Source organism: Streptomyces sp. NPDC054872, assembly GCF_053610705.1.
Window position 1 is genome coordinate 1 of record NZ_JBSGYY010000055.1, and the last position, 56428, is coordinate 56428.

Sequence of the window (56428 nt, forward strand, 5' to 3'; positions counted from 1 at the left end):
GCCTCGACCAGGCGCCGGGGCCGAAGCACAGGGCGGCGGCGTCCAGCAGCGCGTAGGTCACGGCCGCCAGCCCTTGCTCGAGGGAGTAGGCCGATTGTCAGTGCCGTGCCGTAGCGTGATGGTGCGGAGCGTATGAGCAGTGGCACGAGGAAACCCCAGAGGCGGCCGCTCCTCCGCAGCGAACAGGTAAGACCTGCAGGTGAAGTGCGTCACACGAAGGCGCTGAACTGCCCTGTTGAGGGCCGGAAGTGACTATCCGGTAGGTGTTTGGCGCGGTCCCGGAATGACTGAGGGGCGGCGCCGTTGGCGCCGCCCCTCAGGTTGCGAGTCCTGTCATTCGTCGGACGTCCTCCCTGCTCAGAGAGTCGGGGGGCCCCAGGGGCACCACCCCCAAGGGGCCCCACACGACAGCTGCGCTAGGCCCACCAAGGCTCAACGTCAGCCCGATGACTGTAACGCCGCACCCGGCCTCAGCATTCCATGATTTCAGGGAATTCACTCACTTGCCTTGAGCGCAGGGAATTTCGTCGTCCGGTAAACCTCTGGGCGGTGGTAGAGGGAAAATGCCATCGGCATGCTCCCGAAGGGCGCGCGCACGGGCGCGTGCGCCCCTCCCGGACACGAAAGGAACGTCACCTCGATGTGGAATCCTTGGTCCGGAGCGACAGTTTCTGTAGGCCCACACTCGTGCTATATCCTGCTGCGATCGAGAAGGTCCTGTTTTTAACGGACCACCAATCCGTGGATCTTCTCGTTGATCTTCCGCTAGGCCCACCAACAGCTCGTCAATAAGAAACTCAACGTCAACCAAGGAGCACCCGTGAACGGGTTCCTCGTTGCTGTGGTCGCGATCGTTGCGATCGTGGCCGTTCTTGTCGCTTACGCGATCAAGAATCTCTCGTCCACCCCGATGCGGATCGTCGCGGTGATCACCGCCATCACGGCGCTGGTCGTGGCGCTGCCGCCGCTCTTCGACGCCCTGCGCCCCGCCGACCCGGCCGCCGAGCCCGGCGTGCAGGCGCCCACGACGCCCGTGGCCCCGCCGACGGGCACCGCCCCGCCGGCCCCGGCCCCGGCTCCCTCGTCCCCGGCGTCGCAGGTACCGGGCACCGCATCTGGCACCCCGCAGGCGGTGTCCGGTGCCTACTCGGGTGGTCACGGCCGCCCGGGAGGTGAGGCCCTGTGATGGCGGGCAACCGCCGACGGGGGGACCGTGACCGCGCCTTGGCCCAGAACCGGGCGCGCGACCGGGCCCGCCCCCTTCTGATCGGCAACTCGCTGTACCAGCTCGACGAGACGACCGGCCGCGTCCAGTTCGAGGCCACCCGCACCTTGGACGCGATGCTCGACTACAACGCGTTCTTCCAGCGCTTGCCGTACGCGCACCGGTACGACCTCGCCGCGACGTTCCAGCGCCGTATCTACCCCCGCAAAGATCCCCTGCGGGGCTCGGCCAGCGCGATGGTGCACGTCGTGCTCAGCGGCTGCGTGGTCGAGTCGGCCTCCTACGGGGAGACCTCGACGGTACGGATCCTGGGAGCCGGGTCCGTGCTGGGCGACCTGGAGGTCTTCGACGAGACACTGCCCACGCCCACCGCCCGCTGCCTGAACACCACGACGACGATGGCGCTGCCCATGGAACGGATGCGACTCCTGGCCGAGAACAACTCCGTCTTCAGCGCGGCGCTGGGCACCGCCGTCACCGACCGCCTGGTGACCTCCGAGCGTGTGTACAACCGCGTCGGACTGCGTCCCGAGGAGCGTCTGGCCGGGCTCTTCACGCATCTGCTCAGCATCTGCGCGGTGCCCTGCCCGGCCTTCGGCCGGATGCTGGAGGGGCCCTCTCAGACGGACCTGGCCGAGGCCCTCAACCTGAGCCGGGCCACCGTCGAATCCGCCCTGCGGCTGCTCCGCAGGGAAAACCTGGTGGTCACCGGCTACCGGACCTTCCAGTTCCCTTCGGAAGCTGCCCTCGCCGGATTCGGTAAGGTCCGCATTCCGGCTCAGCGGGTTACCGGGGAAGCCTCGCACCGATAGATATTTGCGCGACCCCGAGGCGCCGGTTGGGAGAGAAATCTCCTGACCGGCGCCTTTTCCTGTGTGGTCTAGACGTATTATTCTCTCGAAGACTTCAAAATTAGGCATTGATCCTTGATTTCGGAACGTTTTAGAGCGAAACCCGAATTCACTTTTCGGCAGTTTATGGTGCAGTTAGCCGCATGCGCCACGAGAAGTATGTAATGCCGCTTGTGAGTGCCAGATAAACAGACGAGGCAGTCGATGTTCCGGTGCTCGACCCCTTCGCCGCTCCTCGCAGCCCGCCGGGACTTGGCGCATGGTCGGTCGCAGGTTCGTTGCGCACGGCATGCCGCCGGTGCCGCCTTGATCAGCTCGTCGCAGTGCCAGCAGAACTGAGTGCACTGCCTAATCGGGTGCCCTGTTTGTGTGTGGTGGCGCGGGCTTGCCGCAGCGCCAGCCGCAGACGGGTCCCGGCCTGGCAAGACTGCTGCGCCTGGCACGCAGGGCAGGTGTCCAGGTGCGCGAGGTAGTCCCGGTACACGGCCTGTGTCGTCCTCGCGCTCACTTTCACCCCCCGGCAGTCAGACAGCGCTGACCCATGGCGATCAGGGCTGTCACGGATGTCAGAGCGCACAGATCGCCCGGCAGGTCTGGCAGCACCAGCCAGAAGGTTCCCGGCGGGTGGGTCAGGTGCGTCGCGGGCACGCCCAAATAGGTGCCGGCACCCAAAAGAGGCGCCACCTCTTCGTACTGCCACGCCAAGGGCGGGGTGGGATCCACCAGCGCGTAGTAGTGGGAGCCGAAGGCGTCACAGATCACCGGCCCCGCCAGCATTCCCGCAAGCGTCCCCCGCACCGCCTCCGTGAGGTCGGTGCCACACGCCGCATGCACGAGGCGGCCAGAAAGCCGCACCGCACAAAACCGCGTTCCACACGGAAGCAGCGCAACACCTCGATCCGTCCACTCACGCGAGGCCTGCGCTACGCCCTGTTGAGATCGCGCGAACCACTGCGAGATAGCTCTGTCTGACTGCTGCGTGTCCACCCTCTGCCCCTGCCGTCATCAGCGTCGATCAGGTCTGATGACGACCGTAGGGGCGAGTGTTGAGGACCGCCGACCGGATTGCGGTCGGTGCCTTCAGGCGGCCAGGAGCCCGATCTCTGTCGCGAGTTGGGAGGCCCGTCGTCGGCGGGGGGCCTGCGGAGATTCGACGGCCTCGATGATGATGCTGCGCGCGTAGCCGTTGTAGCGGATCGTCTCGGGCGCGGAGCGGTGCGCCTTTTCAAGGGTGGCCAGGGCGACATCGGGTTGGTTGTCGAGTGCGTAGCCCCTGGCCTCCTCGATGCGGTGGCGTGCGCGGCGGGGCCTGGAGCGGATGGCGTGCTCGTCGGCGCGGGCTGCTTGGCGGACGGACTCTGCACCCTGGTGGAGTTCCACGGCGACGGTGACGGCGTGGGCGCCCATGATGGCCTGCGAGAACGAGGTGACCGGGTGGTAATAGTCCACCTCGAGGCGAGAGGCCATGTTGTTGGCCGTGTCCCAGTGGGCCCATGCGGTGCCCGTTTCCCGGCGGCGGGCTGCGGTGTATCCCAGCTCGAAGCGCAGCGCGCCGGCGATCGCCAGGACGTCGTCGCCGGCGTCCGGCAGCAGCGGCTCGAGCAATTGCAGAGCCTGGAGATTGACCGCGTCGGCGGCGTCGAAGTGGCGGGGGCCGCTGTCGCGGTGCGCCTGGGCCATGAGCCAGGATGCGACGCCGACGGTGTGTGGGTCTTCGGACTCCTGCGCTGCGATCATGCCGCGTTCGGCGACCCGCCACAGCAGGCTCGAGTCGGGCTGGTAGGCGATGAAGAACTGCGCCAGCGAGTACGTCTGGGCGAGAAGCCCCTGTGCTGCGCGGCGGTCGCTGTTGGTGTCGGCATGCCGCACCAGCAACTGCGCGTCCCGGATCAGGTCAGGCAGCAGCCTGCCGATGACCTCGCGGTGATCCGGTGCACGGTGGCGTGCCTTCCATGCAGCGTGCAAGCGGGCCTCAACATGTGCCATGGGGGGCGGCTCGACTGCGGAGGACAGCGGGAAGCTGTCGATGGCGGCCTTGACCGCGGCCAGCCGCGGGTGGCCGGGGCCGATGAACAAATCGACGTGCATGTCCGGGTGGCCGGTCAGGTCACAGAGGTCACCTACCCGCAACGCCTCAGCGATGCGCATCACCATCTCCAGGCCGGGTGCCTTCTGTTGCCCGTTCTCGATCTTGCGGAGGGTGTGAGGCGACACGCCGACGAGGTCCGCGAGCTGGCCCTGCGTCATACCGCGCCGCTCGCGCAGAATCTGCACGCGTTGGCCAAAGCGCAGCGGGTCGCCGTACGGGTCCGGGCTGACATTCGAAGGCACGCTCTCACCCCAGTCTCTGAACAGGTCGCACCGTCAGGGTATGGGGCGCGACCACTTCTACGGCAGGACTCCGACCGGAAACACCCGAGGGCAAGACACAAAGCCCTTACCGCTCAAAGGCGATAGACCTCCAGCCACACCGGCGCCGGGGGCACGGCTTCCAGGGCCGGGACCGCCCACAGGGGCGCGGCGGCTCCGCCCAGCACCGGCCCCGCCACCAGCCGCGTCACTTCCACGGCCACGACGGTTGCCATCCCACAGACATGCGGCCCCACCAGCTGGCCCTCCAGCAGGGCCTGCAAACCGCCGCGGGCGGGTCGGCTGTCCAGTGCTGTCAAAGGCGCGTCGCACAGCGGTCGTCCGGGCCGTGGTCTGGCCGACCACAGGCCCGACCACGACGTTTGTGTCCCCATCGTGACCGTGGTCGGGGCTTTGTGGTCGGTGGTCTGGTCGGGGGCGGCGGTTTTCCTCAAGGGCAGCAACAACCCGTGCTGACCAAGGAGCTTGACCATGTCTGGCGCCCAGAAGGGATGTCCCGCCGCGTCGTACACGCCCCAGCCCGGCGAGCCGCTGCCCCACCAGCTGCTGGCCGCGCTCGCCCAGCACCGGATGGCCACCACCAGCCAACTCCGCGAACTCCTGCGACCGAACACCACCCGCCAGGCCGTGTCCGCCCCGCTGAACACGCTGCGGCACAAGGGCCTCGTCGACTACACGGTGCTGCCCCAGTCCAACCGCACCCGCGCCTGGTACCTCACCGGTGAGGGCGCCCGCTTGACCCGGGACTTCCCAGCGCTGCGGGGCCGGCCTCCCTATCCGATCACCTCCGCAACGGCCGCCTCGCTCAAGACACCGCACACGCTCACCGTCGTGCGAACCCACCTGGCCTTTGTGACAGACGCCCGCCGGCTGGGACACGAGCACGGACCGTGGGACTGGACCCCCGAGGCCACTCACCACCTCGGCGAGGGCGAGCGCCTCATCGCCGACGCCCTCATGCACTACACCCTCACCCGATCCGACGGCCAAAGCACCAAACTGCGGGCATTCATCGAAGTCGACCGCTCGACCATGAGCAGCGAACGCATGGCTTCAAAGCTCATCGCCTACGCGCGCCTGCGCCTCTACCAGCCCAGCGCCGTCAGGCGGCGCAAACCCGCGCCGGGGCTGGAGGGGCCGGTGTGGCAGCGCTGGTATCCCCTCTTCCCGCGTGTCCTGTTCATCCTCACCGGCGCCCACCGCCACACCCTGACCCACCGCACCGCTGACCTACGCTCCATGACCGAAGCCCACCCCGCCGTCACCGAACTCGCGCGCCACACCCCCCTCGGCGCCGCCGTCCTGGAAGACCTGGAGCAGCACGGCCCCACCGCCGCCATCTGGACACCCCTCACCGGCGACCCCCAACCACGCCCCTGGACCGATCTCTGAGCGAGACAGCCAGGACCACCAGAATCTGTCATGACAGCTTCAGACGCGGAGCCTGCAACACACCCAATACCGACCAGGACTCGCGCCAGCCTGTGACACCCCAGGCTGGCTGCTCTACCGGAAACCGTGCCGCGCAGGCCTCACACGCCTCACACCTGCACCACTGGTCTCAGGCTCGTTCTCGACCACGGCGCTGTGGAATGATCGGCAGATGTTGGGGGCCAGCAGTGAGGATGGGCAAGCGCTTCGGCGCGAAACCGAGCAAATCACCAACGAGGTCGCCCAAGAGCTGCGCACGCTGGACGAGGCAACATCCTGGTTTGCCGCCCTTTCCCCGGCAGGACAACAGGCTGTACTCCAGGAAGTCGCCGGCTACACGATGCAGGCCCACATCACGGCGGCAGACGGGCGTGAAGGAGTCACGCGATCCGGCGTGAAACCCACGGCCAACCCATCAGTGATGATCTGCATGAACCCCCCTCGCTACGGGTTTGCAGCCCTCCCCGCCGACGAACACCTCACAGCGTTCCGTGTCCTCGTCTCCGTGTTCTCCGTCGCCGACACCCGCCGCCGGCACACGTACTGCAAGGGCACCTGCGCACACCCCTGGCACCACATGCCTCCCCGGTGAAACGCCGTGGCACTCCGACCCGCATGAGGTTTCCCTGTGCCGCGCGGTCAGCCCATCGTTTTGGGGAGCACGTCGCACGCACCACCCTCAAGCACCGCCACCCCACGCCCACACCAGCGCGCCCGTGCGGAACGCGACCGGCGGGCAGCCCCGCCCTCACCGCCCTGAACGAACACGGCAACATCCACGAACACGCGCCATTCACGCCCGCCCACACGCAGACGGCCCCAACACCGCACACCACACCACCCACCCCACCAGCTGACCCCACACCGAGCCGCGAGATGCCGCCATACGGCCAAACCCCACCACTCCCCCACTCCCAACGGCCCGACACTTCCCAGGACAAGACACCACACCCCCTGCACATCCAAGACGTGGACCCGCTGACAAACCTTCAGATCTCAGGTCGTCACCGAAGAGTGAAGCTGAAGCTCACCTCGAGACACCAACCAACCGATCACTCGATGTGCGCCTCACCCAATACCCCCCAGAGCGAAAACCAAGAGCCAAACGGCCGCCAGACTCAGCACCAGGCGCCAGATGCCCCACACAAAACGACGAGCAAGCCAGTTCCTGTTCCAGCTCGGCGAACCGGTCATCGGTCAGCTTGGGCAGTTTGGGAGGTCCGGCGGAGGCCAGGGCAACCGTCCCGCCCCGGCCCGGCTGTTCACCGCGGGTGATCCCGGCATCGATGCGGCCCTCGGCGCCGCGGGGAGATCTCCACCGGCCCGGCCGCTGAGGGCGCGCGACCGGGCCAGGCACCCGCAAACGGCACGCGCCGTGTGATGAGCAAGCGCACCGGCCGCGGGAGTGTGACGAGCGGCCCGCCCTCATGAGCTCACACCGTCCGGGCGGGCCGCTCTCCCGTGCCGCGGGCTGTCCGACGTGCCACGGCACGGGGGGCTAGGGCTGCCAGCGGCGGACGACTCCGGCCCGCTTCGCGCACCTCTCATGCAGCCGGACCGTGATGCCGCCGGCCGAGATGGACACCCTCGCGAAGGCCTTGAAATTCTGGCCCTGGGTGATCGGCTGATCGCAGTGTCCGCAAAACCACGTGCCCTCACTCATCGGCGGAGCTCCTGGCTGCCGCGCGAGCGCACCGCAGCGCGTCGCTCTCCCTAAACCGTGTCGGCAGGAACACGGGCAAGCATGCTCAGGGGCTGCGACCATCTGTCCCGCCTCCCCGCCCAGGAGAGTCGAGCCGTGGCAGGGGTGAGGCTCCGTCACCTGCCGGGCCAAGAGGTGGGCCAGGCACGGGCTGCTGACGACTCAGGGCGCTGTGTAGGCTCCGGCGCCTCAGTCTGCGTCTGTGTCTCTGTGACCGTCTCTGCCGGACGCGGCAGCGGGATCGCCTTCTCACTGGGTGACGGCGTCGGGCTCGCCATCGGAGGCGGAAAGAAGGTCCACGCCCCAGGCCCGGCAAGAGCGTCGAGACCGTGCCCCTCAGCGACTGGACCCGCTACGGCTGGCCCGTCCGCCGGGTCTTGTGACCTGATGGGCCAAACTCGCGCGGCTCACGATCGTGAACCTCGATCTGAGGTCAGATGCCTACCCGCACGTCATCGCGGATAGCGCTGACTCGCCTGGCGAAGGCCTTGAGGTCGACCTTGCCTGCGGCCGATCCTCGGCCGATCGATTGGCTCACGGTCGCCACCGTCGAAGCATCGGCCCACATGCATTCTTTGCCCACCATGGTGAGGGGGTCACCGAGTGCGTCCACCGTCTTCTTGGCGACGCGGCACTCCAGCGGTTCGTCGGACCCTGGGACGTGGATGGTGCGCGGCCCCACCAGCACCTGCGGGTCGTTGTCCCGCCGGTCCAGGACCTGCTGGAGTTCATTGCGTGCCGTGACTGGGCTGAGGACCGTGCCATAGACCCCAGTCACGGTGAGAATGCCTCCGTACTCATCACCTTTGGGGTGATAGGCGCCAAAGACGGGCGTCGGGCCCTGTACCTGGCCCGCCATGGCTTCAGCCAACGTCTCGTCCGCGTCAGCAGCATCCTTGGAGCGCACATAGGAGCCGTGGGCCACGGCATCCTTCATCGCCAGTCGGTAGAGATCGGGGCGCTCGGCCGTGTCCCCCTTGGCTGGATTCGCTGGATGCTCGTCCGTCGCGCTGCATCCCACGAGCAGGACGGAGGCCGCCACGAGGGCGCCCCACCCCAGGCGTTTCATGCCAGTCCCCTTGTCGTTGGACGGCAAGGCCCCCGTGACCGTGCCGGCCTCCCAGCGTAGTAGGAGTTGATCTTTCAGGGGCGCTCCGCTCGAAGTCCGTGGCCCAGGCAGCAAGGAACTTGCTGCTCCTCACGCAAAGTCCGTTGGATCCGCTGCGACTGGACCATCCGCAGCGTCCTGTAGTTCGCTGCCCCCGGCATCCTGAGTGGTGCTCCCAACTCCACTACCGGTTGCCCCCTCGAAGTGGGACAGAGCAGGGGCGCTGGGTTGCCAGATTCCGTAGGCTCTCGACTGAACACACATGACGCCGAGGGAAGTTGGGAGCGCCACCTTGCAATCACAGGCTGGCACCGGCCCGATCATCGGGGGGCGCTACCAAATCGTCACACGATTGGGAAGCGGCGGGTTCGGGACCACCTGGAAGGCGCAGGATGTACTGCTGAACGTGGAGGTCGTGCTGAGGGAGGTTCCGCTCTCCGGCTCGGCCACAGCGGACAGCGGAGTTGTCGCCCAGGTCAAGCAAAACGCACGCCAGTTCGCACAGCTTCGTTACCGCCCCGACGTGGTCTCGGTGTTCGACGTGCTGGTCGACAGCGGCAGGCTCTGGATCGTGACGGAATGGGTGGAAGGCACGTATCTGGAGCAACTGCTCCAAGAGGGACCGGTGCCGAACCGGCAAGTGGAGCGGCTGGCCCGGGACTTGTTGGTCGCGTTGCAAGCCGCTCACGTGGCAGGCGTCGTGCACGGCGACATCAGACCGGCCAACATCCTGCAAACGGAATCCCGGAAGTTCGTGCTCTCCGGCTTCGTGGATGTTCCGCTCTCCCTGTCCCTGGGAGCACCGGTACCCCTAGGCGGCGGGCCAGAGTACGTGGCGCCGGAGCTGCTGGAGCGCGAGGAACCAGCCAGCGCGGCAGGCGATCTGTTCTCACTGGGCGCGACCCTCTACCAGGCGGTGGAGGGCTACTCTCCGTTCCGGCGCAGCTCGACGGTCGAGACTGCAGCGGCCGTGATGTTCGAAGAGCCTCGCCCGGTACAGCGCGCAGACCGGCCGTTGGCCCTGCTGATTCACGCCCTGCTGGCCAAAGACCCCCGCGAGCGACCGAGCATTGCCCAGGCCCTGCAGGCGCTGGACGGCATCTTCCCGCAGCCCACGCGGGCCGAGGCCGATCCCACTGCTACTCAGGGGGTGGCGCACCCACCGTCTGCGGCAGCCTCCTACAGCGTCCATCATCCTCTCGGGCTGTCCCTGGCCAAGGTCGCGGTGCTGGTGTCGGGAATTAGCCTGCTACTGGCAGCAGGGGTAGCGCTGGGGGAATCCGTCAGCGAAATACCTCACGAGTGGTTCGTGGTCGGCTTGTTGGTCGTGCTCTGGGCCGTATTGATCGCCCGTGGCGTCAGCGCCGCCCTGCACAGCCAGCCCTACGTCCGGCAACGGCAAGCGCCAGCAGTGGACGCAGCCACGTCTGTCAGGACTCGGCGCGCCAGATCCTTCTGGGAAGGCTTCACCGACGTGGGTTCCTTCAGCGACGTGCGCTCCCTGGTGCCCCCACACCCGACACGGCACGAACGCCTTCGCCTCGCCTACAACGAGTTGGGGCCCCCGCCCGGCCTGCCTCCTACAAGCCCTCTGCGAGAACCGGACCAGCCCCGTTCCCCAGCGCCGGATCACGACCCCGGGACGGGGGGACGATGAGCGACGCCACACCGCCACCCGAACGTCAGGCCCCGACAGGGCCATCGGGAACCTGGCAAGACCTCCCGCTGCAGGAACAGATCGAAGCATGGAACGCCGCCGTCCCCAACAGCGCCGAGCGAATGTTTCGGCAGGTCGAAGCCGACTACGAACACCGACGGCACATGGATCGGATCGACGTGCGCTTCCGCGTGTTCGGCGCCGTATTCGCCTCCACCCTTGCCGTCGCTATCGTCGGCACCGCCTACTACGTCATCGCTGAAGGCTCAGCCGCGGCCGGAGCCGGCCTGCTGGGAACAGGCGTCGCAGGCCTCGTGGGCATCGTGCTCCAGCGCAACCGCAACCAGCCGTAGCATCACTGGCCAGCTCACCGCGAGCCAACACCGCCTTGGGGAGACGGGGAGACGCTCCCTGCGTGAAACGCCTCCCCTGACGCAGAAGGCGATCCAGTCATCTTGCCCCCCGGCCAGCCGCCGGATAGGCCAATGCACCCATTGGCGCCCCCGTCGACGTGCACGCTGGCAGGCGACGCCACGGCCGCGTCAGGGGATGTAGGGGTCGCAGGCGATGCCGTCACCATCCCGGTCAAGCTCGGGGCGGTAGCCCGGCTCACCCTGGAGCAGCGGAGCCGCACCAGCCGCCCGTGCCTCATCACAGTTCTCGTAGTAGACGTTCTGAGCTGCTGACGACTCAGGGCGCTGTGTAGGCTCCGGCGCCTCAGTCTGCGTCTGCGTCTCTGTGACCGTCTCTGCTGGACGCGGCGGCGGGGTGGCCTTCTCGCTGGGCGACGGCGTCGGGCTCGACGTCGAAGGGCGAGGAGCCGGGGAAACACTGGTCGTAACCGGCGCCTGCGGCTCATCCACCCCGCGGCCGCAGGAGGACAGAATGCCCCCAGCGCCAGTAGCCCTCGACTCACCAGGGAACGAGCACGTCAGGCACTGCGCCGGTGTTGGCGCACGTTTCTACCCCAGTAGCAATGTACCTCAGCTGCTCGCGTCACCGTTTCCATCGTGCTCCTCAGGAATCGCTGGACGTGGCACTGCTGCCAGCTCAACTGGTCGGACGTTCGGGCTCCCCGGCCGCGTCGAGCTGAGGCAGGGCGAGGGCGGCTGCGCCCTTGGCGGAGGTGAGAGCGTCAGCGAGCGCCTTCGTGACGACGTCGGCCTCGCCGGTGAAGCCCTGAATCTCCTGCACGGCAAGGTCGTCGCGCGCGGTACTGGCAAGGAAGTCCAGGACCTGCTCGCTGTCGCCGGAGAGCTGCTCGATCTCCTGGAGTTCACGCCATCGCTCGTCGGCCTCACGGACCTGTGCTGCGAAGGTTTCAAGAGCCTTGACCCGGTCCGTGAGCTTGCCCAGACCAGCATCGAGTGTGCGCAGGCGGTCTGCCGCCAGCTCCGCGCTCTTCGCACCCGAGGGCTTCTTCGGCGCCTGCTGTAGGAGATTTCGGTACGCGCGCAGCCCCTGGGCCAGCTCCCATTCCTGCTCTGGGAGGGCAACGCTGTTGCGGTCGGCGTCGACCAGCCCGCGTGCATGGACCTGGGAGGCGAGGATCTCGGCTCTGGCCATCTGGGCTCGGGCCAGCAAGGCGTTGCCCTCGGGCGTCAGGTCTGCGGGGCTGATCCATACATCGCCATGCCTGGCCTGGAGCGCCTGGAGTTTCCGGCTTTGCCGTACCAAGGGCACCGTGCGCGCCCCGGCAACGAGGATCATGGCGAGGGCCAGGGCCCCGGCCAGCCAAGGGGCCCATCGACCGCCGTCGATCTTCTCGGTCACTTCCGCGGCCCAGATCACCAGGCCGCCCACGACGCCCGCAGGAATGCCGACCACCAGGCTTTGGATGGCGGGCAGCTCCACCTCGGGAGGCCCGTACAACGCAGCCTCGCGCGCAAAATGCTGAGAGCGCACATCGAGAGTCGGGTTGAACACCCGAGACGCCTGGAAGCGTGACCTCAACGTGCGCATTCCGTCGTGCCTGCCTGTGTCGCTCAGCTCTTCTTCCTCGGGCTCTGGCTGCTCAGCCACTACCAGCGTCTTTCGTCTCGATGACCGGGTTACGCGTAAGGGTTGAGTGGGCTCACGCCGGTGCCGGCGTACAGCCGAGGGGCGGTGCTGATCACGTGGAGCGTTTCGCCCTGTGACAGCGCCTGCCAGTGCAGGGCGGCCGGGTGTACTACCGACCAGGGCACCGTGGACGGCCAGGTCAACGAGTCCCGCAGATTCGCTGCCTCGAAGGGCGCGATCGTCATGAAGGGGCGGGAGGCCGCGTGTGTACCGGCCCCAGGCGTCTCACGCTCGGCGGTCAGGATCGACAGGGCCGGGGCGATGATCTGGCCGCGGCGGTGCGAAGCCTCCACGTACAGGCTGGTAAAGAACTCCTCCCCGCGGAAGAGTCCGCTCAGCGCGGTGTGGTCCAGCACGACGGTCAGGTTCACGCGGCGGTGGTCCCGGTGTTCTTCCGCTCCTGTTCGGCGTGCCGGGCGACGAGATCCCACGCCGCCTGTCCCCGGGCCTTGAGCTCGGGTGTGTAGTTAAGGCCGAGGTCAGCGGCGGCCTCGCGGGCCCGCTCCTCACGCTCGGCAGCCGTCAGGCGCGACAGCGCAAGTTCCTCCACCAGGTCGGCGATGGTCGTGCCGTCCTCCTCCGCGAGGACGCGCAGCCGGTTGCGGGCCTGCTCGGTCGTCTTGATGCTTGTCGTCGGTTTCCCCATAGCCTGCATTCTACCGCCGGTAGAACCAGCGTGAAGGCTCTTTGAGTCATGCCGCAAGACGGCAACCGTTTACCTGGCAACACTGCACGTGGCGGGCATCTTGATCTGTCTACACGGTTGTAGACAGACACTGGCTCACGTGAAGCCCGTCGGCCCCACCAGGCCAAACCGTTGCTCGGCGCCGAAATCCTCGAACCGCTCTACTCCCGTGAACCCAAGCTTGGCGGCGAGGCGCACAGAGCTCTTGTTAGCAGTCTGGGTACAGAGAACTACCGGCTCGCCGGGAAGGGCGTCAGCGAACCAGGCAAGTGCTGCACCGCACGCCCCGGCAGCGCAACCATGGCCCCACGCTGCTGGCAGAACAATGAAACCGAGCTCAGCTTCCCCAGCTTTCGCAGCGACAGGGCACCGCCCGGCAACTGGGCTGTCAGCCCTGGCACATCGGCCCTTGCCTACGGTGCGCCGCCCCCATCAACCGCTACGGGCCCCAGGGCCACCTCGCCTGCACCAACTGCCACACCGGACCAGCCCGCCTCTAAAGCGCCGCAACAGCAGGAGGCGCCCGGGGAGAAGCATGATCGAACCCACACCGCGACGGCGGCGCGGATTCATCGCGTAGGAGAGGCGGTCGGTGGCGCCGGACTGTTGGACCAGGCTGTCGAAGAGGTCGGCGAGCAGCCACACCACAAAGTGGTGTACCACTTCCTTCGGCGGGATCGCCCCGAACTGGTCGCACCAGGCCACTGCATCCATGCCTATGGCTGCGGTCACGAGGTCCCCGCGGACCATCGGTCCGGCGCGTGGTCGGCCGGTTCGAAGCCGGGGAGCTTGCGGATCACGGCCGGGATCAGATCACTCGGATCGCGGCGATCCTCCTCTTCGCCGTCCTGCTGGCCGATGATGTGCGCGCTGGGCACGCCCACCAGGAGGACAGGGGTGCGGCATCATTCTGCGATGGAGCCCGATCCCGCACCCTGGTACAGCGTCACCCTCAACGTCTGGCAACTCGCAGGAGTGCTGGTCGCTGTCTGGACCCTCGTCAAGGCGCTCACCGAAGGGTGGCGACGCACCCTGGGCCGCAGATTTCATCTCACGGTCCGCCTCCGCAAGATCGCCCCAGGGGTCCGGCACGACTACGTGGAGTCCTTGCTCGGTGAGGCGAAGTGGCAGTCGACGAAGAGGTGCATCCGCCTGACCGGAGCCGATGGCGTGGGCGACAGCGTCGAGGTCACCGAGCGGACCTGGCCCCTGTCCCGGCTGGGCTATCTGATCACCTGGTCCGAGGACGATGCCGTGGTGATGTACGGGATCACCACGACCAGTTGGTGGTTTCGGCCCGCGGTCCTGATCGGCCAGACGCGCATCCGCCTGGGGAAGACGCCCTTCGCTGCCCTCACCGACCCCCAGACCCACTCCGCTCGGCTCGGCAACCGGCGGTACGGGTACTTGGAAAGCCACTACTACGGAAACCCCGACGGCTACCGGTCCTGGTACATCGGAGTCAACGACATCGGATACAACGCCACACCTCCATCCCTCGACTGGTTCGACGACCAGGACGAGGAGCGCACCCAGCTTCTGCCCGCCTGCCGTCATGCCTACCGTGCGCGCGCACCGATCAACACCGTCGTCATCAGCACAGCTCAGTACGAGGAACTGCAGGACTGCAGCTTCTTCCATACCTCCCTGGGAGTCGATCAGGACCTGGTGCGCTTGGCGGACCCCGAATTTCACGTGCTCGACGGCCGGATCAGCCGCACCCATCGGCGCATCCGGGATTGGAATTGGCGCCTGCGGCACCACTGGCGGCAGTGACCCCTTCGCCGGCGGAGACGGCCTCCTACGGGGCAGCGAACAGGCTGAACTACAGCAGGGCCCGGCGGGAGATCCGCCGGGCCATGACTCTTGTCCTACGTTCTCCGCCCGCGAGAGTCGTCATCGCCCGGGGAAGGAAGTCCGGTGACTGGCCTGTCGGCCGTGCCACCTTGCGGAGGCGCCCCGCTGCAACGGGGGCCTCCTGCGTTCTGGGTGCGTGTCCGGACCGTTGGACCAGCGCCTCTCTGTGTACGCGCATGCGCGACCCGCGGGCCGCGCGCGTCACGCGCACGTGGGAACGAGTTCAGAATGGGGGGGGATCCGGGGGCCCGTACAGAGGTGTAGGCAGATACTTTCCCCTATCCAGGCGTCACCCCGTGTGACCTGCACTGATACGACAGAATTTCGGGTTGTTAAATCCGGCTGCGAACCATCCCTTGAACAATTGTGTTCCGACCGTTAAATAACAGGTCAGCGCTTTATTTACGGCCTGCCTCCAATGGGAACTGAAGCGGCATTGTCAGACGTAGGCGTGGGTAGCGTGGGCTTCGCTGGCGCCTGTGGCTGCAACCACCGGCGCGAAGTCCCGTGCCCTGCAAGGCACTTGAGCACCACAGTTCCGGACCGCTAGCTGACCATCCGTCTCCTGTTGGGAGTCAACTTCCTTGTCGTACCTGCTTCCTGAGCCCGTTCCTGTTACGCAGAACGGGCCATGCGCGCACACCTCGGCGAGCGCCGCCAAGGCCTCGCCCCTGGCCTCCTTACTCCTGCTGGTCATACTCCTGGCCGCGCTGGTCGTCCTGCTTGCCCGCGGGATGAAAATCGAGGAAGCCCTCGCCGTCCTGGGGGCCGGCGGCCTGCTTGCCGTCGAACTGCGCCAGCGTCTGCTCTGACCCGATTCCCTCGCCGGGGCCCGTCTCCTCGACAGGCCCCGGCCCCGTTCCGGGCTCGAGAAGGAGATGGACACCGTGGCCCGTCCCGTGAAGAAACTGCCCCCCGGCGCTGACCCGCTGGTGGCCTTCGCCCGCGACCTCCAGGCGCTGCGCAAGCAGGCCGGCGATCCGCCGCTGACGCTGATGGCCGAACACAGCGGCCTGTCCACCGCGACGTTGTCGAACGCCCACGCGGGTAAGAAGCTGCCCACCTGGGCGACCGTCAACGGCTACATCCTGGCCTGCAACGGCGACCCCGAAAGCTGGAGCGCGCGCTGGGAAAGCCTGCGCCTTGCCGCCGCCGGCATCTCCGGCGACGTGTGCCGCAAGGCACTGAGCCGTTGGGAACGCACCGGCAACCTCACCCCGCCGCACGTCGCCGACGAAGCCGGGCTGCGCGAGCTCCTGAAGACGCTGCTGGACTTCAACGGGCTCAGCCACCGCACCCTGGCCCAGCAGGCGCCCGGCTACTCCCACGTCACCTACGGGGCCGTCCTGCGTGGCGCCCGCCCGCTGAAGGCGAAGATCCTCTACCAAATCCTCATCGGTTGCGGCGTCCACTCACTGCGAAGCCAGGAGGCGTGGTTCCACCTGATGAGCCGCTTCTCCTTCAGGGAAGGTGTGGAAGGCGGCAAGCTGCTGGCCCGGGTGGAGCAGCCCCTTAAGTACGCCGGTGACATCGACCTGAAGATGCTCAGGGCCGTCCTCGAACGTCTCGAGCGCGGCCGCGGGCTCCTCGCCGCCGACATTGTCTCGTCAGGCAGCATCAACACCCTGTGCACCGCCTACGAGGACATGCTGGCCCTGCTGCTGTCCTCGCTGCAGCGCTCGCCCGTGCCGCTGCCGCCCAAGCTCGGCTACGCCTTCGACCAGATCGTCGGCGAGCTGCGCAACAGCTCAATTCCCAACCCCGCCGCCATCGCCGCCCTCGTCCCGCTCGCCATGCCGTTCCACCAACGCCTACGCACCCGGGTGGCCATGGCGCTGACAAACGCGGGTGAGCTGCTGCGCCGGGCAGAGACCGGCCAGCTGAACATCCGCGGCGTGGCAGGAGTCCGTCTTGCACTCCCGCCGCCCGGACGCCTCCAGCGCACCTCACCGACCGCCTCGTAGACCCTACGCGGGCGGGGAGTGCGGCCTTGAGCATTTCGAGGCCGCACTGCCTGATCACGAGCGGGCGCGGTTCGCCCTGCTCGACTTGGAAGCAGCTGGGATGGGGCCCAGTTGGTATCTCTCCGTACTACTGATGGGTTTCCCTCCATACTTGGCCACCGGCCTGTGGGTCCTGGTCTGCGCTGTGCTCGTATTCGTCCAGGCCCACGTCTTGCGTTGGGCCGCCATGGAGAAGAAACCCAAGGGAGCGAAGCTCGCCGAGACGTCCTTTTGGGTCGTGGTGGTTGCGGTGGTGATCTTGGTAGCCGAAGGGCTCATCCGCGGGCTTCTCGAGGCACAGGTGAATACCTTGCGGGTTCAGCGTCGCCTGGTGCCGTATTCCAGGACGGAACGGCACGTCGTGGAGCTGCTCAAAGCGGCCATCGCTCCGGCCAGTGGGATCCGGCCCGGTCATCCTCGCGCAGTTCGGGTACGTCTTCGATCGCGCAGGCAGCTGGCGGCACGCCTGCCAGGTCAGCGGCCGGCCGTGGCGGGCCAGCCTTCCCGTGGGCTTTGGGCGTACACGGCCTGCGAGGCGAGGTCAGTGATGCATCCGGTGCGCCCAACTCTGCGGCGCAAGGGGCGGACCGGTGGGCGCTTGATCCGCGCCGTTGGGGGCACTGCGCCACCGGCCCCCCGGGTTCGAGCGGCATCATCCGTGACCGCCCCGACTCATGATCGTTGACCGGGATGCCGGCGCCTGAGGGCGGCGGCATCCCGGCTTGCTTCAAGAGCGGGGCGGTCAGGTCAGGGCGTGGCGGGGAGGATGGCGGATGGGCGGCTGGATCGGTGTCGGTCTGGGAGCTTGCGCGGCGTTGTGCCCGCTGCCGCACCACGGGGGTGCGGCCGTTGCCATGGACCACAGCGCGGCCGGGGAGCGTCTGGTGGTGTGCGCTCCAGACGTATGGGTCGAGCTCAGTCACCACCATCCCCAGCCCCCTCCCCCGCCACCGCCACCGCCGCAGTCCGCACCCCCGCCGCCGCGGCCGCCGGCGCCCGAGCCCGCTGCGGTGCCACACCTCGCGCCCGCGCCCCGGCCGCCGGTGCCCCCGCTCGTGCAGCGGCCGGACATCGCAGCCGCCGCGCCCCGACCCCCGGCACAGTCCGCGCCGCCGGCCGGCCCGCCGCCTGTCCCTGCCCCGGCTCCCGTCGCAGGGCGGCCCAAGACGGCGGTGGCCAAGGCCTTTGGGTGGGTGCCCCGCCCGCACTACACCGGCGGTCCCTCACGCCCGGTTCCGGCCGGCCTGCCGACCACCATGACCACCCTCGTCATCACGCTGCCGGGCATCCTGGCCGCCGCCGCCCTGCGACCCCGCTCCCGCCGCGGCTGACCGCCACCAGGCGGCCCGCGTCCGGGCACACCGCACACCCCCACACCGCCCCTTCCCCCGCTCCCCCGCTCCCCCGCTCTCTCGCCCGCTCATCCGTCCTGGAGTTGTGCTGTGCCGGAATGGCTCGTCTACACCCTGGCCTCGATCCTGGTCTGCGTCCTTGTCATCACCGCCACCGTCATGCGCCACCGCCGCGTGGACGCCGACGAAGACACCTCCCAAACCCCCGACGTGCTCGAATACATGGTCATGATGGTCGGCGTCGTCTACGCCATCGTGCTCGGCCTGGCCATCGCCGGCGTCTGGGAAGCCCGCGGCGCCGCCGAAGACACCGTCCAGCGCGAAGCCCAGGCCCTCTACGAAATCGACCAGCGCCTGGACGTCTACCCGGCCGCCTTCCGCAGCCAGATCAAAGACCACATCGACGCCTACGCCCACCACGCCGTCACCACCGAATGGCCCGCCCTCAAAAACGACACCCCCCTGGACACCACCGGCGCCGACCTGCTGGCCCGCATCCGCCACGACATCGCCCACCACACCCCGGCCAACGAGCTCCAGGCCCAGGCCTACCAGCCCCTGCTGGATCAGGTAGCAGCCGCCGACGACGCCCGCCACCAACGCCTGGACAGCGCCGGCACCACCCTGCCCGGCGCCCTGTGGTTCGGCCTCATCGCCGGCGCCGTCGTCACCCTCGCACTCCTCTACACCCTGCAAATCCGCCGCTCCGCCCGCGAACTCATCCTGGCCACCACCTTCAGCGCCCTCATCGTCTTCCTCCTCTTCCTCGTCTGGAGCTTCGACGCACCCCTGGGCCACACCGGCACCGACACCGCCCAACCCCTCACCAACCTCATCACCACCACCTGACCCACCACACCACCCGCCGGAACGACCAGGTGCAACAGAGCGGTCCGCAGACAGGCCTGCCCGCCGCGCCCGGCCCAACCCCGGCTGCCGGCACAGCCCTCACAGCCGTCTTCGCCGTAAAGATGGCGTGCGCACCACCCGAGCACACCAACAGCCCGGCCTACAGGCACAGCAACGACGCACAGATGACGGCTGCAGGTCCAGGCGCCGACCGCTACCCCCCGGGCCGGCGGTCTCACGGCAACCGGCCTGCCGCTCCGACTGGAGCTGTTTGAGCGCAGCCAGCAGCGACCTGCGCGAGGCAGCCACACCGGACGCCCGTAGAACATCAGGGCGTGCGGCGGCGCCGCTACGGTGACGGCACACGTCATTGAGCAACCATCAGCGAGTACGGCTCTCCTGGGAGGACCGCGACGAGCGGGACCCACCGGTGCCTGACGGTGCCTGTGTCTCCGGGTGAACGCCGTCCCGCACGGCACCGGCCTGGGAAAGCGGGACCTCGGACCCCGCCCCGAGCACCACACGGTGTACAAAACCGCCATGTCTACGCGCTCGCCGTGCACGACCCGGACCTCTGACCGGCGGGCTGTCTGCGCGCTCACCATGACGGCCGCGCCCTGGCTGCTGTCCGCACGTGCGTGCCCGCGAGGGTGTGCGACGCGCGATCTCATCGAAATGATTGACACTCAGCAACGCCCCGGAGAAGGCTTTCCCCTCGGGCGTCTCCCGAGCGCGCTCGAGTGACCCAGGGCCACGCAAGCCGCGAAAGGCGTGCGAACGCTCACCGGACGGGCGCCATGGAACGGTTCGTCACACAAACGTGGGGAGAAGTTCATGACCGAGTGGATTCTGGCATTCGACGCCGACTGCGGATTCTGTGAAGAAGTCGTCGATCGGGTGGGGAACTCCGTCGATGGAACGCTGGCCACCGCGGGCCTCACGGAACCCAGGGTCCGTGCACTGCGCGTGCGTGCTCTGGGCGAAGGGGCCAAGTGGGCCCCGACCCTGCTGGCGGTCGACGGCGACCAGGTGCGGGCGTGGACCGGAACCGCACTGTCCCTCCGGCTGGCGCGGCTGCTGGGGCCGGCGGACTCGCTGCGGGTGGTGCGCGCGCTCCGCGGCCTCGACGCGCTGCGCTCACCGGGCCGTCGGGGAATCCTCAAGGCCGTGCCGGGGCTGGCGCTGGGGACGTTCCTGGTCACCGGCGGTCTGGCGGCCTCACCCGCGCAGGCGGTGTCCCGCGTCAAGAGGAGCAAGGCCTCGCGCTGGGTGCAGGCCAACCCCGACCGACTGCCCACCGGCTACGCCGAGTTCGTCTCCTATCCCGCGGACTACCGGCGCGCCGTCTACGGAGCGCTGTCCGCCTCGGCCCGGAGCGATCTGTGGGTGGCACACTTCGCGCACTACCGAAAGACACACCCGGGTCTGTCCACCGGGCAGTCCGCCGTCCTGGACGACGCGACGCGGCTGGCACCGCAGATCATCGCAGGACGCGGGCAGGGAACGGCCGCCGACGATCTGCAGTCAGCAGCCGTGTCGGCATTCGGCGAGAGCGGCGCCCACGCGATCCTCAAAACGCTCGGCCCCGCCGGCACGCACAGCACGGCACCCCGGCGCGACCAGGGCATCCAGGCCCAGGACTGCAATTCCCGGTGCGGGACGGGCACCGGAAGCTGCTCCTCAGTGTGCTACAGCGGATGCACCTGGACAGACTACGGCTGCGGCCCACTGTGGCTGGCTCCATGCAGCGGCCTCTGCAACTGAACTTGCCACACGGGGATTGCGCCTTCCGCCAGGCGGCTAAGGGATGCCCCGTAACGATCTTGGAGGGTGGGGGCAGGGTCTGTCGTCGCACTGTCTGTTCGCCCTAGCCGACGAGTGTAAGGTTGTGGAGGCGGGCGATGCCGAGCATGGCGTGATGGACGCCGTCGCCTTTGAGTCAGCAGTCGCGGAGGCTCTTCCAGCCCTTCATGCGAGCGAACGTGTGCTCGACGCGGGCACGGACTCGCTTGTGGGAGCGGTTGTGTTCCTCCTTCCAGGCCGGAAGTTCTTCTCCCCCGCGGCGCCGATGCGAAATGACCAGGCCGGTTCCTTGATAGCCGCCGTCGGCGATGGTCATGGTATTGCCGACGGTGGCCTTGGCGCCGGATTCTGCCCAGCCGCGGGAGTCGTGGCGGTTGCCAGACAGGGGCCGGCCGACGACCACGACCAGGCGGGTATCGGCGTCGATGATCACCTGATGAGCCGTGGAACAGCGGTAGTTTTTCGACTGCTCGGCCACTGCATGATCGCGGGTGGGTATCAGCGTGCCATCGACGATCAGGACGGTGTCCTCGCGGAACCGCTTGCGCGGTTGCAGCGCAAGCAGTGGCCCAAGACTGTCGATGATCCGGTCCGCCGCCGACGTCGAGACCCCGAACAGCGGGGCCAGCTGTCGCATCGTCAAGTTCGTTCGCCAATAGGCCACGACCAGCATGATGCGGTCCTCCAGTGGGAGCCCCCAGGGGCTCCCACGTTGGAGTTCAGCAGCCGTCTCACGCCGCACAGTGGTCACCAGCTTGCCGAAGCAGCGCGGGTTCAGCCCGGTGAACGGGGCTATCCAAGACGGCTCCGATCCCGTGATCACTGCTGCCACCTCAAGACCATCCCACCGCCCCAGGGCCCGGACTTACGAAGATCCCCACGCGCCGGAATTTCACTGGGCGCTCTCGTCATCGGCCGGTACCGTGCGACGCAGAACCAAGGGGGATGAGCTGGTGCGCCCAGTGCTGTTGGTGGATGTGGACGGACCACTCAATCCGTATGCCGCGAAGCCACACCGCCGACCCGAGGGCTATCAGACGCACCGCCTGCTGACGCCTCGCTGGGAGGCCGCCGAGCGGCGCCGGCTGACCGAGTGGGGGCTGCCGAGCAAGCCCGTGAAGCCGCTACGGGTGTGGCTCAACCCGCATCACGGCCCGGCCCTGGATGCCCTTCCCTACGACCTGGTGTGGGCGACCACCTGGGAGGAAGAAGCCAACGCTTTCATCGCGCCCGTTCTGGGACTGCCCCAGCTGCCCTTCATTCCCTGGTCCTCGCCGCGGGTCCAGCCCGGCAGCGGTGTGTTTTGGAAGACGCCAGAGATCGTCGCGTGGGCGAAAGGCCGTGCGTTCGCCTGGATCGACGACGAGATCACAGAAGCCGATCGCACCTGGGTGAACGAACACCACGATGGTCCCGCCCTGCTGCAGCGAATCGACCCCCGACGCGGCCTCGCCATCGACGACTTCGCCGCGCTGAGGGCATGGGCGACCGGCCTGGAATAGCTTCACCGCCGCTCGGCAACCGCCCGTGACACCGTTCCGCACACACATTTCGGGACACTCTTCGGCCTCGGTGGCGGACGCCTGCTGTTCCCAGCGGCCGGCGCTGCGCAGGCCAGGCCCCGGAGGCTTCACCGTCGTTGACGCAGAGGAAACGGTGCCCAGGCCCGGTTCATCACTCATCGCCAGCGAATCGTTCAGCAAGGTGGAATCCGTACGAAACCCCATGGTGCCCCGTGTGACCAGCCTGGCCACGAGTACGTATGCGGCCTCGGGCAGTGGGATCGGTTATGCCATCCGCAGGCTGGCGTCATCCGGCAGGGGAGGGACTCCGAGTTCTGCGCGTGCGGCGGCAGCGGCCGCCCGCCGAGCATCTCCGAGGTAGTCGCGGAGTGCCTCGCCGGTGGATCTCCATGCGGCGGCGCTCATCCGCACCGTGAGAGCGTTCGCAGCCTCGTCCATGGGCTGGGTGCAGATCATGTGCACCTCCAGGTGCAGTAGCCAAAGTCGGCTGGTGTTCCTCGACCTGCGCGTCATCGAGGTCTTCTCCGTCAAGGCGTCTCTGCGCGAAGCGTTCAACCTCGCGGACGAGCGCGAAGAACCGGATCAAAACGTCCTTGCGTTCCTCTCGAAGGCGGAGAGCGGCAGTGTGCCGCTCGGTCTGCGCCGCGGCCTGCCCACGCCACCGTTCGCTGAGAAGCGTGCCTGCGATGCCGATAACCGCGCCAAGCAGACCGCTGCTGGCGGCGATGACGTTCGCCCAGATATCCATAACCATGCAGTGTTGGGCTCGGATGGGAGTTGCGGGAGTAGTTCGAGAGAGCCGGACAACATGCGGCACAGCCCATGGAGCTTGTAACACGATCACGATCTGGGCCTCTTGAGGCGTGTCCTTGCACACGCGGGCCGTTGACGGTGCGCGCCCCGAAGACACGATGTCCTTCGGGGCGCGAGGGGTTCGGCTTCAGGCGTTGTAGCCGCCGTGGGCGTCCAGCACCGCGCCCGTGACGTACGACGCGGCGGGGCTCGCCAGGAAAGCGATCGCCGCGGCGATTTCGTCGGGTTGCCCCATGCGTTGCAGGGACAGCGAGCTGAGCAGGGCCTTGAGGGTGTCGGGGTCCGGCGGTTGCATGCCGCTGTCCATCAGTCCGGCTTCCACGACGTTGGCCGTGATGTCGCGGGGCCCGAGGTCCCGCGCGACCCCCATGGTGTACCTCTCGATGCCTGACTTGGTCGCCGAGTAGTCGGCAACGCCCGGGACGCCGACCCGGGAGCCCAGTCCGGAACTCACCGTGATGATGCGGCCGCCCGTGCGCAGCACGCGGGAGGCGGCCCGGATGACGGCGATCACGCCGAGGTAGTTGGTGGCGTGCATCCGGTCCAGTGCGGCGGTGTCGGCGTCCGGGTCATCCACCGTGCGGCCCTGCTCCACCGAGATCGCCGCGTTGTTGACGAGGATGTCCAGGCCGCCGAAGTGCGCGACCACGTCGTCGATCAGCGCCGGCGCCCGGCTCGTGTCCGCTTGGTCGGACTGGAAGGCGACGGCCTTGGCTCCCTTGCCGTGCACATCGTCGACGACGGCCTGCGCCTGCTTCTCGGAGCTGACGTAGGTGAAGGCGACGTCGGCACCCTGCTCGGCCAGCAGCCGTACGGTCGCGGCTCCCAGTCCGCGCGATCCCCCGGTGACCAGGGCGACCTTGCCCGTGAGTGGCTTGCTCATTTTTCTCACCTCTTTGATTGATCCTTCAGTCGCAACGTTAATTGTTACGACATCCTGTTGCAACCATCCCTGTTACGACTGTTCTGTCGTAACATGAAGCGTTGCGGCCGAGAGGAGGAGACCATGAGCGCCAACAGCAGGCTGACCATCGCCGCCCACGCGCTGGCCTGGATCGGCCTCTACCAGCGCCAGGGCCATGAGGTCGCCACCTCCGAGCAGATCGCGACCAGCGCGAACACCAACCCCGTGGTGATCAGGCGGCTGCTCGGCGAGCTGCGCAGGGCCGGGCTCGTGGAGTCCCGGCGGGGCGTGGGCGCGGGCTGGTCGCTGGCGCGCGAGCTGGAGTCGATGACCCTGCTCGACGTGTACGAGGCAGTGGAACCCGGCCCGCTGTTCGCAATGCACCGCACCACCCCGGACCAGGGATGCGTGGTGGGTCACGGCATCCAGCCGGCCATGCAGAGCATCTACGAGGGCATCGAGGAGACCCTGAGACACGAGCTGGCCCGCGTCACGCTCGCGAACGTACTCCGGGACGTACTCGCGGCACCTCGCTAAGGGCTGTCCCGTAAACGATCTTCAGAGGGGCGACGCGCGGTCCAGCACACGGCCTTGCTGGGTCCTCTGCTCGTGTACTGCCCCGCTTCAGCCCCGTGCGGGGAAGTCAGGATGGTCGGCGTAAGGCGAGGCAAGGTCACGTAGGTCGTGGCACGGCCAGGGGTCGCGGGCGTGACGGGCCAGGATGCGCCGCTTGGCCTCGACCTCGCGCAGGACACGGGCCGGGTCGTGCAGTGCGACATGCAGAGCAATCGTGGGGTGGAATCCGGAGAGGTCAACCTGGCAGAAGTCGACCGTGTGTCCGTGGGCAGACCATTCCCCGCATCCGTCACCGTCGCAGCGTCGTGCCAAGTCGGCCTCCTCATCGAGCCGCGCCTCGAGAAACTTCACCAGCTTTTCAGTCATAGGAGCATTCTCGACGTTGTATCGGCACCATGAAACGATCTTGTGGTGTCTGGTGTGATCACAGCGTCGGCGTCGTCCTAATCCGGGGGTAACGACAGCCCTGAGAGACGTACGCCCGGGCTGCTTCTGCAGCAGATGTTGGTCGCGATGGCGGTCACGTGAGTGTCGGGCTGACGCCTTGAGTCGTCCGGGGACCTGATCCCTATATCCAGAGCGGTAATGCCCGACGCTCTCGTGACCGCCACCGTCGTCAACACCGCCCGCTTGATCACTCGTTGGTGTCTGTGGTGCGAGCCTGCTTCATGGTGATCCCTCGTAATGCCCGAGCCGCTTCAGCTCCAAAGCAGACCGGGGCCCGTGCAGTGAGCTGGTGCCACGAACAGCTGCTGAGGTGGCGGACCGGCCTCGAGTCGAGTCCTTGGATTAGGTCGCTGCGTGGTTCCGCATGAGCTCGTGACCAGTACGAACACCCGAACACGGGAAGGGGAAGGATTTTGATCTACTGCGGCATCGACTGGGCGTAGAAGACACACGACGTCGCCCTGGTCGACGACAGCGGCCAGTTGGTGGCCAAGCGGCATATCACCGATGACGCCACTGGCTACAAGATCCTGTTGGATCTGCTCGCTGAGTACGGCGATACGGAGGAGTTCCCGATCCCGATCGCGATCGAGACATCCCGGGGCCTGCTAGGCCGTGTGTCGGAAGTGCTCTGAGGGGTGCCCGCTGCGGTGGCACGTTCTTCCGTGTGCCGCCGCAGCGGGCCGTGGGTCAGCCGGTCTGGCTGCTCGTTCGTGCGGGCAGGAGGAACATGAGTGCCCACATGGTGGCGAAGGCGGCGCCGATCCACCACAGGACGTGGGTGAAGGCGTCGCGGTTGACCGCGGCGTCGGACGAGCCGCCGGTGGTGGAGAAGAACACCAGGGCGGTCAGGGCGGTGCCCAGGGCCATGCCCAGGTGGATCGAGGTGTTAAACAGCCCAGAGGCGGAACCGGCGTTCTCGTGCGGGACCTTGCTGAGCGACAGGTCGGCGAGCGGTCCTCCGATGGTGCCGAAGGCGAGGCCGAGCAGCAGCAACGGCAGCGCCATCGCGAGGAGAGTCAGGTCCGCTTGGCCGCTGCTGATCTGGATCCCGTAGGCCGCCGTCGCGACGAGCGCGGTCAGTGCTCCGGCCTGGGGCAAACGGCGCCCGTAGCGTCCCGCGGTCTTCATGGTGATCAGGACGCCGGTCATCTCGCCGACGGTGATCAGGACGAAGGCCAGTGCCGCGTGGAGTGGGCTCATGCCCAGACCACGCTGGAGGAACAGCGTCCAGGTGATGAAGAACATCCCCGACAGCAGGCCGAACGTCATCTGCGCGGACAGCCCGCCGGAGAACTCCTTCTCCCTGAACAGGGCCAGGACCACGAGCGGTGCGTCGTCCTGCCTGCGCTGCTGCTGGCGCAGGAACACACCGAGCACGACGAGTCCCGCGGCGAGCATGGCGAAGCACCACAGCGGCCACTGGTGGGCGTGGCCTTCGGTGAGCGGGAAGACGATCAGGACCACGGTGAGCGCGGAGAGCAGTACGCCCGTGAGGTCCAGGCGCTCCGCCTTCGGGGCGGTCGACTCGGTGATGAACTTCCAGCCTCCGAGGAGTACGGCGAGGCCGATGGGGAGGTTGATCAGGAAGATTGTCCGCCAGCCCAGACCGAACAGGTCGGCGCCGGTGAGCACACCGCCCAGGACCGGGCCCAGGACCGAGCCGACGGTCAGGACGGCTCCGTAGAGGCTGAAGGCGCGGCTGCGGTGCTCGCCGTCGAAGGTGACGTGGAGGGTGGCCAGGACCTGCGGGATCATCACGGCGGCGCCGACGCCCTGGAGCACGCGGGCGCCGATGAGCATGCCGGGCCCCAGGGCGAGACCGCACAGCAGGGAGGCCGTGGTGAAGATGGCGGCGCCTATCAGGAAGACCCTGCGCCTGCCGTAGGTGTCGCCGAGCCTGCCGCCGGTGACCAGCCCGAGGGCCAGAGCGAGCCCGTAGCCGGCGGTGAGCCACTGGACCTGGGCCGGTGTGGGACGTACGCGCCCAGGCGCTCACGTACCTTGGACCAGGCGGGGGCGGGCAGGGCGTACTGCCAGTCACACTCCCCCACCGCACTACCGGCAGTCGGCTGCCAGGAGGGAGTGAGCGTCAGCAGAGCACACTCCGCGGCCGTGGGCTTCTTCCCCGCGTCCTCCGGCACGATCGCCCGCAACCCGACCTCAACAGGCCCCCCGTCATAGCCGGTGTCACCGTCGGGCAGATCGATGCTGAAGCGTCCGGCGTCGTCGAGGACCCGCAGATGCCAGCAGTCGGTCCTGCCGCTCCCGCACCTGCCCCTTCGACAGAAGCGCGAACCGCACCTGGACGCCCGGGGCCGGGGTGAACAGCTGCACCGTAGAATCCGCCAGCGCCTCACGGCACTCCACACCCAGCAAACCCTCGACCGTCCCGGTCAGCCGGTAGATCACGGCGGATCCCCCCTCGCGAGCGGGGCAGGCACAGCCCGGCCCGTGTCCGCAGACTCCCGCTCCACCTGCTTGAACACAACGCGCCGAAAGACGTATTCAGCAGCTCTCAAGTCCGCGCCCCCTGGGGGGTGTCCGTCCCGTTGGCCCGAGCAGGGCGGGGCAGTTCCCAGGCCACCGTCAACATCGCGACGCTGCTTTCTCTGCTGGGCTTTGGCCCAGGGCATCGCCACGCTGCGCATGCCGCCACGGTGATCACGCAATCGCCGTCGGCTCACTCCGGATTCCCAGGCCCGGGGCCCTGCCCCTATGGGCAGGGCCGCTCTACGCTGCGTCTATGGGGGAGTCTGACTCGATTACCTTTGTGATCGCGCTCCTTGGGCTGGTCTTCTCGGTCGTTTCGGTGTGCTGGCAGGTCGCCAACTACTTCCTGCACGGTCCACGCCTGCGGGTACATCTCCGCGTCGGGGTGCATGACGAGGCGACCCTGGAAGACGGCGAGCATTACAGCATCCGCAACGTTCCGGCCCGCAGAGGTGCCACCGGGGTCTCGCTGTGGGGCCCTGGCGTCAATCGCACGGAGTCGAGCGCTGATCCGCCCCGGTATACCCACGAGGCCTTCTTCATCCGGGTCGTGAACGTCGGACGGACCCCGGTGAGTGTGTACTTTCCCAATCTGTGGTTCGACCGGCGCCATCGTTGGGGGTTGGACACCCGGCCGTTCAAGTTCGAGATGAACGGCTTCTACCTGCTGAACCCAGGGGAAACCAGGGACTGGATAGAGCCAATGTGGCCGGGCATCGAGCAGTACCGGCGCGCATGCCCCGGTCGCAGGGTGGTGGTCAGGGCCGTGGTCGCCTTGGGCGACGGTCGCACCCGACGCTCGCCTCGGCGCAACGCGTTAAGGGTCCCGGACGGCATGCCCAGGCTCCTTCCTGATGCGACCGGGAGCGGTGACGGCGGATGACTGTGAGGACGGGCCCCTGTTGCCCCGACACCACAGGTATGAGGGCAGGATGCGACGCGATCACGCCGTCCTTCGCGCTCTGGCCACCTCAAGCAGAACAGCCCGTTCAAGCATTGCACCTGCGAGGTCGGGGCTTCCCCAACCCGGCCGCTTCGGCCAGCTCGCCGCCGCGGTCCTGGCCGAACTATCTCGCCGAGGCTCCACGGCTGAACTCTTCGCAGAGAAGACCACCCCGCAGCGGCAGACCCCGGCAAGACCGGAACCACACGAGCTCGACTGAACATCACTCGGCGGGATGCCATGGGCACCGGTCGCGTCGCCTGCTTTGTGCTGCCAATCTGCGAGTCCTCGGCGCATAGTCAACGTGAAGGAGCGATCCGGGCCGTACATCCGCAGATGATCGGCGACCAGCTCGGCCAAATCGGCGGCAGCCCTTCCTGGGCCCCATACGGCAAGGTGGACACGCACGGGCAGAATGCGTTAATAACCGGGGCCGAAAATCCGCACAGCGTCGGCCAGCAGCTGCTCGAATCCGGCCAGGCCATCCGCCGAATGCCCCTGCCAGTAAGCGAGTTCGCGACGGGTGACCAGGATGGTCCGACCCGCGACCGGAGCAATGCCCCCCACCCGCGAACTGGCGGAAGGACGAGGCCGGCCCGGTCCCAGCATCGGCCAGCGGCGACCACCCTGGCCCGTCCGAGCCCTATGACCAACAATGCCGTCAACTCACCATCATCGGGGTCCTCTGGCCGTCCCATACAAAAGACCGGTAACGCATGGGGCACACGAGACAGGCACGCGCGCGTGGGGACGCCCCCCTGACTACGCTGCCGCAGCCCATGGCACCGGTCGCTGGTGAGCTGGGTCAGACCATGCTGCGTGATCCCATGCTCGCGGCCTTCATAACAGAGCACGACTGACCGCGCCCGCCGCCAGGCCGTGGCGGTCGACGATGAGGCGGATTTTCGCTCCGCCCTTGCCACGGTCGGTCGGATCCAGTCCCGTCAGCTGCCCCCTTTAAGGGCGCGAACACTGACGGAGTCGATCGCGCACCGCGACCAGCCCAGCTCACCGCGGGAGCCGAGCTCATCGAGGACCAGGCGGGGAGCTTGGCCCACACCCGCGACCACTCGGTGAACCGGCGGAACACGGCTACACCCGACATGCCGAAGACGCGCGGCAGTTGGTTCCAGGAGCAACCCGAGGTGACCACGAAGGTGATCGCGGCCAGCACCTCACGGTTCCCGCGCTGCGGCCGACCACCCTGCGGCATTCCGGCGCCGGAGGCATCACGCGCTCGAACAACTCCCAGAAGCTGTCCGGCGCCACCCGCTCAACAAGAGAAGCAGTCACCACCCAGACTGCCGCAAGATCACACCAAACGAATGGCGTCTAAAACGTCAGGACAAGCTAAGGGCTTTCACGCCCTGACACGACTACAAGGCATGAGAATGTCGGTAGCTTGGCGTGCGGGCGCAGCCGCACTGCTGGGGGTTGCTCTGGCGCACGGCCCGTGGATCGGCCTTGGCGTGCTGGCTGTTGGTGGGATCACTTTCTCGATGTACTGCTTGTGCGCCGAACGAGCTCGGCGAAAGACCTTGATCGCTGTCCTCCGTGAGGCCCCTGGGGGCACGGTCGTCGCGCAGAAGGAAGGGCCGGGAGGGCCGGAGATGTGGCTCCGGGTAGGCGGCCAGGGGGCGACGGAGCAGAACGACGGTGAGGGGCCACGTCGCGTACCGCCGGGGGGTGGAGAGTGACAGCACCCATTCCCTCCTCTTGGCGCACCGAACTGGAGGCGTGCTACGTGCGGAGCGCCCAGCGCATCCACCGGCATGTGTTCTTTCTGGCGCAAGGGGACCGGGAGCTCACCGAGGATGTGGTGCAGGAAGCATTCCACGCAGCGGCTGGGGAGTGGGGGGCGCTGCGCCTGCGTGACGAGGAAGGGCAGGTGGCGTGGCTGTGCCGGACAGCGGCGTACATTGCGATTGGCTGCTTCCGGCGCAATGAAACGGCACGCCGCAAGCAGGCCGACGTTCACCGCCACCACTACCAAAGGCCTGCGGCTGACACGGCGCACGAAGCTCTCACGGAGGCAGCGCTGGCCCATTGCTGGAAGGTAATCGCAAGCATGCCACCGCGACAGCACCTGGTCGCCGTGCTGCGCTGGAGGTGCGGGTACAAGAATCACGAGATCGCAGCGATGCTGGACATGCACGAAAAGACGGTCAGCACCCACGTGTCGGCCGCGCGCCGCACGCTCAGACGCGAGGCAGGAGCGTACCTGCCGTTCGGAGCTGACGACCAGGAAGGCGAAACGGGTCATGCATGACGACGACTCCCGTCAGGGCCGGACCGAGGCCGCGCTCCATCGCCTCTACCAGGCGATAGGGGACGAAGCAGACCGCGCGTCTGACGCCGACTTCGATCCTGCTGGTGGACTTGCCCGCTTCACGGCATGGCTCAGTGATCGTGTAGAGCAGGTGTCTGTCGACCAGACACAGACGCCGGCCCGGGGCGCTGCACCCGCACGTCGTAGCAGGGGTGCTTCGCGCGCTGCCTCCGCTTTTCTCCCGGATGAATCCGTCGTGCCCGGGTCCGTCCTGCTGAAAAGCCAACGTGCCGCATCCCCGCCGCCCCGGCCGCCGACGGCGCAGCGAACACGTGATTGGGCGGAACTTCAGGAGCGGATGCTTGTCCCGCTGTACGAGGCCGTGTACGAACGGCTTGGCGTGGGTTCTGACACTCGTCTCCTCGAACTGGGCTGCGGATCCGGACTGGGCTTGCTGATGGCCGCTGCGCGGGGCGCCGAGGTGGCAGGAGTCGAACCGAGAGCTGCGTTCCGTGCACTGGCGCTCGAGCGTCTGCACGAGCCGTGGGGGGCGCCGGGCCTGCGCTGCCTCGCCGAGCGCATAGACGATGGCGATGTCCTGTGCCCGCCCTACGCGTTCATCACCGTGTTCGAACCGTTGCGCCGCCCTATGTCGCCCGACCAGCTGAACCGGCTCGTCGATCATGCGGCGGGGCTGACCAAGCCGGGCGGCACGGTGGCCGTCGCCACTTGGGGGCCAAGAGAGCGGTGTGCAAGCGCGGACCCCCTGACACTCGCCGAGCGGCTCGCCGCACCCCACACGCGCAGCTTCCTCCAAGCGTTCCGCCACGACGCGGACCAGGCGATCGCTGAGGCCGGGCTGCGTCCCGTCGGTGGTGGGCGGATAGCTTGTCCCTTCGGCTACGCCGAACTCGACGCCGCGGTGCGCGGCCTGTTGTCCATCGAACTGTTCCATCCAGCCATGGGGCATTCTGGGGAGGATCTCGTCACCGAGGAACTCACCGAGATCCTCAGGCCTTACGTCCGAAGGGACGGCACGGTCTGGATACCCAACGTGCTGCGCTACACCCTGGGTCAGCACGTCCACTGAGATCCGATTCGTAGTGAACCACTCCGGGACAGTCCGGAGTCTCCATCAGACCCGGAGCGGTTCAGGGTGGGCCACCGATGGGCTCCACCGCTGGCTCCTGGCGTCCCCCGCCCCGAAACGCGTGGCGACGCGGACGGCGCGGCCCCGTTGGATGCCGAGCCACGTGCCGCACATGCGGCCGTGGAGCAGTTCCCGGCAGGGTCCGCCGCGCCGCACGCCTCGCCGCTTGACGCTCAGGTCAGAGCAGTGTCACGTTCCCGGTGAACACCTGTGCCCTCAACCTGTACCCCAGACATATGCGTAAGCCCCGCCAACGCGCGGGGCTTACGCATGTCACAAGCCGGCCAACACACCTTCACGTTGCCGCCACGCGCGCCACACTGATCCCCCACACCATCCGGGGGAACCATGCGCACTCGCACTGCTATCTCCATCGCCGCCGCTCTACTCGCGGCCCTCACCGCCTGCGGCAAGTCGGACGCCGAGGTACAAGCCGACTGCAAGAAGGCGATTGTCGAAGCATCCACCGTCACGAACCGTCCCGCAGCCTGCGACGACCTCTCAGAAGACGACTACAAAGCGCTCCTCATCGCCCGCACCCTGCGAGACGGCGGAGTCGTCGACGACAACGGAGACGTAGATCTGCGCCGGCTCGTGGACGAGGACCAGTAGCAAGGAGCGCGCCCGTGGTCGGCCTACGCAACGGGCGCCGGCGGTCCTGAACACCCTGGAAAGGCTTCAGGACACCCTCCCCTGGGAGCTGAAAAGCTCGATGGAGCCGCTGGACCTGGGGCGTTTGCTGGATCACTGGCGAAAGGTCTACGGAGAGACCTTCGAGCTGATCGAGACCAGTGACGGAGCCATCCGCAAGGCGTTCCAGCGGGAGGCGATGGCCCTGCCGCCGACGGAAACGCGGCAAAGACCGCTCCGAGGCCGGTCGTGATGCGGCGATCTGATTCTCCGCCCTGGAGTTCCTCGAGCAGAATCCGGATGAGAACGTCCACTTCGTCACGAACAACAGCAAGGACCGCAGCGACGGGACCGGCTATCCCTACCCGATGAACGACGACGTCCAGGGTCTGGAAGACCGGCTGACCCGGGGCCGAAGGGGGACTCCAACACCGCCGCTGTGCGCTTCGGCACCTTTTGCACCCGCTGGGATGCGTCTGGCTGGAATGTGTCCGCTCCCCGGTTCACCAACCTGCCCGCCGACACCGGCCTGCGCCACCTGGTGCGCCTGGCCAAGATCCGCTGGCGTATCGAGCACGATTACCGCGAACTCAAACACGGCCTGGGACTGGACCACTTCGAAGGCCGCTCCTGGACCGGCTGGCACCACCACATCACCCTCGTCAGCGCCGCCCACGCCTTCCTCACCGAACAGCGCCTGTCCCCAAAAGCCCCGGGGCCGACCTCACCCTCTATCAGATCCTCGACGCCCTCCAGAACACCCTGAGGTGCTGGACCGGCACCTGCAGCACCTGCCATCAGCCACTCCCCAGAACACCTAGATCAAGACAGACCTAACGGAGTACTACTAGTGCTGTGACCGCGTAGTTCATCGGGTCGGCGGTCATGGCGGTGGGATGTGCGGTGGCCAAGCCTGTCCGTGTGCGCAGACTGACCGGTCAGGTAGGGCAGAAGCTGCAGCAATCCGTGCGCCGGGGCAGTGAGCGCTTTCCAACTTCTGTCTGAGCCGGTCGGACACAGGCAGAGGATCTGCGTGTCAGAGCAGGGCCGCCCCAGCGCAGCAGCCGAGTACCGTGCCCGTCAGGCTCAGGGCGAGAAGGACGTTACGGGCGCGCACCTGCTCGGGTCCAGATGCCACCACCATGCCGCTGCGGTCGAGCCGCACGCACCACAGCAACAAGGCCGCACCCCATCTGCGGAACAGCCATCGTCCGTACAGCGCGCCGAGCAGCAGGGTGCTCAGCAGGCCGATGACGGCCATGGCCACCCGGCTCTGGCTTGTGTCGGCGACGAACGCCGCGGACCATAGAAAGGGGGCTCCGAGGGCCGCACCCAGAACGAAAGGCGCCGCAGCGGCCGGCAGGGGCCCGCGGACGCCCTCCTGCCAAGCATGGATGAGCAGTGCCAGCGTCGCGAGACCCGCCACCCACGGCGCCGCAATCGCGTAGCCGGTACCGGGGGGGACACGGGACACCGATGCGCGGACCGCAGTTCGTGGCCGCTCCTGCGAACTCCCACCCGAACACGAAGAGACAGCTCCGCCCCAGACCAGCAGATTGAGCACGAGCACCGTGAGCCCGGATACGAACATGTTGTTCGGCACGGCCCCTTTGTCACGCCTGCCTTCCTCATTCATATGTGCATCGAGCATTGGGCGTTCTCCATTCGTGTGGTCCGGTGGCCAGTTGGACCAAGAGACAGGTGAAGCCCCTGGTAGATGGGTTTTCGACCAAAAGTTCCTTCTCCACCAGAGGCTTCGTGTGCTTGTCTACCCGTCTGCGTCGACGTGTCCAACTCTGTCCTGCGCTTCCTGGCCGCCAAGCTCCGTCAACGCCGCCGAGAGCTCGGCAGCCTGTGGAGGCGCCTGACCCCAAGCCGGCAGGCCCTGCTCACACTCGCCCACCTCCGCAACGGCCACCCCTACGCCCAGCTCGCGGCCGGGTTCGGCGTTGGCACCGCGACCGCCTACCGATACGTCACCGAAGCCGTCGACCTCCTGGCCGCACTCGCCCCGACCCTCAAGGAGGCCGCCCGTACGGCGTCCACGAAGGCGTTCGTGCTGCTGGACGGCACGCTGCTGCCCATCGACCGGATCGCTGCTGACCGCCCCTTCTACTCTGGAAAGCACAAGAAGCACGGGATGAACCTGCAGATCCTGGCCGACCCGTCCGGCCGGCTGCTATGGGCATCACCGGCTCTTCCCGGCGCCGTCCACAACGTCCGGGCCGCCCGCGAACACTGCATCGTCCGCGTGCTCACGAACACCAACATCAAGTGCTGGGCGGACAAGGGATCCGAGGTGCCGGAGGCACGGTCCGCATCCCGCACCTGGGGACGCTGGGAGACGCTCTCCGACGGTCAGAAGGCTGTCAACCGATCCCACGCCAAGATCAGGGCCCTCGTCGAGCAAGCCGTCGCCACCCTCAAGTCCTGGCGACTCCTCCGCAAGCTGCGGTGCTCGACTACCCGCATCACAAGCTTGGTCCAAGCCGTCCTGACCCTGCATCTGGCCAGCTCAGACCGATGATGGGAAAGGCTCAGTGTGATCCTTGACCGGGTGCAAGACTCAGATGTAGCTGGGGGAACGAACATCCCTTTGTATCGGGCTCGTTCCCTCCGCTGGTTGGCTGGAAGTTAGAGTGAGGAGTAGTCGTGGCTTTCAAACGGCGGTCGGGTGCCGAGCGTGTCCCGGACGATCCGGAACAGCTGTATCGCCTGCTGGCATTGACGAATAGCGGGCCCGACGCCGTATGGGGCCATCAGTCCGACGTCCTACGCTCATGGCATGGCGACTACCCAGATGACCCGGACGTAGCGATCGAACTGCCAACTGGCGCGGGGAAGACACTCGTTGGTGGTCTCATTGGCGAGTATCAGCGGCGTCGGTTCGGTGAGCGGGTCGCCTATGTATGTCCAACTCGCCAGCTCGCGCGGCAGACTTCAGCGAAACTCGACGACTATGGCATCCCGAACGTCCTGTTGGTCAACAAGGTCAGCTCGTGGAGCCCGGCTGACCGTGCCCGCTACAACTCCGCGGATGCCATCGCAGTCAGCGTCTACAGCCACGTCTTCAACTCCAACCCGGCGCTGAACAACGCCGACATGCTGGTCTTGGACGACGCTCACGCTGCGGAAGGCTACGTTGCCAGCCCTTGGAGCCTGGACATCTCCCGCGACCACGAGGAGAGCGCGTACCTCGACGTACTGTCGGCCCTTGCCCCCGCACTCGACCCGCTGGTCGTACGGCGACTGCAGACCCCGAGGGCGGACGGCCAGTACCAGGCCACCGTCCATCTCGCCTCACCCATCGGCGTCGCCGCCCACATGGCGAAGCTGGAGGAGGTCTTGGCGGCCGCCGCGGCCACCCAGAAGATCCACAGGTCCGGACGCGAGACCTGGAAGTTCGTGCAGGGACACCTCGACCGCTGCCTGGTGTACTTCTCCCACCGCCGGATTCTAATCAGACCGTTGATCGCACCGACCTTCCAGCATGCTCCCTTCAGCGACCCCGCCCGCCGTATCTACATGAGCGCGACACTCGGCGCCGGCGGCGAGCTGGAGCGCAGCTTCGGACGACGCGCCATCAAACGCATCCCGATCCCCCGTGGCTGGGAGAAGCAAGGCACCGGACGGCGGTTCTTCCTCTTCCCCGAGTTGACCACCGACTTGTCGAAGAGCGAAGAGCACCTCGCTCCCTACGTCGCCGGCATCGTCGCCAAGACCGGCCGAGCCGTGGTGCTGACGCCCGATGGCCGCACCGCCGACAAGGTGACCGAGCTCGCTTTGCCCAAGCACCACCGCGTCCTGCACGCCGCGGACGTGGAGGACGACCTGAACGCGTTCACCGCCCAGTCCTCCGCGGCCCTCGTACTCAACAACCGCTACGACGGCATCGACCTCCCCGACGACGACTGCCGACTGGTCGTCCTCGCCGGCCTGCCCGCCCGCGGCGACCTCCAAGAACGCTTCCTGCACGAATCGCTGGGCGCCGTCGAGGTCCTCCACGAACGCATCCGCGCACGCATCATGCAGGGCTCGGGACGCGCTACCCGCAACACTCGCGACTTCGCCGCGGTCCTGGTCCTCGGCTCCGACCTGAGCTCGTACCTGTCCGGACGCGACGTGCAGGCCGCCATGCACCCCGAAATCCACGCCGAGCTCGAATTCGGCCTGGCCCACAGCCTGGAGAGCACCTCTGCCGAGATGCTTGAGAACCTCGATGCCTTCCTGGAACACGGCGCGGAGTGGACCGAGGTCGATGCCGACATCGTCGCCGCACGCGAAACCTACGAGCGCGTAGACGCACCGAGTTCCCACGAGCTGCAGCGGGCCGTGCGCGCCGAGGTCGCCGCGTGGGAAGCCATCTGGGCAGGCGAGTGGACCTGGGCGCTGGACAACATCCGCAACGTCCTCGACAGACTGCGCGGAGCACGGACACCCACCCGCTACGCCGCACTCTGGAACTACCTTGCGTTCAGCATCGCCCACCGGCTTTCCGAGCAGAACCAGGACGCCGCCCTCAAAGCCGCCGCCGACACCTACTACCTGACCGCCCGGCGCAACAGCCAGGGCACCACCTGGCTGTCCCACCTGGCCGCGCCCAGCGAGAAGTCGTCGGCTCCACAGCTGCCCGACCTGGAAGACGTCGACGTCGCGGCGATGCAGGCGGTGCTCGGGGCGACCGATCTCGCGGCCCCGCAAGTCTTCAGCGACGCCGTGCTCAAAACCCGGGCCGGACTCCAGGGCACGGAATACACCGCCTACGAGGCCGGACTGGTCCAGCTCGGCACATTCGCCGGGGCCCAGCCCAGTTACGGCAACAACGACGATGACACCGCGGCAGCACCCGACGCCGTATGGATCTTCGGCGACGCCCAATGGGTGATCTGGGAAGCCAAAAGCGAAGCCAGCCCCACCGGGCAGGTCGGCGCCGACAACGCCCGTCAGGCCGGCGCCCATCTACGATTCACCGCCACCGAGCGCAGCGCGCCCGCCCCCAGCGACTCGGTATGCCTACTCGTCACACCCAAAAGCCGCGTCCACCCCAGCGCCCGCGCCCTCGCCGAACCACACGTCTACCTCGTCCACCCCAACGACGCACTCACCCTGTTCGACAAAATCATCAGGGCCTGGAACGCCGCCCGCGCCATCGACCTCGCCAACCTCTCCGTACCCGAACTCGCCACCCTCTTCCGCGCCGAAGGCGCCCTCCCCACCCAATGGCTCCCGACCCTGCGCACTCAACCCCTCCAACAACGCACCCCCTGAACCGCGCAGGCGCCCGTGTGCCAACCCAGGCGAGGGGGCCAGCACGCGGGCCACAACCTGCACTTGGCAGGCCGCGCCCACGGAGGCGAGACGGGATCCCTGGATACGGCCGCGACGTTGTCGCCCGCCGGTCTGGCGGCCAGAGGCCTCGGCAACAGACGATGTGCAGACGACGCGATGGGGGGCAGCATCTTGGACCCGTACGAAGTCTTCAGTAGCGGCAATCACTGGGCACAGGAATGGATCCTCGATGTCTCCTTGATCGAGTCACTGCGCTTCGGCCGCCTGCCCAACCGCCCGGATCTGGAGGCAGCGATCGCCCTGACGAAGCTCTTGTATGAGGACTTCGTCAGCTACGGCACCGACGGCAAAGGCATGCGCCTGAACGATGAATCCGTCGTGCTCGTCATCAAGGCCCACAGCGCCGTCCTTGATCGGCTCGCCCTGGATCGGCCGCAGTGGCCGTTTCGCACCTTCGATGGCCCACACGGCTTCGGCACCTACTGGCGAAGGAACGACATGTCCGGCGGGGGCGGCTGGCAGGCCCGCCGGGAGTGCGTTGAAGGCATCCTCGGCCCCACCCGCGACGCCTTGGATGAACTGGAAGAACTGGAGTATGAAAGCCGGTTCAAGAAAGGTCCGACGGGCAGCTTCAAGAACCTGATCTTCGCTGCCGTGGGAGCCAAGCCGGAGATCGTGCTGCGCGACGCGGTGAACAATGACGTCGAAATCGTCCGCAATGCCGAGAACTGCCTGGTGTACTCCGATGCTCTTCCACCGCACGGGCTCACCTGGCGTCAGATGGTCGCGTGGTGGACTGCACACCACCAGCCCGAGGCGGACGAGAAGACCGCGGCCGACGCCCTCTACCGGCGCCTGTACGGATCGCTGGACTCGCTCCCCGAGCAGCTGGTGCTGCACACCTACTGCGCCCGCTACGCCGAGCCTGAGGGCTTCGAGCTACCGGCCCTGATCCCCCAGGTCTACCTCCACTACGACCCGTACACCCGCAGGAGCGGCAAGCAGTCCGGTGCGCTTCATCGCCAGCGCATGGACTTCCTCCTCCTGACCCCGGACCGCGCCCGCATCGTCATCGAGATCGACGGCGTCCACCACTACAGCCGCAAGAGCCCGTCCGACGAAAACGGCCGGATCACCCACATCGCAGCCCCACAGCTGTACTCGGAGATGGTCGCCGAAGACCGCCGACTTCGCCTGGCCGGCTACGAAATCTACCGCTTCGGCGGGTGGGAACTCACCCAGCCCCAAAGCGAACAGATCGTTACCGACTTCTTCTCGGAGCTACTCAGACGGCACAAGAAGCCGACCCCATGAACCGCGCCTATCCCCCGGTGGCCCCAAGGGCCCGTCGGCCGCAAGCAAGTCCGGGAAGACAGGAAGAGCCGCAGCACAGCGCAGCGAGCGCGGGATCCGCGGCGAGCGTTCCGGCAGCGGGGGCCGGGCGGTGCGGACGTCGAAGACCGGCTGGCGGCCCCCCGCGCGCACCTAGGTTCATCGAGGGCCTGGAAGCCGCTGTGGGCGAGCGTGGCGAGTCGGCAGGGATCAACTCCGCGACGTCGTCCGTACGGGCGGAGACATCGCGGAGGGCGCGCGAGACAGGACGTAGTTGAGAGCGGCCGCGGCAGCCGGTTCGCCGGCGAACCGGTCGTCGCTCAGCTTGGGCAGCTTCAGCGGTCCAGCGGAGGCCAGCGGCGGCGGTTCCGCCCTGGCGTCAGGCCTGCCGCCAGCGCTCCACCGAGCGCACGCTCACCCGCAGGTGCTTCGCGATCACCGCAGTTCTTCTCGCCCCGCGTGAACCGCTCACCGGCCTCGAGCCGGATCCGTTCACGAAAGCGCTGCCGTTCGGCGGTCAGCCCGCCGCCCTATGCGTACCGCATACCACCGGCCTACCGCTGGGATCACCACCCATCACCCACTACGACAACACCCCGACAAGATCAGTAACGCCGCGGCCGCGGAGGCCCGTAGGGCGACTGCCAGGCGGGCCGGTCACCTCGTCGCGGAAGAGCAGGACGGGGCCGCTCGGGCGGCTGTACGGGATCGTCGTGGGTGACGACGGTGCGGGTGCACTGGGCGCCGCGGTGGATGCTGGCGTGGCAGATCGACTTCCAGTACTTGCGGGTGTACGTCTCGCAGATCAACCGGCCGGCCGGCTGAGCACTCCCATAGGCCTCGTGCCTGGGTTGTCGCGGTGTTGGTTTGCGCTGGGCTCAGCCGACTTCACTCGCTCGCTGACGCTGGGCTGCGGTTCGGGCTTCTTCGCATCGCCGGATGCAGTCCTGTACCTGTGGATCGACAGCTAGTTCAGGAGGCAGAAGCGTGGAAGCGTATACCTTGGCCCGGCAGACTTGTGTTGGCTCGAGTCCTGCCGCGAACACGAGGTCGGTTCCGTCGAGTTCGGCAAATGCGAGGTCGGACCCGGTGAGCAGCGCCCCTGAGAGTCGGGCGTTGGAAAGATCGGCGCGGGCCAGGTTCGCCTCGTGCAAGTCTGCGTCTTCGAGGTTGGCTTTGGCCAGGATCGCTCGGCCCAGGTTGGCTTGGGCCAGGTCTGCGTTAGTGAGATTCGCATAGGCGAGGTTGGTTCGTTCCAAGGTGGCCCTTGAGACGAGCGCCTGCACCAAGGAAGCGTGTCCTAGGTCGGCTCTGGATATGTCTGCACTTCTGAGGACAGCGTTGTCCAGGACGGCGTAGCTGAACGACGTTCGCGAGAGCCAGGCGTATCCGAAGTAGACCTTGCTCATCAGGACGCCTGTGAAGTTGGCGCCGCTGAAGTCGAAGTTGTGGGGCCGGATGGCTCGTAGGTCCGTCAGCTGGCTACCGGGCGTCCAGTTTCGGCCCAGTACTTCGAGGGTTGCTCGGATGTCTTCGGGCAGCGGTTTCGGGGCTGGCAGATCGACTTCGGGGTCGTCGGCGCCGCTTCCTGCGGCGTTTTCGATCGAGTCGCGTTCTGGATGCGCAAAAGGATCGTCGAACGGTTTGAGGCTGTCGCGCACATAGGCGGCGAGGACCTCGAGGACGGCACCGCGGTCCCGACTAGAGTCGATCATGATGCGTTCCAGACCGTATATCCCACCCAGGCGTCCATGGATTTGCGTAGAAGTAAGGAGTTTGATCGCTTCAACGTAGCGGCCGGTGACTTGCTCTTCCCGAGCGAGGTCGGCCTGCCTCTCGTCGCGTTCCTGAGCAGCCGTGATCGTGGTCTCGAACTGTTTCTGGCTCTCGCGGAACAGTACTTGGGCGTGCTGGAACTCGTCGCGTTCGAGGCGGTGCTTTTCGCGGGTGTAGTAGAGGCCAACGGCGGCGATGAGACCGGCGGCCAGGGCTACGAGGCCGGTGCGGAAGCCGGTGATAACGACGCCGTCGGCGGAGTCGAGTTGGGTCTTGCGGATGTGCAGACCGTCGAACCACCAGGGGCCTCGCCAGAAAAGGAGGACGAAGGCCGTGGCGCCGGCCAGGCCGGCGATGACCGCGAGACGGCGCTGTTTTTTGGTGTGCTGCTGCTGTCCGTGTCCGCCGCCTGAGGGCGGCTTGGCGCGGGTGCGGGTGATGGCGAGAGCGGCGCAGACGAGGACAGCGAAGGCGACTGCGAGTGAACTGACGGCGGCAGCATCACCGGCGCTGACTGCAGCAAGCGGCTCTAAGTTCATAGTGGAGATCGTGTCGGACCGCGCGCCACGGTGCGGCGAGTTCCATCAGGTTGAGGGGCATATCCGAGGTCAGCGTCTTACCGTTCGCTGGGTTCCACGTCGTCTACATTGTCGGCGAGTACCTGTCTCCCCGTACCCGCCGCAGGCGAGGTAGCCGACAGTGGGCTCATTGCCGTCTGTATCCCGGACAGTGATCATGCCGCCGTCGCATTCGCTGCAGGCCGGCACCTTGGCCTCCATGAGCCGCTTCGACAGGTTGCGGAGCCGGGCGTATCGCCAGCCCTGCTCGAGGGCGGGGGTGTGCTGCTTGTAGACCCAGGCCATGAAGTGCTCCTCGCGTCCTTGCCAGGGCCCCCTGTGGGGTGCCAGCGCCCCCGCCCCATATGCCGGGCAGGGTCCCTGCGGCTCCGCCTCCGGCCCCGGGGCCGGTGCGGCAAACCGGTCGGGCAAGGCGCACCAGACGTTCCAGCGGGGTCTTGCGGCTCTGACGCAGTGGTGGAGCGGGAAGCTCGGGCGGTCGGTGCCGCGCGGCCGCGGTGAGCCGATCGCGGTCGACGGCGAGGCGGAGCCGGTGATCGTGAAACTGGGCGTGTGGGTCTCAAACACGAAGTCGAGGCGCGACAAGCTCACGGCGGAGCAGCTGGATGCGCTGCGAACGATGGGCGTGCAGTGGGCACGAATAGCCGCAGGCTCTGATCCAGGGGTGTTAAGTCTGGTTACACACAGCTACGCTACAGCCCTGTTTACGAGGGGGGTTCATGCGGTTTGAGCAGCGGATGTATGCACACGTCAAGTTCTTGGGGCTGATGGCCGAGCTCTACGAGAATGAGTTCGAAGACTTCTTTCACCGCCTGATGTGTTCGCGATATACCGACTTCATCGACGTACGCACCGCAGGACGCCTCGGTGACATGTCAGCGGACGGCCTCAGCCTGCATTCCCGCAGGCTGTACGCCTGCTACGGCCCCCAGACGGTCGATCCGTATGAAATCAAGAAGAAGCTCACCAAGGATCTCTCGGGGGCGGTTGAGAAGCGCAGCGGCGAGTTCGACACCTTCGTCTTCGTGCACAATGATCGGCGCGGTGTGCACCCTGTCGTAGCGTCTTTGTTGGCCGAGGCGCGTGACAGCATGCCCTCGCTACTGTTCGAACAGATGGGCAGTCGGCGCCTTTGGCAGGAGTGCATGCAGCTTCCGCAGATGGCTGCGGAGGATGTGCTCCGGTGCGAAATTCCTATCAAGGACACGACTTTTGGAATCGGGATGGAGGACTTGGCACCCTTACTGAAGCAGCTGCAGGACATCCGTGCCGAGTCCAACCCCCTGATGTCGCTGCCTGACGTGCCGGTGGAGAAGCTGGACTTCAACCGGATTGAAGGAGCGGACCGGGAGGACCTCCTCCGGGGTATGCGTCAGAGCTATCTGGTGGATGCGTTCTACGCCGGGACCCGTAGCGAGCTGGAGCACGATGAGGTCGCGGAGGGCTTTCGCCTTTACTACCAGCAGGTGCGTCGCGACTACAGTGAAGCCGACGACGTGCTTTGGCAGCTCAAGATGTACTTCCTGGGGAACGCCCAGCCGCGACCGAAGGTTCTGCGAGCCGCCCTTGTTGTCCTGGCACACTTCTTCGAACGATGCGACATCTTCGAGACGCCGCCCGCTGGCTGGCAGCCGGGCATCGGGTTGACTGCATGATCACTCCGACGAAGGGGCTCGCTCCTGACCGCTGCCTACTCGCCGTCGGTGCGCAGGTTCTCCTCCAGCTCGACGAACCGCGGACCGTAAGTCAGGCGTGGGCGAGGCTGAGGAGCTGGCGCGCTGACCAGGCCCATACCTCGCCGGTATCGTTCGAGTGGTTCGTTCTGGCCCTGGACGTCCTCTTCGCCATGGGCGTGGTGGAGCTGGATCAGGACGGTCTCGTCGCAAGGAGTAGGGATGCTGCGCCGTCTGAGCGCTGACGACGCGCGGTTCAAAATGGTGGAGTTCTCGCCGGGACTGAACCTGCTGGTCGCTGACACCACCTCGTCTTCGGCTGAGACTGACAGCCGTAACAGTGCTGGCAAGTCGAGCGTGATCGAACTCATTCACTTCCTGCTGGGAGGCCAATCCTCCAAGTCGCTGGCTACGAACAGGGCCCTGCGCCACATCGCCTTTAGCCTCTCTCTCGACTGGCCAAGGCAGAACAGTCCGCTTGAGGTACAACGGCGCGGAGACAGTCCAAAGGTTGTGAGGCTGAGCCGGGACGTATCCGGCGTGGCAGCAGACACGCTCTTCACCGACAGCGAAGACGTCGAACTGTCCGTTGAGCAGTGGAACCGCATCATTGAGCAGGATCTCTTTGGGCTGCAGGGTGACCACCCCGGAGTGAGCGGTCGCACCCTCCTGTCATTCCTTATCCGACGTGTCTCCGCTCACGGCTTCAACGAGCCGACCCGGACGTTCTCCCGGCAGGCCGCTGCGGATGCATCGTCGAACCTCGCCTACCTCTTGGGGCTCGACTGGCAGCTGGTCAACGGATACCGCGAGCTCAATGCCCGCAAGTCGACCAGAGACCAGCTCAGGAAGGCCGTCAACGATCCCGTATGGGGGCGGATCGTCGGGTCTACAGCCGATCTGAGGGGCCAGATCACTCTCGCCGAGGCACAGGTCGAACGGCTTCGGGCGCAGGTTGCCGCATTCCAGGTTGTCCCCGAGTATGAGCGCCTTAAGGAGCAGGCAGACCAGGTAAGCCGCCGGATCAAGCAGCTCGCTCAAGAAGACGTGATCGACCAGCACAATCTCGAAGAACTCCAAGGTGCGGTCACCGAGACCACGGACGTGGAGGTGTCCTACCTCGAGCCGGCTTACCGCGAGCTCGGTGTCATCCTCAACGACCAGGTCCGGCGTCGCTTCGAGGACGTCAAGGCGTTCCACCACTCTGTCGTACGCAACCGGCGCAGGTTCCTGGAGGAGGAGATCCAAGAACTCACCGAGCGCCTGACCTCCCGGCGTCAGGAACGCGCCGAGCTGGGCGAAGATCAGGCCCGCCTCCTGCGAGAGCTGGCGGACGGTGGAGCACTGGAAGCGCTGACTGCCCTGCAGACAGCCCTGGGTCGGGAGGAAGCCGCTCTCGGCGCCCTTCGCCACCGCTTCGAAGCAGCACAGGCCCTTGAAGCCAGCGCGCGGCAGATCACCGCCAAGAGCGTTGAACTGCAACAGGCCATCGACCTCGACCTTCAAGAACGCCGACAGCAGACAGACGAAGCGATCCTGCTGTTCTCCCAGTACGCCCAGCGCCTGTACGGCGAGGGCCGTGAGGCCTACCTGGCGATCGAGGCCGGACGTAGCAGCCTGAGCATCACGCCAAGGATCGACGCCGACGACAGCCGCGGTATCAACAACATGGTCATCTTCTGCTTCGACCTCACCTTGGCCGTCCTCTCACACCGCCACGGCCGCGGCCCTGACTTCCTCGTTCACGACAGCCACCTCTACGACGGTGTCGACGAACGACAGGTCGCACGTGCGCTCGCGCTCGCGGCCGAAGTGACCGACGCAGAGCACATGCAGTACGTCGTCACCCTCAACACCGACACCCTCAGCACTGCTGCCCAGCGCGGGTTCACCCCCGAGCCATACATCCGCATCCCCCGCCTCACCGACGACGAAGAGGGTGGCCTCTTCGGTTTCCGCTTCAAAGCCACAGGCAAGGTATAACGCCAACCCGACCACACGACGGGCGTCCGGCGATGCGGCTCAGTCTGCGGCCGCGGCCGGGCCCCGCCGAACCGGTTGACGCTCGCAACCAAGTACACATACCGGATCGAGTGCCGGTAAATGTACGGCGTCAGGCCAGCCCCTGAGCACACCACACGCACCGAGGACGAGTATTAGGCCTAGCAACTCCTACCTGCATCCGGCGACTTGGTGCCACCACCCGTACGGACAGGAACAGCGGCGGCGCAGGGGAATGGTGTCGCCGGGGCGGGGTGCAGCGCGTTTGCTAGGTGGCGTTTTCACGCTGCGCCAGGCTATGTACCGGCCAGCCTCTGAGGGCGCACTGCCGCACACGGCGCCGATGTACCGGAGACTGTCCGCGCAGCTGACCCAGGCCCGCCGGGGGGCCGGGTTCCCGACCTGATCGACACCGTCGGGGAGGTCCATGTTGCGCCGGCCAGACGCAAGCCGCCTGGACTCCGCCCTCGTAGCTGTCCACGTTCTTCTGGGCCGGCGCACAACGACCGCCACCGGATCCGCTGACTTGCCATACCGGTACTTGTACTCTTCTACTCTTCCGAAATGTGGCTGCACCCCCACCGATCCGGTCCCTAGGGTTGGCCCATGACCACCAAGCAGGACCTGACAGGATGGCTGGAGCAGTGGGCTGCGGAAGCACGGCGCCTGACCGCCACTGAACGCAGAGGAAAAGCTCTTACCAGTGGAAAAGCATGGACGGGTCTCGCCTCCGCCTTTGGCCAGCTCGCACCGAAGGTATTCCGGGGGGACTTGTATGACGATCACGAGGTGAGCAGCCGAGTCCTTACCCGGGTTGTTGGTCTGGGGCACATAGCCGAGGCATGTGCCCGCGGTGAGGACGTCCCAGTAGCCGAGCTTGCGGCCGACCTGGAAGCTTTCGCTTGCCGACCGTTACCCGAGATCCAGACATGGATGCTGCTAGACATCGTCCTGCCGCCAGGTGCAGACATCCGGCTAGGCGAGTACCGCCTGTGGACCGCCTCGGCGGAAGACTTGCGGCAGTTGCAGGCCCTGCCGCGAATGGCGGCCTGGCTTCCGAAACCAGCGCTCGACCCGGACGGCCTCCTCGCCGGGTGTACGTTCCTGGCCGTCAGCGACCCTGACGCCGAGCATGAGGACGGGGGATGGCGCTTTTCGTTCCCCGACCGGCGCCCGGAACGACCTCATGCCGACGTGCTAGTGACACTGCAGCTATGGGACCTGACCCACAGCGTGCACCCGGAGGTCTTCTTTCACGTCGAGCCGGGACGATCCACCACAAGAACCTGGGGTTCCCCCACCATCGAGCCGGTCTATGACGACCGCGGTGAAGAGGTGGACGAACTGCTTCTCACCGACGGCTACACGGTAAGGGCAGAAGACCTGGATGCCTTCACTGCGTTCGTCACCGCCGTGTACTCGCTCATCGAACACGCCAAGGGCGCGAAGACGACCATCAGACGGTCGGCGACAGCCGCCACAGGCCGACTACTGCGCGCCACGCAGCGCACCCTCGGCGGGAAGTGGGTCGATGAGTCCGAGATCCAGGACGTGCTGCTGGACTACGTCACGGCGACAGAAGCACTGCTGGTGACCGAAGACATCGACAAGTCACGCAGAACCTCCCAACGCGCAGCATCCTTGTGGCCGGCGGATTCCGATCGCCTCCGAGTAGCGAATCTGGTCACCGCAGCCTACGGACATCGTTCCAACTACGCCCACGGCCGCGACGACAAGGCACTTCCTACGGTCGAAGAGCTCGAACAGATCAGGGAGACCGCGTTCATAGTCTTCCTCCGCTGGCTAATCTGCGTACAGCAGTACGGCGACAAGGTCGGGAGACAGCTGGACCGCGGCCTGCTGTCGTCAGAGATCCGCCGTGAAATCAGTGACCTCGTCGGCCGCTTCGCCTCGGCGAGTCCTGCCGCCAACCATCGCGTTGTCGGACGTTTTCGCCTTAGCTCTACCGACGGCCAGAAGCGGTAAGCCCACCAGGCGGTACGGGCGTCGGCCGCCAACGGCCTGCAGGCCGTCTGTCGGAAGGTCGCATCAGCAAGCTGATCGAGGACCAGTGGTTTAGGGACTACCAAGGCCGACCGATCCCTGGGCTTCGCTAATTGACTGTTCCTGTCACGCGTCACCCGCCGGCTCGGTCTGTCCAGCTTCGACGCACGGCTGTGCCACGGCATCAGGAATGAAGTGCGAGTAGCTCTCGCGGAGACGCTGGGCACGCGGTCACCGGACGCCTCGACACACCCCCTGAACCTCAGCTGCGCGGACCTAACGGCCAATCGCCGACGAAACGCCCAGTTAAGGTCAGGCATGGCCTACACGTCGCTTCACCGCTCCGTCGGCTCACCGCCCGGCCGTGTGACTGCCGAGACACTCGAACAGGCAGTCGCCATCCGCCTGGGCGAGGCAGAGGATCTCGACTGGAAGCAGGACGCCGATGATGCGAAGGATAGCCGGGAGACCGCCAAGGACTTCGCCGCTCTCGCCAACGCTGGTGGGGGAATCATCGTCACCGGTGTGCGGGAGGACGGTGCTGACCACGCTGCTGAACTGTTGGGCGTCGAGGATGACCGCGCCAGGAGCCTCGTAGCCAAGTACCGAGCCGTAGCCACCTCACTCGTGCGGCCGTTTATCCCCGCCTTCAACGTCTACAGCGTGCCGCTGCCCGGCTCCCCCGGACGCTCTGCGGTGATCGTCGAGGTGCCCCGCAGCCCGGAGGTCCCGCACCTGGTGGTCGTGGACAAGGAGGCCATGCGGTACCCGAAGCGGGTGGGCACCGACACGGTCTGGCTTGGCGAGTCCGAACTCGAGGCCGCTTACAGACGACGGTTCGCCCTGCGCCAGGACGCACACACCCACCTGCAGCACGTGCACGACGAACTGCACCAGCGCCTCCATCAGGAACCGCGCAGGGTATGGGTCGTGGTGACAGCTGTGCCAACGGTGCCGGCGCCCCTGGACACGGCACCGACGGTCAACCCATCAGCCACAGACCCGATCATGACCACGATCCTGCGGGACATTCCCTCCGGCCGCGAGAGCCTGCTCCGCACCAAACTGACGAACTACAACCCGGTGGTCGGACTTCGCCGTTCGATCTTCACCGCCCCACGCCCGTACACCGGCCAGAGCACCAGCGCCCACCTTGAACTCCGCCACGACGGATCGTTCAGCGGCGCGCTGAACGCCAGCTCCCCCATGCAGCACGGCCCTGCACTGCTGACGCAACTCTCCCTAGAAAGCGCGGTACGCGACCTTGTGATCGCCGCCGCCCTGAACGCCGACCAGCGTAGCGCCGACGGCACCCTCCAGCTCCGTGCACAGATCCTCACCAACGGCCCCGTCGCTCTGGCCGAACGTGATGGGCAGTACGACGAGCAGATCGACGGCAGCCTCACCCTCGACGGCAGCCTCCCTGCACAAGCCGCCACCTTCGTCACGACCGAGGCCCCGATCGCTGACCTTGCAGCCCTCCCCCAACGGCGCACTGAAACTGCAAATCGACTGCTACTGGACCTCACACACCAGTTCGCCGTCACCGACCTGCTCCAGCAACGATCGCACTGAACTCGTACGACCGACGCGGCGGTCCCGTTCAGAACGGAGACGCCAGAGGCGACCCTGCCCAGTGGGTCGGCTGCGAGGACACGACGGGCCTGTCGAGACGAGGTGCGCGGCAAATTTGAGGAATCTCGGAGAATCGCCGCAACTCGAGAGGTTTCGCCAATAGGCTCCATTCTTGACCCTTCCTCGGTCCTCCATTGGCAGCGATGCCTATGGGCGGGCGCACAACTCCGTGTGCCTGTACTGCACATGGCGAGTCGAGGAGGGGAAAGCATGCGCGTGCGCATGTGGCTGGCCCGAAGATTGAGACGGTGGCGCCGCACGGCCCGTCGTCTCAGGGAGCGGTCATCGCAGCTCAAGGCCATGCACTACGGCCGCGGGAGGCGATGGCTGAGGAGTCTCGCCGTTCAGGTGTCCGTGGACATCTGCTCGGCGTTGATCCTCTACCTCATCTTCCGCGGCCGGTAGCAGGACGAGCAGTCGCCTCACTCTTGGACGGGTCGGGGCGACTGTCTCGCTTGTTCCCGTCCGACTGTCAACCAGCGGTACGGGAAGCCACGCAACACTTGTTGCGTGCAGATCCAGCGTAGCCCCAATTCGCCGTGCTACGCGCAATGTTCCGCGAACCAAATCACGAAACCAGTTGGCGTCGGCTCCCCGAATCGCCGCACGAATTGCCTCACCAGACGATTTGAAAAGTTCGCATCACGCTGACCTGCGGGAACGACGATGGCGACGTCAGACTTACGGCAGTCGCTGCACCCTCCGTCCAGACGGCCCCGCCTCCCGGCCCAGGCGAGGCAACGGGACCGGCCACCGACGCTGCGACGTCGGGACTGCTCTCTCGCGCCACTGCCCCTCGTCCTGGATCATGAGCCGGGAAGCATTGCCGGGTAGTGGGGTACAGGAGCGGAGTGTCGTTATGGCGTTGGTACATCGCGAGCAGTTCCCGGTACTGATCGAGCGATTCTTGCTGTGGTTGCAGGATGCCGACGAGGATCTGATCGACGACTGGCCTGAAGGCGCGCAGGGGTTGGTGTCGGAGCAGCACGGGCGGGTGGACATCCAGTCGGGAGGCCACACGCACACAGCCACGTTCACTGTCGAGGTCTGGGACGCACCGCCTAAGCCTGATGGCTCCGTCTCCTGGGAGGCGATGGGTGAAGCGGAGCTGGAGTCCGCCTCAGGGCAGCTTCAGTTCCACACGGCCGGCGGGCCGGACGAGAACGTGATCGACCTGGGCATCCCCAACCGGCGGTGGCGGCTGCGCGCTCATGTGGTGGGGCAGGAAGAGGTCGCGGCCCTGGCCGAGCAGGGGGTGCCCGAGGGGGTGGAGCGATTCCTGCTGCAGTTCTGGCCGGTATGACGGATCCTGTAGGCAAGGTGGGGCGGTGCACCCGCCCCACCCTGCCCACAGGGCAAGTTGTCAGGACACCTTGATCAGGAAGCCGTCGTCAGCGCCGTCGATGATGCGGTTCTTGGTGTAGAAGCCGCTCATGATCCTGCCACCGGCTTCGTTGTCGTCGTTGGGGATCGGCCGGGCGGAGAAGTTCTTCTTGGGGGCCTTGCCTTGCGGGTCGTACTTCTTCAGCGCCTGTGCAGCGCCTTCGTAGGTGGTGGAGAAGGGGAACTCATCGCACTGCTTGGTTTCGCCCTCTGAGTAGCCGGCCCCCCACTTGGCCTTGCACGCCTTGACCGCCTCATCGCGGTTAGCTTTACGGCGCTTTTCATCGTGATACAGGCGGGTCAGGGGCTCCTTGGCAGTGCGGCCGGGGATGTCCTTCTTGGTGTTCTTCGGTTCGGTCGTCGTCGGCTTGGTGTAGGCGTCCTTGATGTGCTGGGCTGCGGCCCGCTCCTTGGCTCCGGCCTTGGTACTGAAAGGCATCGACACCGCGTAGCTGAACGCGGCACCGCCATCAGCCCTGGACCCGGCCAGGTATTTCGCCTTGTCCCAGCGCGGGGCCAGGAAGAACGGCGCGCCCTTCAGAGCCCCCGTCATCGTCCAGCCACCGGTCACCTTCAGCGAAAGCTCGGGCTGGAAGACGGTGAACAGTGCATCGTCGGGGCCGGATCCGGTGCCGGACTTGCCGGTCAGGTTGTGGGAGAAGCCCGGGTCGGGCTGCGCGGCCAGCGTCGCCCAACTCTGCCCCGCGGGCAGGTCGCCGCCCTGGCTGATCCGGGCGCTGGCCGGCCACGTCTGCGGCAGGGTCACCTTCGGTGTGAGAATCATGCCGGGCGCCCCGGTCCGGCCGACGGACTTGAACTGGTAGTGGTGATAGACGTTCATGGTCCGGCTGCCCTTGGCGATGGTGCCCACCGCGAGGAAGACGATCTGGCTCTCTCCCGAGGGCCGGTTGTTGACCAGCCAGGTCTGATTGAACGAAGCGCCGGAGCAGACCGCGAACCGGGACTTGATGTAGAACTTCTTGGTCGCTCCCAGGCCCTTGAGGCATTCCTTGGCAGTCATGGTCCGCGGCGGGTCCGGGTACGGGGGCGCAGCCGCCTGCCTGGCCGGGCTGCCGGCCGCAGCCGGCGCAGCGGTCGCCGGCGGGGCGGTCGCTGACGGAGTGCTGGACTTCGGTGCGTACCGGCCGGCGGGACCGACCGTTTCCGCGGCTGCCTGAGGCTGCATCAGGTCCGCCTCACTCGCCTCCCACCCACCGGTGCGGGCTGCGGCACTGCCGTCCTTAAGGCTCGTCGCGGTCGGCACAGGCGCACCGGCCGGGCCAACGGAGGAGACGACCTGCAGGTCGTCTCCGGGCTCAAGTGCCCGGGAGGAAGCCGGAAGAGCCACGGACATCAGCATGGCCGCAGCCGGGGCCGCCGCCCACCGTCTGCGCATCCGTGTCATACGAGTTGATCTCGGCATCTGTTCCCACAAGGTCGTGGCCGGCTTGTCACCGACGGTGTTCGAGGACAGGCACCACATGATCATTAAGCGAAATGCGGCGTCACCGATCTTTCAGGACAGAAGGCCGCGAATCCTCCGGCGTCCAGTCCCGCAGCCGGAGCCAGGACCGCGACGGCATCGACTGGGCCCATAACGGCCGTGGGGTTTTCCGTTTCGGCCACGACGAGCTCAGACTTCAACGACGCCTGGGCCCTTCCGAGGCAGTCAGTTCCTTCCGAACATGCGGCGCCGCTTCAAGATGTGACCAGCTGACAGAGCGGGCCCAGTTGGTGTCTACTGCGCGAGCTGCTTCTTCAGCTCGCGGGCGCGATGCCCTCAGCGCCCGCAGCGCCACGCACTGACCACCGGCAGCGGCCCCTTGACCGAGCTCCTGGTCCGCGCAGCCGCCCCCGGGAAACTCGCAGACGCGGCCCTGACCCTCTCACTGCCCCTGACCGCCCAGGACCTCCTACAAGCCGTTGATCGACCAGACGCTGCGGGTGGACCTGAATGCGCCGCGCAAACAGCGTCACACCGTCAAGCGGATCTCGACCAGCTCCTGGGCGAGCACGGTGCGGAGGCGACTAGGGAGGCAGCCTCACGCGGCCCTTCGCAGAGCTATCGTCGGCACGGGACGCAAGCTCAACCAGCGCAGCGGGCAGCCACCCCGGTGCGCAACTCCGCTACATCCGGACCGAAGCGGGGCCTTTGGAACAGCGACTGACGTACCGCGGCCGGGCCGAAGGACGCGGGTGAAGATCGGGCATCGCTTTCCCGGCCGACCGGATGACGCCAGATCAACGCCCGGCGGTAGCCAGGAGATCTGGCGGCTGCTCCTGCGGCAGCCGTCGGCGTGACGTGGCCCGACGTCAAGCAGGGGGCCGGGCACGGCGAAGGCCGGCACCAAGGGTGCCGACCGGACGCTCGGCAGGCGCGGGCCAACGCATCTGCCAGTTCCTGAGGTTTGGGCTTGCGACCAGTCGCCTTCAGGGGAACACCGCCCGCCTTAGCGGACGATGTCGTCGCTGCGCAGCGTCTCCCAATCGAGGCCCTCACTGCAACCGAGCGGGAACGAATACTGGGCCGTGCGACCCTCTGCCGGCTGCAATCATGAGCGCACCGACCACATTTGCTCACACTTCGGCCGTACGCCGTGCGGTGCGAGAGCCCATCAGCACGCCACGGCGAGCCGCGGTGCCGGCGGTAACTGCGTAGCCGGCAGGGGAACATCAGCTAGGCCGTGAACCGGCAAAGGGGACATACGTATCTCGGCTCGCGGGTAGGCAGCGGCGCAAGCATGGAAGGCTGTACGCATCGCGCGGCCCGCTGAGAAGGCAGGGTCAACTGCCGTAGGACTGCGCGATATTTGCGACCACTCAGCCCCTGGGCCCCAGGCGTCGCGCCGGGGTCCTTCGCCGGACGGAGTCACATTGTGAACCATCTGCCCCCTCCCGCCGCGCCCGCCAACCCAACTTCGCCAGTGCGCTGGGACTCCACGCACGCCCTGATCCTGCTGATCGCGTTTCTCACGCTCGGCACCCTGCTCTTCCTTGCAGGAACTCCCACCAGCGCCGTCCTCGCCCTGCTCGGTGGCTGCGGTGCGATCGGCGCAGGCACCCTCGCCCTCGCCGGCGGCGGCCGCCGCCTGATCACGGCCCTGGCCGAGGCCGCGGTACGCTCCGGTGTCGGCAGGTAGACGCCTGCCATGGCCCCTCCCAGCAGCTACGCACACGCGCCCTACGCCCCTCTCGCCGCGCACCTGAGCGCGCTGCGCAAGAACGCTCGACTCAGCCAGCGCGCCCTCGCCCTCGCCGCAGCGGTCTCCCGCGGCACAGTCCAGAACGCCGAATCCGGCACCTGCGCCCCCTCCCTCGCAGTCCTCGACGCACTCCTCGACGCGTGCCGGGCACCCGATCACGCTCGCCACGAGGCAAACCAACTACGCAGCCAGGGCCGAACCGCCGCACGCCACCGCGATATCGGTGCGCCCTCCGCCCAATACATATACGGGCGCGGGGCACTTGCTGCCGTGCTCGCCAACGCCTACGAAAAAGCTGGTGCCCCCTCCCCCAGCACCTTCACCCGCCCCACGCCAGGACTGACGCCCATCCCCCGTACCACCCTCTACAACATCATCAACCGCCGCCGGCTGCCGGCGACCGAGGAGCAACTGGCAACGTATCTCGCTGTCTGTCGGGTCAAACCAAGCGACCGCGCCCACATCCACAGCGCATGGCTGCACGATCGCAACTTCCCTCGCCCGATGCCGCCGACCCACTGGCCAAGCACACCATCAGCGTCCTCACGACGCCCCGGTCAGACGCGGGTCAGCTGAGCTTGTTCCGCTTTGACGGACACCATCGGTGTGGTGGTCAGGCTGCGAGTGCGGTCTCGTAGTCGGCGGGGCTGCAGTAGTCGAGGCTGATGTGCAGTCGGTGCAGGCGCCAGTTTCGCCACCTGGTCCGTGGTGGCGGCCAGGGCCTTCGCCGACAACTTCCTGACAGTTACATCAACTTCCTCGCGATCCTCCAGTACCTCCTCGTCCCCGCAGGTGGCGAGCCAGGTGCCGTCCTGGCACCCCGGCCATTAGAGGTCATCTCGTTTGGGCCGCCGCTCCTGCCAGCGCGGTGGGCTTTTCACATACCGCGGTCTGGGCCGTACCAAGGCTCGGGACGTTCGTCGACGGACATCGGCAGGTGTCGCATTTGCACAGGGCCTGGATAGAAGGCTGCGCTGTTGGGACCGGTCATGTCTTCACCGGTGAGATAGCGGTAGAGCCATTCGGCGAAGCTCATGCGGTGCTCCGCCCAGGTTTCGTCGTAACTCACCAGGAGCCGGGGGACACTGGTGGCAGCGATGAGAAAGATTGCCTCTCCTCGGTCGGTGCTCGCGAGGGGCCACAGCCCGTTGCGGGTGCCGAAGCTCAACTCGTCGAGTCCGAAGAGCTGGCGCGGGTCCTCGTCCGCGTCGAGATCGAGCTCGTCCCACGGCACCTCGGACCATGCCTGGATGCTTCTTTGGATCTCCTGCCCCAGGTTCCACCGCTCGGTCGCCGGATGATGGAGGTACAGGTGGCCATTGAGCTGGATCGGGGCGTAGGCGTCAACCAGGACCCGGTAGTCGGGCGGCAGTTGTATGCCGAGATCCGCGTGGAGACGGTCCCAAGCAGCAGGGTCCGCAAAGCGGTTCTGGGCCGGGCCGAGCATCGCCATAACGGCGGGCAAGTAGTCGGTCATGCAGTCCTCGATGGTGTGTGCCCGGCTCGGTGCTCCGCGGCAGGCCGGCGTCGTATTGGGCCGTACTCTACGGATCACGTCGCAGTGATGGCCTTCGCCAGTCTGCGGTAGCAGATCAGGGCGGCGGCGATTTCGGCGAAGGCGAGGAAGTGTTCTGCCTTGCGTTCATGGCGACGGTGCAAGCGGCGGCACCCAGCGAGCCACGCGACCGTGCGCTCCACGGTCCAACGGTGGCGGCCCAGCCGTTGTGAGGACTCCGTGCCCCTGCGGGCAATGCGCGGGACGATGCTCCGGGCGCGGAGTCATCGGCGCAGGTGGCCGTAGGCAGTGGAGCTGCTGACTTGCTTTCCGTCGGGAGTAAGACCCGCGACCAGGTCGGTGTGCTGGTCGGCCAGCGCCCACTGCTTGGTCGTACCAGTGGAGGAGGAGCCGACGTACGAGACGCCGGGCGTCGACGACTTCACGATGACGCTGCGCACCACAGAGCGGCAGTGCTTCGGTTCGGCGGGCTGCAACGTGACGGTCGAGCCGCGCTTGACCTACGACGGCCTCAGCGATCTCGATCCTGATGCGGTGTACGAGATCACTTACGAGGTGTCTGGAGACGCTGTGACCCGTCCAAGGCAGACCTGGCCTGCACGATGGCCAAGCCCTGACGGCCCCATCGCATCACAGGCCCCGCCGGCGCACCACGCGGCGGCGGGGCCCTGGCTGCACGGTCAGTGCACCGGCCGCCAGTAGGCGGACGCCTCGTCCAGAGTCCGACCTGCCGGTTCCCGTGTCGGGTCGTCCCAGATCAGGCAGCCCCACACCAGACCGGGCACATCGGAGCCCATCCGGTCGCCCGGCCCCTCGGTGAGGGTGCCCAACACCTCGTCGAAGTAGGCGGCCATCGACGGAAAATGAGGGCCGTCCGGCGGCTCGCTGAGGTACCAGTGGCCCATCCCGTCGTCGGACACCCAATGACCGGATTCGGGCCCGGCCTCGTCTCGGGTTAGCCACGGAACCGCGGCCAGACCGTCCCAGGGATCCGGTCTCCCGACGCCGGGGAGCCGGGGCCCCAGCGCCTGGTCCGGGGACATGATGATCCCGTTGGGCAGGAATGCCCCGGAGCCGACCTCGCCTTCCTCGATGACCTGATGATCCACTCCCCCGCACAGCCGCCACAGGGCAGCCAGCTCCACGGGAAGCCCGAAGCCCAACTGCCTGCGCAGCTCCGCATCCGCCGCACCGATCTCCTCCTCGGACGCCGGCGGAAGCAAACTCTGATGCGACAGCGGCGCGTGCTTTGCCAACCACTGCACGATCCGGGACCACGCCGCCTGCACCCGCTCTATCTCTTCGCTCATACAGGGCACCGAACCGACAACAGGCC

At 66.9% G+C, this 56428-nt stretch carries 51 protein-coding genes and 8 pseudogenes; 34 read left to right on the top strand and 25 right to left on the bottom strand.

Annotation, left to right across the window (positions count from 1 at the left end; all coding sequences use genetic code 11):
- The first annotated feature begins 820 nt into the window (after positions 1-820).
- Both ACWGIH_RS40080 and ACWGIH_RS40085 read left to right on the top strand, forming a co-directional pair.
- On the top strand, positions 821-1186 hold the full coding sequence (locus ACWGIH_RS40080) for a hypothetical protein (protein ID WP_453452305.1): 366 nt from the start codon (positions 821-823) through the stop codon (positions 1184-1186).
- Complete coding sequence (locus ACWGIH_RS40085; RefSeq protein ID WP_453452304.1) at positions 1186-2037, top strand: Crp/Fnr family transcriptional regulator; 852 nt, start codon at positions 1186-1188, stop codon at positions 2035-2037. The genes ACWGIH_RS40080 and ACWGIH_RS40085 overlap by 1 nt, the downstream gene beginning before the upstream one ends.
- A 549-nt stretch (positions 2038-2586) precedes the next feature.
- Here the strand turns inward: ACWGIH_RS40085 and ACWGIH_RS40090 are convergent.
- The 3 genes from ACWGIH_RS40090 to ACWGIH_RS40100 all read right to left on the bottom strand — a co-directional run bounded on the left by ACWGIH_RS40090 (position 2587) and on the right by ACWGIH_RS40100 (position 4919).
- A complete protein-coding gene (locus ACWGIH_RS40090) occupies positions 2587-3063 on the bottom strand; it encodes a hypothetical protein (protein WP_453452303.1) in 477 nt (158 codons plus the stop codon).
- 93 nt (positions 3064-3156) lie between these two features.
- Positions 3157-4407: a helix-turn-helix transcriptional regulator gene (locus ACWGIH_RS40095; protein WP_453452302.1), complete on the bottom strand. Its 1251-nt coding sequence runs from the start codon at positions 4405-4407 to the stop codon at positions 3157-3159.
- Positions 4408-4520: 113 nt separating this feature from the next.
- Positions 4521-4919 (bottom strand): hypothetical protein, encoded by a 399-nt coding sequence (locus tag ACWGIH_RS40100; RefSeq protein ID WP_453452301.1) that lies wholly within the window; start codon positions 4917-4919, stop codon positions 4521-4523.
- Between ACWGIH_RS40100 and ACWGIH_RS40105 the strand changes: the two genes are divergently transcribed.
- Together ACWGIH_RS40105 and ACWGIH_RS40110 are read left to right on the top strand one after the other, a co-directional pair.
- Positions 4918-5838: a replication-relaxation family protein gene (locus ACWGIH_RS40105; RefSeq protein ID WP_453452300.1), complete on the top strand. Its 921-nt coding sequence runs from the start codon at positions 4918-4920 to the stop codon at positions 5836-5838. The genes ACWGIH_RS40100 and ACWGIH_RS40105 overlap by 2 nt on opposite strands.
- A 211-nt stretch (positions 5839-6049) precedes the next feature.
- Positions 6050-6469, top strand: a complete 420-nt coding sequence (locus ACWGIH_RS40110) for a DUF5958 family protein (protein WP_453452299.1) — start codon at positions 6050-6052, stop codon at positions 6467-6469.
- A 906-nt stretch (positions 6470-7375) separates the two neighbouring features.
- On the opposite strand, the gene ACWGIH_RS40115 is transcribed toward ACWGIH_RS40110, so the two are convergent.
- The gene (locus ACWGIH_RS40115) at positions 7376-7540 is read right to left on the bottom strand and encodes a hypothetical protein (RefSeq protein ID WP_453452298.1); all 165 of its coding nucleotides are present in this window, start codon (positions 7538-7540) and stop codon (positions 7376-7378) included.
- Positions 7541-8012: 472 nt separating this feature from the next.
- Positions 8013-8648, bottom strand: coding sequence for a hypothetical protein (locus ACWGIH_RS40120; RefSeq protein ID WP_453452297.1), 636 nt, complete (start codon positions 8646-8648; stop codon positions 8013-8015).
- Positions 8649-8979: 331 nt separating this feature from the next.
- Between ACWGIH_RS40120 and ACWGIH_RS40125 the strand changes: the two genes are divergently transcribed.
- Positions 8980-10344 carry a serine/threonine-protein kinase gene (locus ACWGIH_RS40125; RefSeq protein ID WP_453452296.1) on the top strand — a complete coding sequence of 455 codons (1365 nt, stop codon included), beginning with the start codon at positions 8980-8982 and terminating at the stop codon, positions 10342-10344.
- Complete coding sequence (locus ACWGIH_RS40130; RefSeq protein ID WP_453452295.1) at positions 10341-10697, top strand: hypothetical protein; 357 nt, start codon at positions 10341-10343, stop codon at positions 10695-10697. The genes ACWGIH_RS40125 and ACWGIH_RS40130 overlap by 4 nt, the downstream gene beginning before the upstream one ends.
- 189 nt (positions 10698-10886) lie before the next feature.
- Here ACWGIH_RS40130 and ACWGIH_RS40135 read toward each other — a convergent pair whose 3' ends face one another.
- From ACWGIH_RS40135 to ACWGIH_RS40165, 7 genes and pseudogenes are all read right to left on the bottom strand, one after another.
- A complete protein-coding gene (locus ACWGIH_RS40135) occupies positions 10887-11207 on the bottom strand; it encodes an excalibur calcium-binding domain-containing protein (RefSeq protein WP_453452294.1) in 321 nt (106 codons plus the stop codon).
- Positions 11208-11394: 187 nt separating this feature from the next.
- Complete coding sequence (locus ACWGIH_RS40140) at positions 11395-12366, bottom strand: hypothetical protein (protein ID WP_453452293.1); 972 nt, start codon at positions 12364-12366, stop codon at positions 11395-11397.
- 29 nt (positions 12367-12395) lie between these two features.
- Positions 12396-12776 carry a PIN domain-containing protein gene (locus ACWGIH_RS40145; RefSeq protein WP_453452292.1) on the bottom strand — a complete coding sequence of 127 codons (381 nt, stop codon included), beginning with the start codon at positions 12774-12776 and terminating at the stop codon, positions 12396-12398.
- Positions 12773-13051 carry a hypothetical protein gene (locus ACWGIH_RS40150; RefSeq protein ID WP_453452291.1) on the bottom strand — a complete coding sequence of 93 codons (279 nt, stop codon included), beginning with the start codon at positions 13049-13051 and terminating at the stop codon, positions 12773-12775. Before ACWGIH_RS40150 ends, ACWGIH_RS40145 begins: the two co-directional genes overlap by 4 nt.
- A 135-nt stretch (positions 13052-13186) precedes the next feature.
- Positions 13187-13456 (bottom strand): annotated as a pseudogene (locus ACWGIH_RS40155) (GNAT family N-acetyltransferase); the annotation flags it as partial.
- Between the two features lie 66 nt (positions 13457-13522).
- Positions 13523-13822 carry a hypothetical protein gene (locus ACWGIH_RS40160; RefSeq protein ID WP_453452290.1) on the bottom strand — a complete coding sequence of 100 codons (300 nt, stop codon included), beginning with the start codon at positions 13820-13822 and terminating at the stop codon, positions 13523-13525.
- Positions 13819-13968 (bottom strand): hypothetical protein, encoded by a 150-nt coding sequence (locus ACWGIH_RS40165; protein WP_453452289.1) that lies wholly within the window; start codon positions 13966-13968, stop codon positions 13819-13821. Before ACWGIH_RS40165 ends, ACWGIH_RS40160 begins: the two co-directional genes overlap by 4 nt.
- Before the next feature lie 37 nt (positions 13969-14005).
- Between ACWGIH_RS40165 and ACWGIH_RS40170 the strand changes: the two genes are divergently transcribed.
- The 6 genes from ACWGIH_RS40170 (at position 14006) to ACWGIH_RS40195 (ending at position 20915) form a co-directional block, all read left to right on the top strand.
- Positions 14006-14866: an ETEC_3214 domain-containing protein gene (locus ACWGIH_RS40170; RefSeq protein ID WP_453452288.1), complete on the top strand. Its 861-nt coding sequence runs from the start codon at positions 14006-14008 to the stop codon at positions 14864-14866.
- A 665-nt stretch (positions 14867-15531) separates the two neighbouring features.
- A complete protein-coding gene (locus tag ACWGIH_RS40175; RefSeq protein WP_453452287.1) occupies positions 15532-15759 on the top strand; it encodes a hypothetical protein in 228 nt (75 codons plus the stop codon).
- Positions 15760-15834: 75 nt separating this feature from the next.
- Positions 15835-16911 carry a hypothetical protein gene (locus tag ACWGIH_RS40180; RefSeq protein ID WP_453452286.1) on the top strand — a complete coding sequence of 359 codons (1077 nt, stop codon included), beginning with the start codon at positions 15835-15837 and terminating at the stop codon, positions 16909-16911.
- Positions 16912-18122: 1211 nt separating this feature from the next.
- Positions 18123-18281 carry a hypothetical protein gene (locus ACWGIH_RS40185; protein ID WP_453452285.1) on the top strand — a complete coding sequence of 53 codons (159 nt, stop codon included), beginning with the start codon at positions 18123-18125 and terminating at the stop codon, positions 18279-18281.
- 111 nt (positions 18282-18392) lie between these two features.
- The gene (locus tag ACWGIH_RS40190; protein WP_453452284.1) at positions 18393-19151 is read left to right on the top strand and encodes a bestrophin-like domain; all 759 of its coding nucleotides are present in this window, start codon (positions 18393-18395) and stop codon (positions 19149-19151) included.
- An 834-nt stretch (positions 19152-19985) separates the two neighbouring features.
- A complete protein-coding gene (locus tag ACWGIH_RS40195) occupies positions 19986-20915 on the top strand; it encodes a bacteriocin fulvocin C-related protein (RefSeq protein WP_453452283.1) in 930 nt (309 codons plus the stop codon).
- A 103-nt stretch (positions 20916-21018) separates the two neighbouring features.
- On the opposite strand, the pseudogene ACWGIH_RS40200 reads toward ACWGIH_RS40195, so the two are convergent.
- Positions 21019-21786, bottom strand: a pseudogene (locus ACWGIH_RS40200) (transposase).
- Between the two features lie 118 nt (positions 21787-21904).
- Here ACWGIH_RS40200 and ACWGIH_RS40205 point away from each other — a divergent pair.
- Both ACWGIH_RS40205 and ACWGIH_RS40210 read left to right on the top strand, forming a co-directional pair.
- Positions 21905-22456 carry a hypothetical protein gene (locus tag ACWGIH_RS40205; protein WP_453452306.1) on the top strand — a complete coding sequence of 184 codons (552 nt, stop codon included), beginning with the start codon at positions 21905-21907 and terminating at the stop codon, positions 22454-22456.
- 511 nt (positions 22457-22967) lie between these two features.
- Positions 22968-23312 (top strand): hypothetical protein, encoded by a 345-nt coding sequence (locus tag ACWGIH_RS40210; RefSeq protein WP_453452282.1) that lies wholly within the window; start codon positions 22968-22970, stop codon positions 23310-23312.
- 105 nt (positions 23313-23417) lie between these two features.
- On the opposite strand, the gene ACWGIH_RS40215 is transcribed toward ACWGIH_RS40210, so the two are convergent.
- Positions 23418-24173: an SDR family NAD(P)-dependent oxidoreductase gene (locus ACWGIH_RS40215; RefSeq protein WP_453452281.1), complete on the bottom strand. Its 756-nt coding sequence runs from the start codon at positions 24171-24173 to the stop codon at positions 23418-23420.
- Between the two features lie 123 nt (positions 24174-24296).
- Here ACWGIH_RS40215 and ACWGIH_RS40220 point away from each other — a divergent pair, with 123 nt between their 5' ends.
- Entirely contained in the window at positions 24297-24731 is a 435-nt protein-coding gene (locus tag ACWGIH_RS40220; RefSeq protein ID WP_033325690.1) for an Rrf2 family transcriptional regulator, read from the top strand.
- 87 nt (positions 24732-24818) lie between these two features.
- On the opposite strand, the gene ACWGIH_RS40225 is transcribed toward ACWGIH_RS40220, so the two are convergent.
- The gene (locus ACWGIH_RS40225; protein ID WP_351172489.1) at positions 24819-25136 is read right to left on the bottom strand and encodes a DUF6221 family protein; all 318 of its coding nucleotides are present in this window, start codon (positions 25134-25136) and stop codon (positions 24819-24821) included.
- Positions 25137-25678: 542 nt separating this feature from the next.
- Here ACWGIH_RS40225 and ACWGIH_RS40230 point away from each other — a divergent pair.
- Positions 25679-25828: pseudogene (locus ACWGIH_RS40230) on the top strand (IS110 family transposase); the annotation flags it as partial.
- A 79-nt stretch (positions 25829-25907) separates the two neighbouring features.
- On the opposite strand, the pseudogene ACWGIH_RS40235 reads toward ACWGIH_RS40230, so the two are convergent.
- A pseudogene (locus tag ACWGIH_RS40235) lies at positions 25908-27179 on the bottom strand (MFS transporter); the annotation flags it as partial.
- Between the two features lie 784 nt (positions 27180-27963).
- Here ACWGIH_RS40235 and ACWGIH_RS40240 point away from each other — a divergent pair.
- A complete protein-coding gene (locus ACWGIH_RS40240) occupies positions 27964-28593 on the top strand; it encodes a hypothetical protein (RefSeq protein WP_453452145.1) in 630 nt (209 codons plus the stop codon).
- Positions 28594-29526: 933 nt separating this feature from the next.
- Here ACWGIH_RS40240 and ACWGIH_RS40245 read toward each other — a convergent pair.
- A pseudogene (locus ACWGIH_RS40245) lies at positions 29527-29946 on the bottom strand (transposase); the annotation flags it as partial.
- A 400-nt stretch (positions 29947-30346) separates the two neighbouring features.
- Between ACWGIH_RS40245 and ACWGIH_RS40250 the strand changes: the two are divergent.
- The 5 genes and pseudogenes from ACWGIH_RS40250 to ACWGIH_RS40270 all read left to right on the top strand — a co-directional run.
- Positions 30347-30922: an RNA polymerase sigma factor gene (locus ACWGIH_RS40250; RefSeq protein ID WP_453452144.1), complete on the top strand. Its 576-nt coding sequence runs from the start codon at positions 30347-30349 to the stop codon at positions 30920-30922.
- Entirely contained in the window at positions 30915-32012 is a 1098-nt protein-coding gene (locus ACWGIH_RS40255) for a methyltransferase domain-containing protein (RefSeq protein ID WP_453452143.1), read from the top strand. Before ACWGIH_RS40250 ends, ACWGIH_RS40255 begins: the two co-directional genes overlap by 8 nt.
- A 408-nt stretch (positions 32013-32420) precedes the next feature.
- Positions 32421-32684, top strand: a complete 264-nt coding sequence (locus ACWGIH_RS40260) for a hypothetical protein (RefSeq protein ID WP_453452142.1) — start codon at positions 32421-32423, stop codon at positions 32682-32684.
- Positions 32685-32784: 100 nt separating this feature from the next.
- Positions 32785-32955: a hypothetical protein gene (locus ACWGIH_RS40265; RefSeq protein ID WP_453452141.1), complete on the top strand. Its 171-nt coding sequence runs from the start codon at positions 32785-32787 to the stop codon at positions 32953-32955.
- Positions 32956-33207: 252 nt separating this feature from the next.
- Positions 33208-33468: pseudogene (locus tag ACWGIH_RS40270) on the top strand (transposase); the annotation flags it as partial.
- A gap of 270 nt (positions 33469-33738) precedes the next feature.
- Here ACWGIH_RS40270 and ACWGIH_RS40275 read toward each other — a convergent pair.
- The gene (locus tag ACWGIH_RS40275; protein WP_453452140.1) at positions 33739-34176 is read right to left on the bottom strand and encodes a hypothetical protein; all 438 of its coding nucleotides are present in this window, start codon (positions 34174-34176) and stop codon (positions 33739-33741) included.
- Positions 34177-34419: 243 nt separating this feature from the next.
- Here ACWGIH_RS40275 and ACWGIH_RS40280 point away from each other — a divergent pair, with 243 nt between their 5' ends.
- From ACWGIH_RS40280 to ACWGIH_RS40290, 3 genes are all read left to right on the top strand, one after another.
- Positions 34420-35229 carry a transposase family protein gene (locus ACWGIH_RS40280; RefSeq protein WP_453452139.1) on the top strand — a complete coding sequence of 270 codons (810 nt, stop codon included), beginning with the start codon at positions 34420-34422 and terminating at the stop codon, positions 35227-35229.
- Positions 35230-35354: 125 nt separating this feature from the next.
- A complete protein-coding gene (locus ACWGIH_RS40285) occupies positions 35355-37970 on the top strand; it encodes a DEAD/DEAH box helicase (protein WP_453452138.1) in 2616 nt (871 codons plus the stop codon).
- Between the two features lie 192 nt (positions 37971-38162).
- On the top strand, positions 38163-39305 hold the full coding sequence (locus tag ACWGIH_RS40290; RefSeq protein ID WP_453452137.1) for a hypothetical protein: 1143 nt from the start codon (positions 38163-38165) through the stop codon (positions 39303-39305).
- 400 nt (positions 39306-39705) lie between these two features.
- On the opposite strand, the pseudogene ACWGIH_RS40295 reads toward ACWGIH_RS40290, so the two are convergent.
- Positions 39706-39844: pseudogene (locus ACWGIH_RS40295) on the bottom strand (helix-turn-helix domain-containing protein); the annotation flags it as partial.
- Between the two features lie 357 nt (positions 39845-40201).
- Positions 40202-41638, bottom strand: coding sequence for a pentapeptide repeat-containing protein (locus ACWGIH_RS40300; protein WP_453452136.1), 1437 nt, complete (start codon positions 41636-41638; stop codon positions 40202-40204).
- 758 nt (positions 41639-42396) lie between these two features.
- Here ACWGIH_RS40300 and ACWGIH_RS40305 point away from each other — a divergent pair.
- The 7 genes from ACWGIH_RS40305 (at position 42397) to ACWGIH_RS40335 (ending at position 50293) form a co-directional block, all read left to right on the top strand.
- Positions 42397-43332, top strand: a complete 936-nt coding sequence (locus ACWGIH_RS40305; protein ID WP_453452135.1) for an ABC-three component system protein — start codon at positions 42397-42399, stop codon at positions 43330-43332.
- Positions 43329-43595, top strand: coding sequence for an ABC-three component system middle component 6 (locus ACWGIH_RS40310; RefSeq protein WP_453510438.1), 267 nt, complete (start codon positions 43329-43331; stop codon positions 43593-43595). The genes ACWGIH_RS40305 and ACWGIH_RS40310 overlap by 4 nt, the downstream gene beginning before the upstream one ends.
- Positions 43573-45333 (top strand): ABC-three component system protein, encoded by a 1761-nt coding sequence (locus tag ACWGIH_RS40315; RefSeq protein ID WP_453452133.1) that lies wholly within the window; start codon positions 43573-43575, stop codon positions 45331-45333. Before ACWGIH_RS40310 ends, ACWGIH_RS40315 begins: the two co-directional genes overlap by 23 nt.
- A gap of 624 nt (positions 45334-45957) precedes the next feature.
- Complete coding sequence (locus ACWGIH_RS40320; protein WP_453452132.1) at positions 45958-47337, top strand: hypothetical protein; 1380 nt, start codon at positions 45958-45960, stop codon at positions 47335-47337.
- A gap of 336 nt (positions 47338-47673) precedes the next feature.
- The gene (locus ACWGIH_RS40325; protein ID WP_453452131.1) at positions 47674-48930 is read left to right on the top strand and encodes an AlbA family DNA-binding domain-containing protein; all 1257 of its coding nucleotides are present in this window, start codon (positions 47674-47676) and stop codon (positions 48928-48930) included.
- Between the two features lie 270 nt (positions 48931-49200).
- Positions 49201-49395 (top strand): hypothetical protein, encoded by a 195-nt coding sequence (locus tag ACWGIH_RS40330; RefSeq protein WP_453452130.1) that lies wholly within the window; start codon positions 49201-49203, stop codon positions 49393-49395.
- A 454-nt stretch (positions 49396-49849) separates the two neighbouring features.
- A complete protein-coding gene (locus tag ACWGIH_RS40335; RefSeq protein WP_453452129.1) occupies positions 49850-50293 on the top strand; it encodes a hypothetical protein in 444 nt (147 codons plus the stop codon).
- A gap of 60 nt (positions 50294-50353) precedes the next feature.
- Here ACWGIH_RS40335 and ACWGIH_RS40340 read toward each other — a convergent pair whose 3' ends face one another.
- Positions 50354-51394 (bottom strand): NucA/NucB deoxyribonuclease domain-containing protein, encoded by a 1041-nt coding sequence (locus ACWGIH_RS40340; protein WP_453452128.1) that lies wholly within the window; start codon positions 51392-51394, stop codon positions 50354-50356.
- Positions 51395-53249: 1855 nt separating this feature from the next.
- On the opposite strand from ACWGIH_RS40340, the gene ACWGIH_RS40345 reads away from it, so the two are divergent.
- Together ACWGIH_RS40345 and ACWGIH_RS40350 are read left to right on the top strand one after the other, a co-directional pair.
- Positions 53250-53513, top strand: coding sequence for a hypothetical protein (locus tag ACWGIH_RS40345; RefSeq protein WP_453452127.1), 264 nt, complete (start codon positions 53250-53252; stop codon positions 53511-53513).
- A 9-nt stretch (positions 53514-53522) separates the two neighbouring features.
- Positions 53523-54152: a helix-turn-helix domain-containing protein gene (locus ACWGIH_RS40350; RefSeq protein WP_453452126.1), complete on the top strand. Its 630-nt coding sequence runs from the start codon at positions 53523-53525 to the stop codon at positions 54150-54152.
- A gap of 301 nt (positions 54153-54453) precedes the next feature.
- Here the strand turns inward: ACWGIH_RS40350 and ACWGIH_RS40355 are convergent, their stop codons facing one another.
- From ACWGIH_RS40355 to ACWGIH_RS40370, 4 genes and pseudogenes are all read right to left on the bottom strand, one after another.
- Complete coding sequence (locus ACWGIH_RS40355; protein ID WP_453452125.1) at positions 54454-55053, bottom strand: SMI1/KNR4 family protein; 600 nt, start codon at positions 55051-55053, stop codon at positions 54454-54456.
- A gap of 74 nt (positions 55054-55127) precedes the next feature.
- A pseudogene (locus ACWGIH_RS40360) lies at positions 55128-55352 on the bottom strand (transposase); the annotation flags it as partial.
- Between the two features lie 3 nt (positions 55353-55355).
- Entirely contained in the window at positions 55356-55532 is a 177-nt protein-coding gene (locus ACWGIH_RS40365; protein WP_453510442.1) for a hypothetical protein, read from the bottom strand.
- A gap of 240 nt (positions 55533-55772) precedes the next feature.
- Entirely contained in the window at positions 55773-56402 is a 630-nt protein-coding gene (locus tag ACWGIH_RS40370; protein WP_453452824.1) for a hypothetical protein, read from the bottom strand.
- Positions 56403-56428 lie beyond the last annotated feature (26 nt).

What these genes read in the sequence shown, in the direction of transcription:
- ACWGIH_RS40085 (WP_453452304.1), top strand. Translation starts at nt 1,186, where the DNA reads ATGGCGGGCAACCGCCGACGGGGGGACCGTGACCGCGCCTTGGCCCAG.
- ACWGIH_RS40105 (WP_453452300.1), top strand. Translation starts at nt 4,918, where the DNA reads ATGTCTGGCGCCCAGAAGGGATGTCCCGCCGCGTCGTACACGCCCCAG.
- ACWGIH_RS40100 (WP_453452301.1), bottom strand. Translation starts at nt 4,919, where the DNA reads ATGGTCAAGCTCCTTGGTCAGCACGGGTTGTTGCTGCCCTTGAGGAAA.
- ACWGIH_RS40110 (WP_453452299.1), top strand. Translation starts at nt 6,050, where the DNA reads ATGTTGGGGGCCAGCAGTGAGGATGGGCAAGCGCTTCGGCGCGAAACC.
- ACWGIH_RS40115 (WP_453452298.1), bottom strand. Translation starts at nt 7,540, where the DNA reads ATGAGTGAGGGCACGTGGTTTTGCGGACACTGCGATCAGCCGATCACC.
- ACWGIH_RS40120 (WP_453452297.1), bottom strand. Translation starts at nt 8,648, where the DNA reads ATGAAACGCCTGGGGTGGGGCGCCCTCGTGGCGGCCTCCGTCCTGCTC.
- ACWGIH_RS40130 (WP_453452295.1), top strand. Translation starts at nt 10,341, where the DNA reads ATGAGCGACGCCACACCGCCACCCGAACGTCAGGCCCCGACAGGGCCA.
- ACWGIH_RS40150 (WP_453452291.1), bottom strand. Translation starts at nt 13,051, where the DNA reads ATGGGGAAACCGACGACAAGCATCAAGACGACCGAGCAGGCCCGCAAC.
- ACWGIH_RS40170 (WP_453452288.1), top strand. Translation starts at nt 14,006, where the DNA reads ATGGAGCCCGATCCCGCACCCTGGTACAGCGTCACCCTCAACGTCTGG.
- ACWGIH_RS40195 (WP_453452283.1), top strand. Translation starts at nt 19,986, where the DNA reads ATGACCGAGTGGATTCTGGCATTCGACGCCGACTGCGGATTCTGTGAA.
- ACWGIH_RS40215 (WP_453452281.1), bottom strand. Translation starts at nt 24,173, where the DNA reads ATGAGCAAGCCACTCACGGGCAAGGTCGCCCTGGTCACCGGGGGATCG.
- ACWGIH_RS40220 (WP_033325690.1), top strand. Translation starts at nt 24,297, where the DNA reads ATGAGCGCCAACAGCAGGCTGACCATCGCCGCCCACGCGCTGGCCTGG.
- ACWGIH_RS40225 (WP_351172489.1), bottom strand. Translation starts at nt 25,136, where the DNA reads ATGACTGAAAAGCTGGTGAAGTTTCTCGAGGCGCGGCTCGATGAGGAG.
- ACWGIH_RS40240 (WP_453452145.1), top strand. Translation starts at nt 27,964, where the DNA reads ATGGGGGAGTCTGACTCGATTACCTTTGTGATCGCGCTCCTTGGGCTG.
- ACWGIH_RS40255 (WP_453452143.1), top strand. Translation starts at nt 30,915, where the DNA reads ATGCATGACGACGACTCCCGTCAGGGCCGGACCGAGGCCGCGCTCCAT.
- ACWGIH_RS40260 (WP_453452142.1), top strand. Translation starts at nt 32,421, where the DNA reads ATGCGCACTCGCACTGCTATCTCCATCGCCGCCGCTCTACTCGCGGCC.
- ACWGIH_RS40265 (WP_453452141.1), top strand. Translation starts at nt 32,785, where the DNA reads ATGGAGCCGCTGGACCTGGGGCGTTTGCTGGATCACTGGCGAAAGGTC.
- ACWGIH_RS40280 (WP_453452139.1), top strand. Translation starts at nt 34,420, where the DNA reads ATGGGTTTTCGACCAAAAGTTCCTTCTCCACCAGAGGCTTCGTGTGCT.
- ACWGIH_RS40300 (WP_453452136.1), bottom strand. Translation starts at nt 41,638, where the DNA reads ATGAACTTAGAGCCGCTTGCTGCAGTCAGCGCCGGTGATGCTGCCGCC.
- ACWGIH_RS40305 (WP_453452135.1), top strand. Translation starts at nt 42,397, where the DNA reads ATGCGGTTTGAGCAGCGGATGTATGCACACGTCAAGTTCTTGGGGCTG.
- ACWGIH_RS40310 (WP_453510438.1), top strand. Translation starts at nt 43,329, where the DNA reads ATGATCACTCCGACGAAGGGGCTCGCTCCTGACCGCTGCCTACTCGCC.
- ACWGIH_RS40315 (WP_453452133.1), top strand. Translation starts at nt 43,573, where the DNA reads ATGCTGCGCCGTCTGAGCGCTGACGACGCGCGGTTCAAAATGGTGGAG.
- ACWGIH_RS40320 (WP_453452132.1), top strand. Translation starts at nt 45,958, where the DNA reads ATGACCACCAAGCAGGACCTGACAGGATGGCTGGAGCAGTGGGCTGCG.
- ACWGIH_RS40325 (WP_453452131.1), top strand. Translation starts at nt 47,674, where the DNA reads ATGGCCTACACGTCGCTTCACCGCTCCGTCGGCTCACCGCCCGGCCGT.
- ACWGIH_RS40330 (WP_453452130.1), top strand. Translation starts at nt 49,201, where the DNA reads ATGCGCGTGCGCATGTGGCTGGCCCGAAGATTGAGACGGTGGCGCCGC.
- ACWGIH_RS40335 (WP_453452129.1), top strand. Translation starts at nt 49,850, where the DNA reads ATGGCGTTGGTACATCGCGAGCAGTTCCCGGTACTGATCGAGCGATTC.
- ACWGIH_RS40340 (WP_453452128.1), bottom strand. Translation starts at nt 51,394, where the DNA reads ATGACTGCCAAGGAATGCCTCAAGGGCCTGGGAGCGACCAAGAAGTTC.
- ACWGIH_RS40350 (WP_453452126.1), top strand. Translation starts at nt 53,523, where the DNA reads ATGGCCCCTCCCAGCAGCTACGCACACGCGCCCTACGCCCCTCTCGCC.
- ACWGIH_RS40355 (WP_453452125.1), bottom strand. Translation starts at nt 55,053, where the DNA reads ATGACCGACTACTTGCCCGCCGTTATGGCGATGCTCGGCCCGGCCCAG.
- ACWGIH_RS40370 (WP_453452824.1), bottom strand. Translation starts at nt 56,402, where the DNA reads ATGAGCGAAGAGATAGAGCGGGTGCAGGCGGCGTGGTCCCGGATCGTG.